This window comes from Streptomyces dryopteridis, from assembly GCF_049606955.1.
Lineage (GTDB): Bacteria > Actinomycetota > Actinomycetes > Streptomycetales > Streptomycetaceae > Streptomyces.
On the sequence record NZ_CP187113.1, the window covers coordinates 4824144 to 4881814 of the forward strand.

A 57671-nucleotide genomic window follows, 5' to 3' on the forward strand; every position below is an offset into this window, starting at 1 on the left:
CGCCAAACTCCACTGGTCCCGCTGGCACCGCGACCTCGGCGAACTCGCCATGAGCATCGCCGGCCCCGCCGGCCTCCTCGCCCCCGGCGACCGCCCCGCCGCGAGCCTCGCCGACGTGCGCGCCCACCCCGGCGGCCCCGGCCCCGCCCCCGACGAGGCCCCCTACGACCTCGACGACGCCCAACGGCTCTTCCTCTTCTCCCGCGCCGACACCATCTACGCCGGCTCCGACGAGATCCAACGCAACCTCATCGCCGAGCGGGTCCTCGGCCTGCCGAAGGAGGCACGGGCATGACCACCCCCGAGCGCCGCCCCCAGGACGCCGGCGACAGCGCCCGACGCCGCCCCCCGCCGCCCCCCTACGTCCCCGCCCACGGGCTGCTGCGCGGCCGTACCGCCGTGATCACCGCCGCCGCCGGCGCCGGCATCGGCGGCGCCACCGCCCGCCGCTTCCTCGAAGAGGGCGCCCGCGTCCTCATCGGCGACACCCACCACCGCCGCCTGAAGGAGACCGAGGCCGCCCTCGCCGCCGAATTCGGCGCCGACCACATCGCCTCCCAACCCTGCGACGTCACCGACGAGGACCAGGTCCGCGCCCTCTTCGCCCGCGCCGCCGAACTCCACGGCGGCCTCGACCTCGTCGTCAACAACGCCGGCCTCGGCGGCACCGCCGCCCTCGTCGACATGACCGACGAGCAGTGGTCCAAGGTCCTCGACGTCACCCTCAACGGCACCTTCCGCTGCACCCGCGCCGCCCTGCGCGCCTTCCGCGACAGCGGCCGGCCCGGCGTCATCGTCAACAACGCCTCCGTGATCGGCTGGCGCGCCCAGACCGGGCAGGCCCACTACGCCGCCGCCAAGGCCGGGGTCATGGCCCTCACCCGCTGCGCCGCCCTCGAAGCCGCCGAGCTCGGCGTCCGGATCAACGCCGTCGCCCCCAGCCTCGCCATGCACCCCCACCTCGCCAAGGTCACCAGCGCCGAACTCCTCGACGAACTCACCTCCCGCGAAGCCTTCGGCCGCTACGCCGAACCCTGGGAGATCGCCAACGTCATCGTCTTCCTCGCCGCCGACTACTCCTCCTACATGACCGGCGAGACCGTCTCCGTCAGCAGCCAGCGGGCCTGAGCGGAACGGGCGACGACAATGGGCGGGTGCCGACGAACACCGAGAACACCAGCAAGAGCGGCCGGGCCCGCGGCAAAGGCCCCCAGCCCGTGACCGCCGCCCCCGAACGCCGCCGCGAACTCCTCGACACCGCCGCCGAGGTCTTCGCCGCCCAGGGCTACAACGCCACCACCGTCCGCAAGATCGCCGACGCCGCCGGCATGCTCGCCGGCAGCCTCTACTACCACTTCGACTCCAAGGAGTCGATGCTCGACGAGATCCTCTCGTCCTTCCTCACCGAACTCTGGGACGGCTACGACACCGTCCTCGCCGCCGGCCTGGGCCCCCGCGAGACCATCGAGGCCCTGGTCACCGAATCCTTCCGCGAGATCGACCGGCACCGCGCCGCCGTCGCCATCTACCAGAAGGAAGCCCGCACCCTCGCCGCCCAGGCCCGCTTCCACTACCTCTCCGACTCGCAGGTCAAATTCGAGGAAGCCTGGCTCGGCACCCTGGAACGCGGGGTCGCCGCCGGAGTCTTCCGCTCCGACCTCGACATCCGCCTCACCTACCGCTTCGTCCGCGACACCGTCTGGGTCGCCGCCTCCTGGTACCGACCCGGCGGACAGCACCGCCCCGAGGAGATCGCCCGCCAGTACCTCTCCATGGTCCTGGACGGCATCGCCCTGCGCACCGGACACCCCGCCTGACCCCACCCTTCGAGGAGCCGCAGCCATGCCCGAGGCATACATCGTCGACGCCGTCCGCACCCCCGTCGGACGCAGGAACGGGGGCCTGACGGCCGTCCACCCCGCCGACCTCGGCGCCCACGTCCTGGCCGCCCTCGTGGCCCGCACCGGCATCGACCCGGCCGCCGTCGAGGACGTGGTCTTCGGCTGCCTCGACACCGTCGGCCCGCAGGCCGGCGACATCGCCCGCACCGCCTGGCTCGCCGCCGGCCTGCCCGAGGAGGTCCCCGGCGTCACCGTCGACCGCCAGTGCGGCTCCAGCCAGCAGGCGATCCACTTCGCCGCCCAGGGCGTCCTGTCCGGCACCCAGGACCTCGTGGTCGCCGGCGGCACCCAGAACATGTCGATGATCCCCATCGCCTTCGCCTCCCGCCAGGCCGCCGAACCCCTCGGCCTCACAGAAGGCCCCTACCTCGGCTCCGCCGGCTGGCGCGCCCGCTACGGCGACGCCCCCGTCAACCAGTTCCACGGCGCCCAGCTCATCGCCGAGAAATGGGACATCAGCCGCCGCGACATGGAGGAATTCGCCCTCCGCTCCCACCAGCGCGCGATCACCGCCATCGACGAGGGCCGCTTCGACCGCGAGATCGTCCCCTACGGAGACCTCCGCCACGACGAGGGCCCCCGCCGCGACACCACCCTGGAGAAGATGGCCGGCCTGAAGCCCGTCGTCCCCGGCGGCACCATCACCGCCGCCGTCTCCTCCCAGGTCTCCGACGGCGCCGCCGCCATGCTCATCGCGAGCGAGGCCGCCGTCCGCACCCACGGCCTCACCCCCCGCGCCCGCGTCCACCACCTCTCCGTACGCGGCGAGGACCCCATCCGGATGCTCTCCGCCCCCATACCGGCCACCGCCCACGCCCTCAAGCGCACCGGCCTGTCCCTCGACGACATCGACCTCGTCGAGATCAACGAGGCATTCGCCCCCGTGGTCCTCGCCTGGCTCAAGGAGACCGGCGCCGACCCCGCCCGGGTCAACGTCAACGGCGGCGCCATCGCGCTCGGCCACCCCCTCGGCGCCACCGGCGTCAAACTCATGACCACCCTCCTGCACGAGCTGGAGCGCACCGGCGGACGCTACGGCCTCCAGACCATGTGCGAAGGCGGCGGCCAGGCCAACGTCACCATCGTCGAACGCCTCTGACCCCCGCCGACACGCCGCACGCCACGCCGCCCGAGACGATCCCGCCCCCGGGCCCGCGTCCGTGACCGACGACACCCCCGCGCCCCGCCCCGGCACGCCGTCCCCGGACCCCGTGCCGGGACGGGCCCCGCACCCCCGCGAGAACCCCGCGAGGCCAGTCCCGCCCGGGCCCCGACCGGGTCCTTTCTGTCGGTCGACCGACCGGCCCGGGCCGGACGGCCGGCAGGGCCGGGACGAAGGTCGTGTGTTAGCGTTTCCCTTCGCGTTCAGTGGTACCCATGAACACCATGCGCGCCTGACGGTCGATCTTTCCGCAGGCGCCTTTGTTGTTTTCTCGACGCCGATTCGTCGATGGGGCCCGTCCACTCCCTTCGGCATAAGGCGTCGCGCATGTCCCGCAACCGTTCTTCCGCAGCCCCGGCGCGCCCGCGCGCCGGTCGCCGACCCAAGTCCGGTGGTCCCGCCGGCGGCGGCCGCGGACAGTCCGCCCCCGCCCGCCCCCAGGAGTTCACCCCGCCCGAGACGGTCGTCCCCGGGCTTCCGCCCGTCGCGGCCTTCGAGGACCTCGACATGCCCGAGGCGCTGCTCAAGACCCTCGCGGAACAGGGCGTCACCACCCCGTTCCCGATCCAGGCCGCGACCCTCCCGAACGCGCTCGCCGGCCGCGACCTCCTCGGCCGCGGCCGCACCGGCTCCGGCAAGACCCTCGCCTTCGGCCTCGCCCTGATCGGCCGCACCGCCGGCCGCCGCGCCGAGCCCAAGGCCCCGCTGGCCCTCGTGCTCGTCCCGACCCGCGAACTGGCCCAGCAGGTCACCGACGCCCTCGCCCCCTACGCCAAGGCGGTCCGCCTGCGGATCGCGACCGTCGTCGGCGGCATGTCCCTGAACCGGCAGGCCGGCGACCTGCGACGCGGCGCCGAGATCCTCGTGGCCACCCCGGGCCGGCTCGCCGACCTCATCGACCGCGGCGACGTGACCCTGGCCGACGTGGACATCACCGTCCTCGACGAGGCCGACCAGATGTGCGACATGGGCTTCCTGCCGCAGGTCACGCGCCTGCTCAAGCAGGTCCGCGCCGGCGGCCAGCGGCTGCTGTTCTCCGCCACCCTCGACCGCAACATCGACGGCCTCGTGCGCGGCTACCTCGACGACCCGATCACCCACTCCGTGGACCCGTCCGCCGGCGCCGTCGTCACCATGGAGCACCACCTGCTGCACGTGACCGACGCCGAGGCGAAGAAGGACGTCACGCTGCGGATAGCGGCCCGCGAGGGACGCGTGATCATGTTCGTGGACACCAAGCGCGGCGTGGACCGCACGGTCAAGCGCCTGCTGGCCAACGGCGTCAAGGCATCCGGCCTGCACGGCGGCCGCTCCCAGCCGCAGCGCAACCGCACCCTCGACTGGTTCCGCACCGGCGAGGTCACCGCGCTCATCGCCACCAACGTCGCCGCCCGCGGCATCCACATCGACGACCTCGACCTCGTCGTCAACGTGGACCCGCCCATGGACCACAAGGACTACCTGCACCGCGGCGGACGCACCGCCCGCGCCGGCGAGTCCGGCCGCGTGGTCACCCTCGTGCTCCCCGAGGAGCGGCGCGAGATGGACCGCCTCATGCGGCACGCGGGCATCAGCCCCGGCGTGGCCTCGGTCGGCCCGGCCTCCGCCGAGCTCGCCGAGCTGACCGGCGCCCGCGTCCCCTCCGGCACCCCCGTGACCCTGCCCGAGCCCCGCCAGCCCCAGGCGCAGCCGAAGAAGCGTCCGGCGGGCGCCGAGGGCGCCGGCAGCGCACGCGGCCGGCGCCGGCGCGGCACCGGCCAGGGCGGCGGCGAGACCGGCCAGTCCCGCCAGGGCGAGCGCACCCAGACCCAGCGCGGCCAGAGCGAGCGCGGCCAGGGCGGCCAAGGCGGCCGGAGCCAGGACGGTCAGGGGCAGCGCGGCCAGGGCGGGCGTACCCGCCGTCCGGCCGCCGAGTCCGCCGCCGGCGGCGGCGCCCGGCGCGCCGAACCCCGTCAGGACGCGGCCCCCCGCGAGGGCGCGGCCCGTCGCCCCCGCCGCCGCCCCCGCACCCAGGGCGGCACCCAGGCCTGACGGCCCCCGACCCCACGCCGACGCCCCCGGACCCGCAAGGGCCCGGGGGCGTCGTCACGTGCGGCCGGCCGGGGTGACACGTGCCGCCGCCCCCACGGGGGTGGGGGCGGCGGGGGTGGGGTGGGGTGGGTGGGTCAGCGGACGAGTTTGTCCTGGAGTTTGGCCAGGGTGCGCACGTCCAGGCCCAGGCCCTTGGTCAGGTAGCCGCCGAAGTCCCCGTACGCGGCCTCGACCCGGGCGTTCGCCGCGTCCAGGTACTCGGGGCGGACCTCCTGGATCGGGATCAGCAGGTCCGGGTTCTGCATCATCCCGGACTGCCGCAGGCCCTCCCGCAGGCGCGCGTCGGCCGCGGCCCGGAAGGTGTTGGAGGCCAGGAAGTCCTGGCGCGCGGCCGACTCGGGCACGGCCAGGGCCCGCAGCAGCACGTAGCTCAGCCAGCCCGTCCGGTCCTTGCCCGAGGTGCAGTGGTACAGCAGGGGGCCCTGTTTGCCGTCGGCGATCTCGCGGAGGGTGGCCGCGAACTGCGCCCGGTTGGCGGGGTTGTCGACGAAGCCCTCGTAGATGGTGCCCATCAGGGCCGCGCCCCGGCCGCCGCCGAACACGGCCTCCTGGCGGACCGGGTCGCGGGTGGCGATGGTGCCGGTGATCGTGCCGTACAGGCCCTTGTCGTCCACCGAGCGGGAGGTGGCGGTGAGGCCGACGGGGAGCCGGTCGGCGCCGTCGTACTGGAGCTCCAGCGGGACCCGGAAGTCGACGACCTTGGTGAGTTTCAGGCCCGCGACGGTGGTGAGGTCGGCGTCGGTGAGCTTGCTGAGGGAGTCGGCCCGGTAGACCAGGCCCGGGCGGACGGTGCCGCCGGTGTAGGTGCGGTAGCCGCCGAGGTCGCGGACGTTGACGGCGCCCTGGAGGGGGATCTGGCGGATCGCGGTCGGTTGGAGGAACGGGGGGCGCCACGGGAGGTGGCGGGCGGTCGCGTCGGCCCCGGCGGCGGGGGCGGGGGTCGCGGTGGCCGGCAGGGCGCCGGCGGTGAGGGCCGCGAGGGCGGCGCCGGAGGCGACGGCCAGGCGGAGACGCGTGCGGGCACGGCTCATGACTTGCTCCTGGGCGGAGAAGTGGGGATCGCCCTGGTGAAGGCAGGGCGGTGGAGCGTGTGCGGACGCGGGCGCGGTCGCGGGAGGGCCCGGCGCGGCTCCGGTCGGGGGCCGGACGGGTGGTCCTCGGGCTGCCGTGGGGTGGTCGGCGGGTGCGGGGCGCGCCGGCTGTGGCGGATCGCGCGCGGGGGCGGGGGAGGACGCGGGCGGACGCGTGGGCGGATCGTTTCTCCACCGTCCCCGCACGCGACCCGCCCCTCCCGCGCGGGGACGCGGGCACGGAGCGGGGCGTGCGGGTGGTGTGGGGTGTGTGGGTGGGGTCAGGCGGCGCCGGCCGGGGCCGTGGCGCGCAGGGCGGCGAGGCGGTCGAGGGTGGCGTGCGCCTCGGTCATGACGCGGTCGACGAGTTCGGCGCAGGAGGGCAGGTCGTCGATGACGCCGGCGACCTGACCGGCGGCCATCACCCCGGTGTCGGTCCGCCCGTCGACCATCGCGGCCTTGAGCAGCATGGGGGTGTTGGCGGCCAACAGGACCTGGCTCCAGGTCAGTTCCTTGCCGTGTTTCATGGCGAGTCCGTCGCGGACCATGGCGGGCCAGCTCAGCCCGGACAGCCGGCGGAACCCGGCCGCGTGGCGCACGGCGCGGGTCAGCGCGCCGAGTCGGCCGGAGCGTTCCAGGGCGGCGACGAGTTCGGAGCGCAGCATCCGGTGCGGCAGCCCGTCCACGGCGGTGGTGACGGTGACGTCCTTGACGGCCGCCGCCAGGTACCGGGCCTTGACGGGCTCGGGGACGGTGGAGTCGGAGGTGAGCAGGAAGCGGGTGCCCATGGCGACCCCGGCGGCCCCGAAGGCGAGGGCGGCGGCCAGCCCGTGCCCGTCGGAGAACCCGCCGGCGGCGATCACGGGGATGTCCACGGCGGCCACGACCTGGGGCAGGAGCACGGTGGTGGCCACGTCCCCGGTGTGCCCGCCGCCCTCCCCGCCCTGCACGACGACGGCGTCGGCGCCCCAGGCGGCGACCTTCTCGGCGTGCCGGCGGGCCCCGATGCTGGGGATGACCACGACCCCGGCGTCCTTGAGGCGGGCGATCAGCTCTTGGGAGGGGGCCAGGGCGAAGGAGGCCACCTTGACGCCCTCCTCGACGATGATCGCGACGCGTTCGGCGGCGTCCGAGGCGTCGGCGCGCAGGTTCACGCCGAAGGGCGCCCCGGTGCGGGACTTGACCTCGCGGATCGCGGCCCGCAGGTGTTCGGGGGTCATGGTCGCGGAGGCGAGGACGCCCAGCGCCCCGGCCTCGGCGGTGGCCGAGACCAGGCGGGGGCCGGCGACCCAGCCCATGCCGGTCTGCACGATCGGGTGCCGCACGCCGACCAGGCGGGTCAGGGCCGTGGGCAGTTCGGGCGGCGGGGGAGCGGGGGGAGTGGTGAGGGCGGGGTCGCGCGCGGGGTCGGTCACGGGGTGGGCACCTCCCGGTCGCGCAGCCCGCGCGGGTCGATCACCTCGCGGATCAGCCGGAGTTCCTCCGGGGTGGGTTCGCGGGTGAGCGGCACCTCGGGGGGTTCGACGAGGGTGAAGCCGGTGGCCTCGCGGATCCGTTCCACGCCCACGCCGGGGTGCGCGGAGACCAGCCGCATCCGGTGGTCGGGGGTGTCGAAGTCGAAGACGCCGAGGTCGGAGACGACCCGGGGGAGTCGGTGGAAGCGGGTGGCGGAGGGGCCGGCGGCGGCGGCCCGGTCGTAGCCCACGCCGCTGACCAGGTCCACGTTCTCCACGAACACCCGCCGCGAGTGCCTGGGCACCCAGTAGCTGACCGGGTTGTTGAGGGTGTTGACGGGTGCGCCGCGCACCCCGAGGAGTTGGCGGGCGGGGTGTTCGCCGGTGCCGATGCGGGAGATGTTCTGGTTGCCGAAGCGGTCGATCTGGCTCGCGCCCATCATCACGTGCCGGCGGCCCCCGGTGACCATCGTCAGGTGCCGGCGGTAGGGCAGCCAGCCCTCCACGGAGCCGTCGAGGGAGACCAGGGCGGCCTCGCCGTCGGTGAGGAGCAGGTCGGGGGAGAAGGTGCGCTTGGCCAGGCGGGCCCCGAAGGAGGGGATGAGGCCCATGGGGCTGGCGAGGACCTCGCCGTTGTCGCGCCATGCCTCGGCGCAGGCGATCACGCAGTACTCGGCGCGGCTGACGGGCGCTTCGAGGGAGGTGTCGGTCACCGTTGTTCCTCCTGCCAGGCGCGGACGGCCCGTTGGTAGTCGGCCTCGGTCCCGCCGGCGAGGAAGCGGGCGGAGAACTCGGGCCAGGGGGTCGTGGCGTACAGCTTCTGGAACGCCTCGTCGCGGTCGTGGTCGGGGACGCACGAGGTGAAGTGGGCGCCGTTCGGGGTCTCGACCACGCCGGTGACGCTGTGCCGGGACACCAGCAGGGACTGCGGGGGACCGGCCTTGGCGAGCTCGGCGGTCTCCACGAGGCGCTCGCAGGAGACGTACGCCTCGTCGGCGGCCTCGCAGAACAGGTCGTCGAAGTAGGGGTCGGGGCCCAGGTACTGGCCGTTGCCGAGCCGGTCGGCCCGGTTGAGGTGCACCAGGGCCGCGTCCAGCCGCAACGCGGGCACGGCCACGAACTCCTCCCCGTCGGCGTACGGGGAGGTGACGGTGCGCAGCTCGGGGTTGAGGCGGAGCACGTCGGAGCCGAGGCCGGCGCGGACCGGCAGGAACGGCAGCCGGTTCGCGGCGGCGTGCAGCCCCCACATGAACATGGCCTCGTCGAGTTCGGTCAGGGCCAGGGTGCCGTTCTCGCGGGCGGCCCGGTAGTTCGGCTCCAGCGGGATGGAGTCCAGGGTCGCGAACGCGGCCACCAGCCGGGTGACCTTCCCGGCGGCGGCGAGCAGGCCCACGTCGGGCCCGCCGTAGGAGACCACGGTGAGGTCGGTGAGGTCCGAGCGCAGGATCGCGCGGACCAGGGCCATCGGCTTGCGGCGCGAGCCCCAGCCGCCGATGCCGATCGTCATGCCGCTGCGGAGCCGGCCGACGACCTCCTCCGGGGTCATGGTCTTGTCGCGGGCGCCGTCGGCGGCGCGGGGGGTCCGGCTCACGCGTCCTGCTCCTTCGCTGAGATCGGGCTGGTGGTGGGGTTCGGGGCAGGGGCGGCGGGGCGGGCGCCGGAGCCGAAGGTGTCGCGGACCCGGTCGGCGACGCCGCTGAGGTTGGCCTCGAAGGTGAAGCCCTGCTCGAAGCGGTAGCTGCGGCGCACGTCCACCGGGTCGATCCCGTTGATGGCCGCCTTCGCCAACCGGATCAGGTACGGGTCCTTGCGGGCGATCTCGCCCGCGAGTTCCAGGGCGGCGGCCCGCAGCCCCTCGCGCGGGGTCACCCGCCACACCGAACCGTGCGCGTGTAGTTCGGCGGCGGTCGCGGTGCGCGAGGTGTAGTACAGGGCGCGCATGAGGTGCTGGGGCACGAGCCGGGACAGGTGGGTGGCCGCGCCCAGGGCGCCCCGGTCGAGTTCGGGCAGGCCGAAGACGGCGTCCTCGCTCGCGACGATCGCGTCCGCGTTGCCGACCAGGCCGATCCCGCCGCCGAGACAGAACCCGGCGACCTCGGCGACCACCGGGACCTCGCACTCGTAGACGGCGGCGAACGCCTCGTAGCAGCCCCGGTTGGCGCCGATCAGGGCCGTGTGCCCGCTGTCGCGCTGCATCTCCTTGATGTCGACGCCCGCGTTGAAGCCCCGGCCCTCGGCGGCGAGCACCACGCAGGCGATCTCCGGGTCGCGGCCGGCGGCGCGGACCGCGTCGGCCAGGTCGTACCACCCCTGGACGGGCAGGGCGTTGACGGGCGGGAAGTCGACGGTGACGAGCGCGATGCCCTTGTCCGGGCCGGAGGTGGAGACACCCATGGGAGGATCAGCTACCTTTCCACCAAACATTTGTTAGGTGAGGAAGGTAGCAGCCCATGCAGCTCGACGGGAGGGTTGTCGTCGTCACCGGCGGCACCCGAGGCGTAGGCGCCGGCATCACCCGCTCGTTCCTCCGGGCGGGCGCGCACGTCGTGACCTGCGCCCGCCGCCCCCCGGACACCCCCGTGACCGCCGGCGGGCACACGGCCGAGTTCGAGGCCGTCGACCTGCGCGACGAGGACGCCGTCACCGCCCTCGTCGACCGGATCGCCGACCGCCACGGCCGCCTCGACACCCTCGTCAACAACGCCGGCGGCGGCCCCTACCGGCTGCTCGCCGACGCGACCCCCGCCCAACACGCCAAGGTCATCGCCCTCAACCTGATCGCCCCCCTGACCATCACCCTCGCCGCCCACAGCCACCTCAAGGCCGCCCGCGGCTCCGTCCTGATGATCGGCAGCGTCAGCGCCACCCGCCCCTCACCGGGCACCGCCGCCTACGGCGCCGCCAAGGCCGGACTCGACAACCTGGCCCGCTCCCTCGCCGTGGAATGGGCCCCCGAGATCCGCGTCAACACCCTGCTGCTCGGCATGGTCCGCACCGAACTCGCCCACCTCCACTACGGCGACGAGGCCGGCGTCGCCGCCGTCGGCGCCACCGTCCCCCTCGGCCGACTCGCCGAACCCGCCGACATCGGCGACACCGCCGTCCTCCTCTCCTGCGACCACGCCCGCTACGTCAGCGGCGCCTCCCTCCTCGTCCACGGCGGCGGCGAACGCCCCGCCTTCCTCGACGCGGCCACCGTCAACAAGGAGCACCCCACCCCGTGAACACCACCGCCCGAGACACCTCCCTCGCCGCCGACCGCGTCGTCCTCGTCACCGGCGCCGGCCGGGGCCTGGGCCGCGCCCACGCCCTCGCCTTCGCCGCCGCCGGCGCCAAGGTCGTCGTCAACGACCTCGGCGTCGCCCTCGACGGCGCCGCCGGCGCCGGCCCCACCCCCGCCGAGGAGGTCGTCGCCGAGATCGAGGCCGCCGGCGGGCAGGCCCTCGCCCACGGCGGGGACATCGCCACCTCCGACGGCGCCGCCTCCCTGATCACCGCCGCCCTCGACCGCTTCGGCCGGATCGACACCCTCGTCAACAACGCCGGATTCCTGCGCGACCGGATGCTCGTCAACCTCGACGAGGACGACTGGCACGCCGTCATGCGCGTCCACCTCGCCGGCCACTTCCTCCCCCTCAAACACGCCGCCGCCTGGTGGCGCGCCGAGGCCAAGGCCGGCCGGCCCGTCGCCGCCCGCGTGGTCAACACCTCCTCCGGCGCCGGCCTCCTCGGCTCCGTCGGCCAGGGCAACTACAGCGCCGCCAAGGCCGGCATCCTCGGCCTGACCCTCGTGGCCGCCGCCGAGATGGGCCGCTACGGCGTCCAGGTCAACGCCATCGCCCCCGCCGCCCGCACCCGCATGACCGAGAGCGCCTTCGCCGACACCATGGCCGCCCCCACCGCCGGCGCCTTCGACGCCATGGCCCCCGAGAACGTCTCCCCCCTCGTGGTCTGGCTCGGCTCCACCGCCTCCGACGGGGTCACCGGCCGCGTCTTCGAGGTCGAGGGCGGCCGGATCACCGTCATGGAGGGCTGGCGCCCCGGACCCACCGACGACACCGGCGCCCGCCGCACCCCCGCCGACGCCGGCGACACCGCCCGCAAACTCCTCGCCGCCGCCGAACCCCCGCACCCCGTCTACGGCGCCTGAGCCCCACCCCGCCCCACAGCGCCCCTCACGGCCCCGGCCCGCCCCGCGCGGACCGGGGCCGCGCCATGTCCCCGGCCCCCTTTCCCGGCCAGCGGGAAAAGGCACTCCCCGCCCCCGCGACCCGCCCCATAGCCTCACCGCACCCCACCCCCCACCACCCCCGTTCCCTCGCACCCTGGAGCGCGCCGATGCTCTCCGACCACCAGCGCGGGCAGGCCGCCGCGCTCCTGCACCGCGCCGAGACCGACCGACGCCCCATCGCCCCGCTGACCGAGCTGTTCCCCGGCATCACCACCGAGGACGCCTACGAGATCCAACTCCGCCTGATCCGCGCCCGCACCACACCCGGAGCCGACGGCACCCCGGCGCCCGCCCGGATCACCGGCCACAAGGTCGGCCTCTCCTCACCCGTCATGCAGGCCATGATGGGAGTGGACGAACCCGACTACGGCCACCTCCTCGACACCATGGCACTGGCCCCCGACCGACCCGTGTCCCTCGGCCGCTACTGCGCCCCCCGCGTCGAGGTCGAGATCGGCTTCCTGCTCGGCGCCGACCTCCCCGGCGCGGACTGCACCGTCGCCGACGTGCTCGCCGCCACCGAACAGGTCGTGCCCGCCCTCGAACTCATCGACAGCCGCGTCGCCGACTGGCGGATCTCCATCGCCGACACCATCGCCGACAACGCCTCCTCCGCCGGCTACGTCATCGGCCCCGGCCGCGACCCCCGCGAGCTCGACCTCACCGCCGTCGACGCCGTCCTCACCGACGACACCGGCACCCGCCTGGCCACCGGCCGCTCCGACGCCGTCCTCGGCGACCCCGCCGCCTCCGTGGCCTGGCTCGCCCGCACCGTCGCCCGCTTCGGCGTCCCCCTGCGCAAGGGCCACCTGATCCTGCCCGGCTCCTGCACCCGCGCCGTCGACGTGACCGCCGGCCGCACCTACACCGCCGAGTTCACCGGACTCGGCGGCGTCTCGCTCGCCTTCCGCCGCTGACCGAGGACCGCACCCATGACCCAAGCCCGCCGCAAGGCCACCGCCGCCATCGTCGGCTCCGGCAACATCGGCACCGACCTGCTGTACAAGCTGCTGCGCTCCGAACACGTCGAACCCCGCTGGATGATCGGCGTCGACGAGGCCAGCGAGGGCCTGGCCCACGCCCGCCGCGCCGGCCTGGAGACCGGCCACCACGGCGTCGAACCCCTCCTCGCCGGCTCCGAACTCCCCGACCTGGTCTTCGAGGCCACCAGTGCGTACGTGCACCGCGCCAACGCCCCCCGCTACGCCGAACTCGGCATCCGCGCCGTCGACCTCACCCCGGCCGCCCTCGGCCCGGCCGTGGTCCCGCCCGCCAACCTCACCGCGCACCTCGACGCCCCCAACGTCAACATGATCACCTGCGGCGGGCAGGCCACCATCCCCGTGGTGCACGCCGTCTCCCGCGTCGTGCCCGTGCCCTACGCCGAGATCGTGGCCTCCGTGGCCTCCGCCTCCGCCGGCCCCGGCACCCGCGCCAACATCGACGAGTTCACCCGCACCACCGCCCGCGGCATCGAGGAGATCGGCGGCGCCGCCCGCGGCAAGGCCGTCATCATCCTCAACCCCGCCGACCCGCCCGTGATGATGCGCGACACCGTCTTCTGCGCCATCCCCGAGGACGCCGACCGCGAGGCCGTCGCCGCCTCGATCAAACAGGTCGTCGAGGACGTCGCGAGCTACGTGCCCGGCTACCGGCTGCGCGCCGAGCCCCAGTTCGACGACCCCTCCCCGCTCACCGGCGGACACGCCCGCGTCGGGATCCTCCTGGAGGTCGAGGGCGCCGGCGACTACCTGCCGCCCTACGCCGGAAACCTCGACATCATGACCGCCGCCGCCACCAAGGTCGGCGAGGAGATCGCGAAGGAGCACCTCCGATGACCCCCGCCCCCCTCACCGACCCCTACTCCGACACCCTCGACATCCGCGTCACCGACTCCTCCCTGCGCGACGGCTCCCACGCCCAACGCCACCGCTTCACCGTCGAGCAGGTCACCTCCGTGGTCGCCGCCCTCGACACCGCCGGCGTCCCCGTCATCGAGGTCACCCACGGCGACGGACTCGGCGGCTCCTCCTTCACCTACGGCTTCTCCGCCACCCCCGAACAAGAGCTGATCAAGGCCGCCGCCGACACCGCCCGCCGGGCCCGGATCGCGTTCCTCATGCTCCCCGGCCTCGGCGTCAAGGACGACATCCGGGCCGCCCGCGACAACGGCGGCGCCATCTGCCGGATCGCCACCCACTGCACCGAGGCCGACATCTCCGCCCAACACTTCGGGCTCGCCCGCGACCTGGGCCTCGAAACCGTCGGCTTCCTGATGATGGCCCACTCCACCACCCCCGAACGCCTCGCCCGCCAGGCCCGCATCATGGCCGACGCCGGCTGCCAGTGCGTGTACGTGGTCGACTCCGCCGGCGCCCTCACCATGGACGACACCACCGACCGGGTCGCCGCCCTCGTCGCCGAACTCGGCACCGACGCCCAGGTCGGCTTCCACGGCCACGAGAACCTCGGCCTCGGCGTCGGCAACTCCGTCGCCGCCGTCCGCGCCGGCGCCCGCCAGATCGACGGCTCCACCCGCCGGCTCGGCGCCGGCGCCGGCAACACCCCCGTCGAGGCGTTCGCCGCCGTCGCCCACAAGATGGGCTGGCGCACCGGCATCGACGTGCTCGGCATCATCGACGCCGCCGAGGACGTGGTCCGCCCGATCATGGACGACGAGTGCGTCCTGGACCGCATGGCCCTCCTCATGGGCCACGCCGGCGTCTACTCCAGCTTCCTCAAGCACGCCTGGACCCAGGCCGAACGCTACGGCGTCAGCGGCGCCGAGATCCTGCTGCGCGCCGGCGAACGCCGCCTCGTCGGCGGCCAGGAGGACCAGCTGATCGACATCGCCGTGGAACTCGCCGCCACGCACGCCACGCACGCCACGCACGCCACGAACGCCACGAACGCCCCCGCCACCGCCACCGCCTCCGCCGACCGCCCGTAAGGGAGCGCGACGATGACCGACGACCTCCCCGCCCCGACCGCCCACGCCCCCCGCGTCATCGAGGCCGCCGCCCCGCCCGCCCGCTTCGCCCGCGGCTGGCACTGCCTCGGCCTCGCCGCCGACTTCCGCGACGGCGAACCCCACGAGGTCGCCGCGTTCGGCACCACCCTCGTCGTCTTCGCCGGCGCCGACGACGACACCCTGCACGTACTGAACGCCTTCTGTCCCCACATGGGCGGCAACCTCGCCCACGGCACCGTCAAGGGCGACACCCTCGCCTGCCCCTTCCACGACTGGCGCTGGCGCGGCGACGGCCGCTGCGCCGAGGTCCCCTACGCCCGCCGCGTCCCCCCGCGCGCCCGCACCCGCGCCTGGACCACCCTGGAACGCAACGGGCAGCTGTACGTGTGGCACGACCCCGAGGGCAACCCGCCGCCCGAAGAGGTCACCATCCCCCTGATCGAGGGGTACGGGGACCCCGAATGGAGCGCCTGGTCCTGGAACTCGCTGCGCGTCGAGGGCTCCAACTGCCGCGAGATCATCGACAACGTGGTGGACATGGCGCACTTCTACTACGTGCACTACGCCTTCCCGAAACGCTTCAAGAACGTCTTCGAGGACCACGTCGCCACCCAGTACATGGAGTCCGTGCCCCGCCCCGACGTCGACCTCGGCACCCTCTCCACCGGCGGCGGCCTGCGCTCCGACGCCTCCTACTTCGGCCCCTCCTACATGATCGACAAGCTGTGGAGCGACGTCGGCGGCGGCCTGGAGATGGAATCCGTGCTGATCAACTGCCACTACCCGGTGGACGAGAACAGCTTCGTCCTCATGTACGGGGTCCTCGTCAGGAAACTCCCCGGCATGACCGACGAACAGGCCGCCGAGGCCGCCCGCCTCACCTCCGAGGGCCTCGCCGTCGGCTTCGAGCAGGACGTCGAGATCTGGCGCGACAAGACCCGCATCGACAACCCGCTGCTCACCGAGGAGGACGGGCCCGTCTACCAACTGCGCCGCTGGTACGAGCAGTTCTACGTGGACGTCGCCGACGTCAAGGACGAGATGACCCGCCGCTTCGAGTTCGAGATCGACACCACCCGCGCCAACGCCGCCTGGGAGGCCGAGGTCGCCGAGAACCTCGCCCGGCACGCCGACGGGCCGGAGAACCCCCGATGACCTCCCCCGGCCCGGCGGCCCCGGGCCCGACCGGGGCCCCGGACCTCGGAGCCCCGGACCTCACCGGAGCCCAAGGCGCCCACGGCGATCCCGGGCGGGCGGGCGCCCCCGTCGGCTGCGCCCGCTGCGGCACCCAGGTCCTGTGCGAACGCTTCAGCCCCGTCCACCTCCAGATCCAGTGGACCGAGGACGCCGCCGCCGTCTGCCCCCGCATCGCCGCCGCCCACGCGAGCGGCACCCCCGCCGCCCGCGTCCGCGACTGCGCCGACCTGCGCGCCGCCGTCGACCGCGCCGTCACCGACGGCCGACTCCCGGTGGCCGGCCATGCCTGACCGCACCCTCGCCCCCAGCGCCCCGGCCCCCGACACCCCCACTCCCGGCACCCCCGCTCCCGTCGTGCCCGCGCCGCCCGTGCGCCGGCTGCGCGTGACCCACCGCACCGTCCAGACCGCCGACGCCGTCACCCTCACCCTCGCCCCCGCCGACCCCGACGCGGCCCCCCTGACCTGGCGGCCGGGCCAGTTCCTCACCCTGCGCACCCCCGGCGGGGCCCGCTGCTACTCCCTGGCCACCTCCCCGCACACCGGCGAGGCCCCGGCCGTCACCGTCAAACGGGTCCCCGGCGGCGCCGGCTCCGGCTGGCTGCACGACACCGTCGCCGTCGGCGACCACCTCGACGCGCTGCCGCCGGCCGGCACCTTCACCCCGTCCGACCTGCACACCGACCTGCTCCTCGTCGCGGGCGGCAGCGGCATCACCCCCGTGCTGTCCATCGCCGCCTCCGTCCTCGCCGCCGGCACCGCCCGCGTCACCGTGCTGTACTTCAACCGCGCCGCCGACACCGTCATCCACCACGCCGAACTGCTCGCCCTGAGCACCGCCCACCCCGACCGCTGCACCGTCGTGCACTGGCTGGAGGACCTCCAGGGCCTGCCCGAACCCGCCCGCCTGGCCCCCCTGTGCGCCCCCTACGCCGGCCGCCCCGCCTACCTGTGCGGCCCGGCCCCCCTCATGGACGCCGCCGAACAGGCCCTGCGGGCCGTCGGCACCCCCGGCCGCGCCGTGCACCGCGAGCGCTACTTCTCCCTCTCCGAGGACGTGTTCACCCCCCGGCCCCCGGCCGACACCGACCCCGCCGACTCGGCCGTCGACGGAGCCGCCGAGCCGCCGGCCGTCGCCGAGATCACCCTCGACGGCGCCCACCACACCGTCCCCTGGCCCCGCGCCACCCCCCTGCTCGACGCCCTCCTCGCCGCCGGCGTCGACGCCCCCCACTCCTGCCGCGAAGGCGCCTGCGGGGCCTGCTGCCTGCGGGTCCTGGACGGGGACACCGAGCTGATCCGCAACGAGGTCCTCGACGCCGACGACCTCGCCGAGGGCTACACCCTCGCCTGCCAGGCCCTGCCCCGCACCGACCGCGTCCGCCTCGACCTCGGCTGAGCCCCGCGCCCACGGCGCGGGCCTACATCCAGGCCCCGCCCCGCAACCAGCCCATCATGTTGTCCATCGCCTGATCCGAGATCACCGACCCCACCGCCCCCGACCCGGCCCCCGAATCCGCCCGCCCCGGACCCGACGCGGCCCGCGGCGAGCCCGCCCGCGCGGCCCGCACCCCCCGCCCCGCCCCGTACAACTCCCGCCACACCGAGCGCACGCACGCCGTCACCAACGGCGCCAGCCGCGCCAACTCCCGCTCCCCGCGCTCCCCCCGCGAACACGACACCGACACCGCCGCCACCGCCCGCCCCGCCCCGCGCAGCGGCGCCGCCACACAACACACCCCGCGCACGCACTCCTCCCGGTCGAAGGCCACCCCCCGCTCCCGGACCGCCGCCAACTCGGCGCGCAGCGCCGAGGCCCGCGTCACCGTCCGCGGGGTGCGCGGCCGCAGCCCGCGTGCCAGGACCGACTCCGCGGCCGCCGGCTCCCCGAACGCCAGGATCGCCTTCCCCACCGCCGTGCAGTGCGCCGGCAACCGGCCGCCCACCCGCGAGGGCACGGCCGAGGAGTCCGCCCCGCCGATCCGTTCCAGACAGACCACGTCCGCCCCGTCCAGCACCGACAGGTGCACCAGCCGCCCGGTCTGCTCGTGCAACTCGTGCAGCCACGGCAACGCGGCCCGCCGCAGCCGGTTGTGGTGGGAGGCCAACGCGCCCAGTTCCAGCATCCCCAGCCCCATCCGGTAGTCCCGACCGTCCCGATCCAGCCACCGCAACTGCACGAGCTGGTCCAGGATCCGGTGCGCGGAGGACCGGGGGATCCCCGAGCGGCGCACCACCTCCGTCAGCGACAACCGGGGCTCGGCCCCCTCGAACGCCCCCAACACCCGAGCCGCCTTCTCCAACAGCGACAACGGCGCCCCGGAAACGGAGGCGGAGACCTGGTCGAGCATGAGAATCCCCCCATGTGAGGTGTTTCGCCGACCCTGACACGAGCCCCCGCGCGCGGGGAAGCACCCGGCGCGATGTATTTCAATCAGGCATACACCTTTTCGTAACATGGCCGAAACCGGTCCACCGCCCCACCGGCCCCACACCCTTCCCACTCAGCGGGAGCCACCCGTACCACCCCCCACCGGGCCCGGCGTACCGTCACCGCACCCCACACCTCCCCGGCTCCCCGACCGCCGCACCCGCACACCACCGCCCCGGTCGGCGAAGACCCCGAGAAAGGGACACCCATGAGCGACGAAGACGTCCTCGCAGCAGTCCGCGACCTCGCCCCCGCCCTCCGCGCCCGCGCGGCCGACACCGAGAACGCCCGCAAGGTCCCCGAGGCCACCGTCAAGGAACTCGCCGACACCGGCTTCTTCCGCCTCCTCCAACCCCGAGCCCACGGCGGCCACGCCACCCACCCCGGCCTCTTCCACGAAGCCGTCAAGACCATCGCCCGCGCCTGCGGCTCCACCGGCTGGGTCGCCTCCGTCGTCGGCGTCCACCCCTGGCACGTCGCCCTCTACGACCCCCGCGCCCAGGACGAGGTCTGGGGCACCGACCAGGACGCCCGCATCTGCTCCTCCTACGCCCCCACCGGCACCGTCACCCCCGTCGACGGCGGCTTCACCCTCACCGGCCGCTGGCACTTCTCCTCCGGCTGCGACCACACCGACTGGGCCCTCCTCGGCGGCCTCGTCACCGACGACGACGGCCGCCCCGTCGACATGCGCACCTTCCTCGTCCCCCGCACCGAATACCGGATCGACGACGTCTGGGACACCGTCGGCCTGCGCGGCTCCGGCTCCAACGACATCGTCCTCGACCAGGTCTTCGTCCCCGACCACCGCGCCCTCAGCTTCGGCCCCGTCACCGCCCTCGACGTCCCCGGCCACACCCTCAACCCCGAACCCCTCTACCGCCTCCCCTACGCCACCATCTTCACCACCACCATCTCCGCCCCCATCGTCGGCATCGCCGAAGGCGCCCTCGAAGCCCACGTCGACGCCACCCGCGAACGCTTCCGCGTCTCCTACGGCCAACAGGTCGCCGAAGACCCCTTCGCCCAGGTCCGCATCGCCCGCGCCGCGAGCGACATCGACGCCTCCTGGCTCCAACTGCGCCGCAACGTCGACGAACTCCACGCCCTCGCCGCCACCGGCGCCGAACTCCCCATGGCCCTGCGCGCCCGCGCCCGCCGCGACCAGGTCCTCGCCACCGAACGCTGCGTCGCCGCCGTCGACCTCCTCATGGAGAACGCGGGCGGCTCCGCCATGCGCACCGGCCCCGGCGTCCTCCAACGCGCCTGGCGCGACGTCCACACCGGCCGCGGCCACGCCGCCAACGACCCCGAACGCGCCCTCGTCCTCTACGGCCAGAGCGCCCTCGGCCTCGACATCCAGGACACCATGCTGTGAGCGATTCCCCCGCGTACGACGAGGAGAACACCAGCCGCACCGGCAAGGCCGGCGCCCTCACCCTCCGCTGGCACGAGGCCGGCCCCGACGGCCCGCCCGCCGACCCCGAGACCCCCGTCCTCGTCCTCCTCCACGGCGGCGGACCCGGCGCCTCCGGCTGGTCCAACTTCGGCCGCAACCTCCCCGCCTTCGCACCCCACTTCCGCACCCTCCTCATCGACCAACCCTGCTTCGGGGCCTCCGACAAGACCGCCCCCGACCGCGACTACTTCTCCTTCGCGGCCCGCGCCGTCGTCGACCTCCTCGACACCCTCGACATCCCCCGCGCCCACTTCGTCGGCAACTCCCTCGGCGGCGGCACCGCCACCCGCATCGCCCTCGACCACCCCGACCGGGTCGGCCGACTCCTCCTCATGGGCCCCGGCGGCATCTCCCTCAACCTCTTCCACGCCGACCCCACCGAGGGCATCCGCCGCCTCTTCGACTACAGCCTCGCCCCCGAACCCACCCGCGAGCAGATGCGCGCCTTCCTCACCACCCTCGTCCACGACCCGGCCCTCGTCACCGAGGAACTGATCGACGAACGCCACGCCCGCGCCCTGGACCCCGAGGCCCGCCTCGGCAACGCCCGCATGGGCGCCGCCTTCGCCGCCTTCCCCGAGGAGTCCATGCTCTGGCGCGAGGCCCACCGCATCACCCACCCCACCCTCCTGACCTGGGGCCGCGAGGACCGCGTCAACCCCGTCGACGGCGCCTTCCTCGCCCTCAAGGCCATCCCCGACGCCCGCCTGCACGTCTTCCCCCGCTGCGGCCACTGGGCCCAGACCGAGGCCGCCGACGCCTTCAACCGCCTCGCCCTCGACTTCTTCACCCCCTGAACAGGAGCACCATGGACATCCGCGCCCTCGGATACCTCCGCATCGAGACCACCGACCTGCCCGCCTGGCGCACCCACCTCCTCGACATCCTCGGCATGACCGAGGCCCAGGGCAGCACCGAGACGCGACTGGGCGTGCGCATCGACGACCGCGTCCACCGCTTCCAGTTCCTCGCCGGCGACACCGACCGCCTCGCCGCCGCCGGCTTCGAACTCGCCGACGCCGCCGCCCTCGCCACCGCCGTCCGCGAACTGGAGGCCGCCGGCGTCCCCGTCAAACCCGCCGACCAGGCCACCCTCGCCGACCGCCGCGTCCGCGACCTCGTCCACCTCGAAGACCCCAGCGGCAACCCCCTGGAGCTCTACTGGGGCCCCGCCCAGGACCCCACCCCCCTCGCCGCCCCCTACGGCAACCACTTCGTCACCACCGCCCCCGACGGCGAGGGCCTCGGCCTGGGCCACGTGGTCCTGCCCGCCCCCGACACCGAGGCCACCCTCGACTTCTACGAGAACCTCCTCGGCTTCCAACTCCGCGACTCCATGAGGCTCCCGCCCGTCGCCGTCCCCACCGGCGCCCCCGGCAAGGACTTCCACTGGATGCACTTCCTCAGCCCCAACCGCCGCCACCACAGCCTCGGCCTCTACCCCGGCGCCCTGCCCCCCGGCATCGTCCACTTCATGGTCGAGGTCGCCCGCCTCGACGACGTCGGCCACTGCCTCGACCGCACCACCGCCGCCGGCGTCCCCATCGCCTCCACCCTCGGCCGCCACTCCAACGACCACATGGTCTCCTTCTACGCCCAGGCCCCCGGCGGCTTCCAGGTCGAATACGGCTGGGACGGCCTCCTCGTCGACCCCGCCACCTGGACCGCGAAGGAGATCACCGCCGACAGCTTCTGGGGCCACCAGTGGAACGGCTGACCCCCGCACCACCGCCCCGGCCCGTGGACCCCGCCGCGTTCCGCGCGGTCCTCGGCACCTTCGCCTCCGGGATCACCGCCGTCGCCGCCCTCGACCCCGAGGGCCGGCCGGTCGGCCTGGCCTGCCAGTCCTTCGCCTCCCTCTCCCTCGACCCGCCCCTGGTGCTGCTCTGCGTCGCCAAGTCCTCCACCAGCTGGCCCCGGGTCGAGGCCGCCGGCCGCTTCGGCGTCAGCGTCCTGGCCGAGGACCAACGGGAGGTCTGCCGCGCCCTGGGCCGCCCGGGACCGGAGAAGTTCACGGACATCCCGTGGGAGACCACTCCGCACGGCGCGGTCCGGATCCCCGGCGCCCTCGCCACCGCGGACTGCGCCGTCGAGACCGTCCACGACGCGGGCGACCACCACCTGGTGACCGCCCGCGTGCTGGCCCTGGACTCCCGACCGGACGGCGCGCCCCTGCTCTACTTCCGCAGCGACTACGCCACCGGAGCCTTCGGATGACCGATCCCACCCGCACCCCCGACGCCGTGTACGACGTGGTCGTGGTCGGCTCCGGCGCCGCCGGCCTGGCCGCCGCGATCACGGCCCGGCTGCGCGGCCTGACCGCGCTCGTGGTGGAGAAGACCGACAAGTACGGCGGGTCCACCGCCCTGTCCGGCGGCGCGATCTGGGTGCCCGGCAACGCGCACCTGGATCGCGCCGGTCTCGCCGACACCCGCGACAAGGCCCGCGCCTACCTCGACGCGACCGTCGGCGACCGGGTGCCGGCGGCCCGCCGCGAGGCGTACCTGGAGCACGGGCCGCGCATGGTCGCCGAGTTCCACGAGCGCACCGACGTCCGCTTCGTGTACACCCCCGGCTACTCCGACTACTTCCCGGAGGAGCCGGGCGGCATGGCCCAGGGCCGCTCGATCGAGCCGGAGATCGTGGACCTGCGCCGGCTCGGCCCGCTCGCCCGCGACCTGCGCCGCGCCGGACTGCCCACGTACGGGCTGACCATGACCTCCCACGACTTCCGCTTCCTGAACATGGTGGCCCGCACCTGGGCCGGCAAGCGGACCTCCGTGAAGGTCGGGGCCCGCGCGGTCGGTGCCCTGCTCACCGGGCGCCGGTTGCTGTCCCTGGGGGAGGCGCTGGTGGCCCGGATGCGGCTCTCGCTGCACCGGCTGGGCGGGGAGCTGTGGCTGTCGACGCCGCTGACCGGCCTGGTCACGGACCCGGCGACGGGCCGGGTGACGGGGGTGCGGGTGGAGCGCGCCGGCCGGCCGGTGACGGTGACCGCGCGGCGCGGCGTCGTCCTCGCCTCGGGCGGTTTCTCGCACGACGCGGAGCTGCGCGCCAAGCACCTGCCGCACCCCACCTCCACCGCGTGGACCCATGCCTCGCCCGGCCAGACCGGGGACGCGCTGCGGCTGGGGGAGGAACTGGGGGCGGCGACGGACCTGCTGGACCGGGTGTGGGGCGCGCCCTCGGTGTGTCCGCCGGGCGGGCGGCCGTTCTTCCTGGTCGCCGACCGGGGCATCCCGGGGATGGTGATCGTGAACGCGGCGGGGGAGCGGTACGCCAACGAGGCGGCCCCGTACCACGCGTTCGTGGACGCCATGTACGCGGCGGACCGGCCGGAGGCCACGACCGTGCCCTCCTGGCTGATCCTCGACGCGCGGTCCAAGGCCCGCTACCTGTTCGCGGGGCTGTTCCCCGGGCAGCCCTTCCCGAAGGAGTGGGTGAGCGGCGGTTTCGTGCGCCGGGGCGCGAGCGTCGCGGAGCTGGCGGCGGAGATCGGCGCGCCGGGGCTGGAGGCGACGGTGCGCCGGTTCAACGGGTTCGCGGCGGACGGGGTGGACGCGGACTTCGGGCGCGGGAACTCCGTCTACGACCGCTACTACGGGGACCCGACGCTGCCCAACCCGAACCTGGCGCCGTTGGAGAAGGGCCCGTTCTGGGCGGTGCCGGTGCACCCGGGGGACATCGGCACGAAGGGCGGGCTGGTCACGGACGGGGACGCGCGGGTGCTGCGCGAGGACGGGACGGCGATCGCCGGGCTGTACGCGGCGGGCAACTGCTCGGCGGCGGTCATGGGGGAGACCTACCCGGGCCCGGGCGCGACGATCGGCCCCGCGATGGCCTTCGCATGGGCAGCGGCGAACGCGATGGCCGCGGAACCCGCCCCCGGGGACTGACCGCCCCGCCGGAAGCCCGTCCCACGCGGTGTGTCGACCTTGTGGGGCGGGCACACCCTCGGCATGGACGGGGGAACGGTCGTCTTGATCGTCATCGCCGGGGTCGTCGGCGTGTGGTTGCTCGCGGGGTTGCTCTTCGCGGTCTTCGGTTCGGGCTCCTCGGGTCACACCAGGGGTTCCGGTGACGGCAGCTCCGGGGGTTCCGGGAGCGGTTCGAGCGGCGGCTGCGGCGGCGGTTGCGGCGGCGGCTGTGGTGGATGCGGGGGGTGTGGGTGATGGCTCGGGTCGTGTGGGGCGTGATCGGCGGGCTCGTGGTGCTCGGAGCGTGGGGGGCGGTCGCGCTGCTCGCGTGGGATCCGGACCTCGCCGCGCAGCGCGCGTGGTGGGGTGACGGGCTGCCGTGGCTCGGGATCCTGCCGACGGTGCTGGTGGCCGCCGTCGGGCTGATCGCGGTGCTCGTGGACGGCTCCTCGGGCGGCGGGGGCGGCTGGTCGGGCGGTGACGGCGGGGCCGGACTGGGCTCCGGGTGTGGTGGCGGTTGTGGCGGGGGCGGCTGCGGCGGGGGCCTGTAGTCGGCGCTCCGCGATCCGTGGCCCGCGTTCGCGCGGGGCGGGGGAGGGGCGGCCGAAGGGGGCCGGCCGAAAACGGGGCCTTGCGGGCGACCGTTCGTTCGGGTGACATGTACGCGTCACGAACGCGTTGCCCCACCCCCACGAAAGGCAGTGCCCACCCGTGAACCTCACCCTTCCGCGCGCCCTCAAGCGACTCCTCGCCGCCGGCGCCGTCACCCTCGCCGCCCTCAGCCTCCAACCCGCCGCCGCCAGCGCCGGCACCGCCCCCGTCGTGGGCGGCACCCGCGCCGCCCAAGGCGAGTTCCCCTGGATGGTCCGCCTCTCCATGGGCTGCGGCGGCGCCCTCTACACCCAGCAGATCGTCCTCACCGCCGCCCACTGCGTCAGCGGCTCCGGCAACAACACCTCCATCACCGCCACCGCCGGCGTCGTCGACCTCCAGAGCGGCAGCGCGATCAAGGTCAAGTCCACCAAGGTCCTCCAGGCCCCCGGCTACAACGGCCAGGGCAAGGACTGGGCCCTGATCAAGCTCGCGCAACCCATCAACCTCCCCACCCTCAAGATCGCCGACACCACCCGCTACAACACCGGCGACTTCACCGTCGCCGGCTGGGGCGCGGCCACCGAGGGCGGGGCCCAGCAGCGCTACCTCCTCAAGGCCACCGTCCCCTTCGTCACCGACGCGGCCTGCAAGAACGCCTACGGCACCGACCTCGTGCCCGCCGAGGAGATCTGCGCCGGCCGGCTCGGCGTCGGCGGCGTCGACACCTGCCAGGGCGACTCCGGCGGCCCCATGTTCCGCCGCGACGACGCCGGCGCCTGGATCCAGGTCGGCATCGTGAGCTGGGGCCAGGGCTGTGCCCGCCCGAACTACCCCGGCGTCTACACCGAGGTCTCCACCTTCGCCTCCGCCATCCGCACCGCCGCCGCCGGCCTCTGACCCCACCGGCCCCACCCACCGCACCCACCGCACGACCCCGCACCACCCCCGCCTCCGCCGTCCGGCCGATCCGAAACCGGCCGGACGACGGAGGCGACACCCGTTTCCGCCCCGTAGCGTGGGTCGGGGCCTCGCGGGGCCGGACCCCCCACGGCGCACGAGGGGGCCCGACCCCGCGACCCCTTCGTCACCCGCCCGTCCGGTTGCGGGCACTCGCGGCCACCGGTCCGATGGGAGGAAGGCCCGTCGACAGCGGCACGGACTACGGACGAGTGGGGCAGGACAGCGCATGACGATCAGCGTGGTCATCGCGGACGACCAGGAGATGGTCCGGACCGGCTTCCGGATGATCCTGGAGAGCCAATCCGACATCGAGGTCCTCGCCGACGTCGTCGACGGCGAGGCCGCCCTCGACGCCGTCGAACGCCTCCACCCCGACGTCCTCCTCCTCGACATCCGCATGCCGAAACTCGACGGCCTGGAGGTCACCCGCCGCCTCGCCGGCCGCACCTCCCCCCGCATCGTCATCGTCACCACCTTCGACCTCGACGAATACGTGCACTCCGCGCTCCACGGCGGCGCCTCCGGCTTCCTCCTCAAGGACTCCAGCCCCGCCATGCTCGTCGAGGCCGTCCGCGCCGCCGCCGTCGGCGACTCCCTCGTCTCCCCCGCCATCACCGTCCGCCTCCTGCGCGAGATGGCCCCCCGCACCCCCGCCGCGGCCGCCCGCCGCCCCTCCGAACCCCTCACCGAACGCGAACGCGAAGTCGTCCAGTGCCTCGCCCGCGGCCTCACCAACGCCGAGATCGCCGCCGAGCTCTACGTCTCCCTCTCCACCGTCAAAACCCACCTCGCCAACGTCCAGACCAAACTCGACGCCCGCAACCGCGTCGAGATCGCCGCCTGGGCCTGGGAAAGCGGCCTCGCCATCCCCACCGCAACCCCCGCCGACCCCGACGGCACGGGCACCCGGCCCGCCGGACGCTGACCCCGCCCGCCCCCGTGAGCCCCCTCGCCGGCTGGGTCCGCCGCCACCCCCGCGCCGCCGACCGGGCCCGCCTCGCCCTCACCGTCCTCCTCCTCGGCCTCGTCACCACCGAGGGCGTCACCCTGGCCCGACAGCCCACCTACCCCCACGCCGTCGTGTGGACCTCCGGCATCGTCGTCTGCCTCTGTGCCGCCCCCTGGCCCCGAATCCCCCTCCTCGCCCGCGCCCGCCTCGCCGCCCTCGCCACCTGGACCGCCACCGGCCTCCTCCTCTTCGGCCGCCACCCCCTGAAGGTCTGGGGCGGCGGCGAGGCCATCGCCCTCCTCATCCTCCTCAGCCAGGTCCTGCTCCGCGCCCCCGCCCGCGTCGCCGCCACCCTCGGCCCCGCCCTCGCCCTGGGCTGCATGGCCGTACCCGTCCGCGACGCCGACCCCGGCCGCTTCACCCTCCTCTTCTCCGTCCTCGCCGTCGTCGTCGCCGCCTACTCCCTCCTCCTGCGACTCCAGAGCGTCCAACGCCGACGCGAGGTCCACGCCGCCCGCACCGCCGAACGCCTCGAACTCGCCCGCGAACTCCACGACCTCGTCGCCCACCACGTCACCGGCATCGTCGTCGAGGCCCGCGCCGCCCGCTTCACCGGCGTCGACGCCACCCGCGCCGCCGAGATCCTCGCCCGCATCGAGACCGCCGGCGACGAAGCCCTCCGCTCCATGCGCCGCCTCGTCAAGGTCCTGCGCGAGGACCACCCCGCCGAGACCGGCACCGCCCCCGTCGCCGGCCTCGCCGAGATCCACACCCTCACCGACCGTTTCACCACCACCGGCGGACCCCCCGTCGCCCTCTACATCGAAGACGGCCTCGACCGCACCCTCCCCGGCGACATCGCCGCCACCGCCCACCGCATCGTCCTCGAAGCCCTCACCAACATCACCAAACACGCCGCCGACGCCACCGCCGTCCGCGTCGGCCTGCGCACCACCCCCGCCGGCCTCGAACTCCGCGTCGCCGACGACGGCCGACACCCCGCCGCCCTCTCCGACAGCGCCCGCGGCGGCGGCTACGGCCTCATCGGCATGACCGAACGCGCCGAGGCCATGGGCGGCACCCTCACCGCCGGCCCCGCCCCCGAAGGCGGCTGGCAGGTCACCGCCCACCTCCCCCTCGACCCACCCCGCCGCGAGACACCCGTCTCACACCCCGATACCGGCCCCACCCCCACCCCACCCGCCCCGTAAGCTCGCACACCATGAACACCAGCGACACCGACGAAGTCCGCGCCGAACTCGACCGCCTGCGCGACAGCATCGACAACATCGACGCGGCCGTCGTGCACATGCTCGCCGAACGCTTCAAATGCACCCAGCAGGTCGGCCACCTCAAGGCCCGCCACGATCTCCCGCCCGCCGACCCGGCCCGCGAAGCCCGCCAGATCGCCCGCCTGCGCACCCTCGCCGAATCCGCGAAACTCGACCCCGCGTTCGCCGAGAAACTCCTGAACTTCATCATCGCCGAGGTCATCCGCCACCACGAGACCATCGCCGCCGGCGAAGACGCCTGACCCCCGGGGCCCCGGCCCCCGCCCCGGGGAACACCCCTGGGGCGCACCCCACCCCGTGCGGCAGCATGAACCCATGTCCGCACTGACGCGCAACGAAGCGCAGACCCGAGCCGCACTCCTCGACGTCCGGCAGTACACCGTCGCCCTGGACCTCACCACCGGGCCCGACACCTTCGACTCCACCACCGAGATCACCTTCGCCGCCCGCACCGCCGGCGACACCTTCGTGGAGCTCAAACCGGACGACCTGCGCTCCGTCACCCTCGACGGCCGGCCCCTCGACCCCGCCGCCCACACCGACGACCGGATCCCGCTCGCCCTCACCCCCGGCGAACACACCCTCCGCGTCGAGGCCCGCATGCGCTACAGCCACACCGGCGAGGGACTGCACCGCTTCACCGACCCCGCCGACGGCGAGAGCTACGTGTACAGCCAGCTCTTCCTCGACGACGTCCAACGCGTCTTCGCGGCCTTCGACCAGCCCGACCTGAAGGCGAGCTTCACCTTCACCGTCACCGCCCCCGACCACTGGACCGTCCTCGCCAACGGCCTCGCCACCCGCACCGGCGACCACACCGCCACCGACGGCACCACCACCGCCGGCATCTGGACCACCGCCCCCACCCCCGCCATCTCCACCTACCTCGCCGCCGTCGCCGCCGGCCCCTGGCACAGCGTCCGCACCGAACACGCCGGCCTCCCCTTCGGCATCCACTGCCGCCGCAGCCTCGCCCCCCACCTCGACACCGACGCCGACGAGATCCTCGCCCTCACCACCGCCTGCTACGACCGCTACCACGAGAAATTCGCCGAGCCCTACCCCTTCGACTCCTACGACCAGGCATTCGTCCCCGAATTCAACGCCGGCGCCATGGAGAACCCCGGCCTCGTCACCTTCCGCGACGAATTCGTCTACCGCTCCGCCGTCACCGACACCGAACGCCAGACCCGCGCCATGGTCATCGCCCACGAAATGGCCCACATGTGGTTCGGCGACCTCGTCACCCTCCGCTGGTGGGACGACATCTGGCTCAACGAGTCCTTCGCCGAGTACATGGGCTACCAAACCCTCGTCGAAGCCACCCGCCACACCGACACCTGGACCGAATTCGGCGTCACCCGCAAAGCCTGGGGCTACGAAGCCGACCAACGCCCCACCACCCACCCCGTCGCCCCCGACCCCCAGGACGTCCCCGACACCGCCTCCGCCCTCCTCAACTTCGACGGCATCTCCTACAGCAAGGGCGCCTCCGCCCTGCGCCAACTCGTCGCCTGGATCGGCGAGAAGGAGTTCCTCGCCGGCGTCAACACCCACATCACCCGCCACAAATTCGCCAACGCCTCCCTCGACGACTTCCTCACCTCCCTCGCCGCCCACACCGACCGCGACGTCCACACCTGGGCCCGCACCTGGCTGCGCACCACCGGCGTCGACGTCCTCACCCCCCACCTCACCGACGACGACACCGGCTGGACCCTCACCGTCACCCGCGACGGCACCCGCCCCCACCACATCGGCGTCGGCCTCCACGACCGCACCCCCGACGGACACCTCGAACGCCGCGACCTCCTCACCCTCGACCTCCCCACCGACGAGGTCCTCTCCGGCACCGGCCCCCGACCCGCCCTCGTCCTCCTCAACGACGGCGACCTCGGCTACGCCCGCGTCCGCTTCGACGACACCTCCCTCCACACCGTCCTCACCGACCTCACCCACGTCCCCGACCCCCTCTCCCGCGCCGTCATCTGGAACTCCCTGCGCGACCAGGTCCGCGACGGACTCCTCCACCCCCAGCGCTACCTCGACGCCGCCCACACCCACCTCCCCCACGAAACCGACCTCGCCATCGTCCAAGGCGTCCTCACCCACGCCCGCCGACAGATCACCGACCACTACCTCACCCCCGACCAACGCCCCACCGCCCTCACCCTCCTCACCTCCCTCACCCGCGCCCTCATCCGACGCACCGAGGACGGCACCGACCCCGGCCTGCGCCTCGCCGCCGTCCGCACCTTCATCGACAGCGCGAGCCACCCCGAGGTCATCGCCGACTGGCTCGCCGAGGACACCGTCCCCGGCGGACCCGAACTCGACCCCGAACTCCGCTGGCGCATCCTCACCCGCCTCGCCGTCCTCGGCGCCATCGCCGAACCCGAGATCGCCGCCGCCCAGGCCGCCGACCCCAGCTCCACCGGAGCCGAAGGCGCCGCCCGCTGCCGCGCCGCCCTCCCCGACCCCCAGGCCAAGACCACCGCCTGGAACCTCCTCTTCCACGACGACACCCTCTCCAACAACCTCTTCACCGCCGTCGCCGACGGATTCTGGCAACCCGAACAGGCCGAACTCACCACCCCCTGGCTCGCCCACTACCACCCCGACGCCGCCGCCCTCGCCGACCGCCGAGGCCCCGCCATCGCCCTCGCCGCCGGCCGATTCGCCTTCCCCACCACCACCGTCACCCCCGAAAACCTCCAGGCAGGCCGCACCGCACTCGACAACCCCGACCTCACCCCCGCCCTGCGCCGCACCCTCGCCAACCAAGTCGACGACCTCGACCGCGCCCTCCGCGTCCGCACCGCCCACACCACCTGACCCACCCCACCCACGGCCGAAAATCGCCCCCGCACCCCGCCCCGACGGTTACCCCAAACGGGTCTGATCGTTGTACGGGCAGGGTGCCTGCCCCCGTCCCCACGAAGGACACCCGGCGCGCGACGCCCGGCACCACACCGCCCGGGCCGACCCACCGGACCGGGACACGCACCCCGCGTGCGTGCCCGGACCGGTGCCGCACCGGGCGGCCACCGCGCGCCCCACCCGGCCGCACACCACCGCCCAACGCGGCCGGCCCGGGCACCCGCCCGACCCGAACGCGCCCGTGGAGAACCGCATGACCCGCCCGCCCGGCAGCACGCCCGCACCCCCCCTCGCCGGCGGCCCCCACGGACCCCAGGCCCTCCGCCCCCTCCTCGACACCGTCCTCGACGCCCTGCGCACCGGCACCGACGCACGCCCCGGCCCCCTCCCCGCCGGCGGCCCCACCACCGTCGCCCGCACCGTCCACGACGCCCTCGAACCCCTCGGCGGACTCCTCCCCGACCACGGCACCGGCCCCCACGAGGCCCTCCGCACCCTCGTCCACGCCCTCGCCGCCGGCTCCGCCGACCCCGCCCACCCCCACTGCGCCGGCCACCTCCACGGCCCCCCACTCGCCCTCGCCGTCGCCGCCGACCTCGCCGCGAGCGCCCTCAACCCCTCACTCGACTCCTGGGACCAGGCCCCCGCCGCCACCGAGATCGAAACCACCCTCACCCGCCTCCTCGCCCACCACTTCCACCCCCACGCCCCCCACCCCGACGCCCTCCTCACCACCGGCGGCACCGAAGCCAACCACCTCGCCCTCCTCCTCGCCCGCGAACACCACGGCCCCCACCTCACCGTCATCACCGGCGCCAACGCCCACCACTCCATCCCCCGCGCCGCCTGGCAACTCGGCCTCACCCCACCCCACACCCTCCCCACCCCCACCGGCGTCATCGACCCCCACACCCTCCACAACGCCCTCACCCACACCACCGGCCCCACCCTCGTCACCGCCACCGCCGGCACCACCGACACCGGACAAATCGACCCCCTCCACCCCATCGCCGACCTCTGCCGCCACCACGGCGCCGACCTCCACATCGACGCCGCCTACGGCGGCACCCTCACCTTCAGCCCCACCCACCGACACCTCCTCGACGGCCTCCACCACGCCCACACCCTCACCGTCGACCTCCACAAACTCGGCTGGCAACCCGTCGCCGCCGGCCTCCTCACCACCCCCGACCACACCCGCCTCACCCCCCTCACCCACCGCGCCGACTACCTCAACCCCCCCGACGACACCGAAGCCGGCCTCCCCGACCTCCTCGGCCGCAGCCTCCGCACCACCCGCCGCCCCGACGCCCTCAAAATCGCCACCACCCTCCGCGCCCTCGGCCGCGACGGCCTCGCCCACCTCATCGACACCACCCTCGACCTCACCCACCACCTCGCCCACCTCATCCACCACAGCCCCCACCTCGAACTCCACTCACCCCCCACCCTCACCACCCTCCTCTTCCGCCCCCACCACACCACCGACACCCAACTCGCCCAACTCCGCCGCACCCTCCTCCACCAAGGCCACGCCGTCCTCGGCCGCGCCCACGCCGACGGCCGCCTCTGGCTCAAGGCCACCCTGCTCAACCCCCACACCACCCACGGCGACCTCACCGCCCTGGTGACCCTCCTGGAAGGCAACAGCCCACGATGACCGCACCACTCGACGCCCCCCACGACCTCGTCGGCATCGGCATCGGCCCCGCCAACCTCTCACTCGCCGCCCTCACCCACGGACTCACCGACCGCCGCACCCCACCCACCACCCGCCCCCTCACCACCGCCTTCTACGACCAACGCCACGACTTCCGCTGGCACCCCGGCCTCCTCCTCGACGGCGCCACCCTCCAAGTCCCCTTCCTCGCCGACCTCGTCACCCTCGCCGACCCCACCAGCCCCTGGACCTTCCTCAACTGGCTCCGCACCCGCGACCGACTCTTCCCCTTCTACTTCGCCGAGCGCTTCCACATCCAACGCGCCGAATACGACGCCTACTGCCGCTGGGTCGCCGACCAACTCCCCAACCTCCACTTCGGCCACCAAGTCGACGCCGTCCGCTGGAACCCCGAACGCGCCCTCTTCGAAGTCGACTTCACCCAACTCGACCAAGACGGCGAAGCCGAAGCCCTCGGCCGCACCCACACCCGCAACCTCGTCCTCGGCATCGGCACCGCCCCCCACATCCCCGAACCCCTCCGCCCCCTCACCGACGCCCCCACCGTCCCCGTCATCCACTCCGCCGACTACCTCGACCACCGCGCCCGCATCCTCGCCGCCGAACACGTCACCGTCATCGGCAGCGGCCAATCCGGCGCCGAAGTCTTCCTCGACCTCCTCCGCGCCCGCCCCACCGGCACCGAACGCCTCGCCTGGCTCGCCCGCACCCCCTCCTTCGCCCCCATGGAGTACTCCAAACTCGGCCTCGAACACTTCACCCCCGACTACACCCGCTACTTCCACGCCCTCCCCGAACACGTCCGCGACCGCCTCGTCCCCGCCCAATGGCAACTCCACAAGGGCATCGACACCGACACCATCACCGCCATCCACGACGAGCTCTACCGCCGCACCCTCGACGGCGGCTGGCCCGACACCGTCCTCACCCCCGGCGTCACCGTCCGCACCGCCGGCCGCGTCGCCACCACCAAGATCGAACTCCACCTCGAACACGCCGACCAAGGCACCCGCTCCCGCCTCACCACCGACGCCGTCGTCCTCGCCACCGGCTACCAGGAACGCCCCCTCGGCCGCCTCCTCGCCGGACTCGACCCCTACCTCCGCAAAGACAGCTCCGGCCGCCCCCGCATCGACGACAAACACCGCATGATCCTCGACCCCACCGTCACCGGCACCGTCTTCGTCCAAAACGGCGAACGCCACACCCACGGCGTCGGCGCCCCCGACCTCGGCCTCGCCGCCTGGCGCAGCGCCCGCATCCTCAACACCCTCACCGGCACCGACCCCTACCCCCTCCCCGACCGCACCGCCTTCACCACCTTCGGCCTCCACCCCCGCGAAGCCGAACGCCCCCGCCCCACCGGCGCCCTCCGCCCCCTCGTCGAACACCCCTGACCCACCAACCACCCCGGCCCGCCGAACAACCCACCCCCGCACCCCCGGAACCCCCGCCCCCACCGGGGGCGGACCCACCCCCACCCCCGCACCAGTGCGAGAGTGACCCCATGACCGAACCACAACCCACCCACCGGAACCCCATCGACCCCAACCCCACCCACCCCGACCAGCCCTACGGCACCCCCACCGTCCCCCGCGTCTCCGTCCGCGGCGAAGCCCGCCTCGAAGTCGACCCCGAAATCGCCCGCATCGTCATCACCGTCAGCGCCCGCGGCACCGACCGCCGCACCACCCTCGACGACCTCACCCGACGCAACAACCAAATCGTCGCCCTCCTCAAAGAACACCCCGAAGCCGTCGAGAAGATCGAGACCGGCGCCCTCTCCATCACCCCCGAACTCACCCGCCACGGCCGCGGCGAACGCGTCCGCTCCCACCAAGGCCGCGTCCACATCACCGCCGAACTCGGCGACTTCACCACCCTCGGCGACCTCGCCGGCCGCATCGCCGACCACGACATGACCCGCGTCGACGGCCCCTGGTGGAGCCTGCGCCCCGACTCGCCCGCCCACGGCCGAGCCCGCCGACAAGCCGTCCTCGACGCCGTCCAACGCGCCCGCGAATACGCCGAGGCCCTCGGCTCCCACCTCACCGCCCTCGTCGAACTCGCCGACCTCGGCGCCGAAGGCACCCCCGGCGGCCACGGAAGCCCCCTCGCCGCCCCCGCCGGCGTCATGCGCTCCATGGGCTACGGAGCCGGCGCCGAAGCCGCCGAAGCCCAACCCCTCGACCTCGAACCCCAACGGCAGACCGTCCAGGCCCAGGTGAACGCCCGCTTCACCATGAGCCCCCCGGCCCTCTGAAACCCCGGAATTCCTGCCGAGAAACAACCCGAGAAGCCACGCCGGGGGTGCTCAGAAGAGCACCCCCGCGCACATTCAACAATTGTCAACAAGGCTTCGCCCAGAGTCCGTTGAGCCGACACCCCACGCCCGTTCACTACCGCCCGGTAGGGCATACGCTCACCCCATGCGCCGAGCTAAAATCGTATGTACCCTGGGCCCCGCCACCGACTCGTACGAGCAGATCAAAGCCCTCGTCGAAGCCGGAATGAACATCGCCCGATTCAATCTCAGCCACGGCACCTACGCCGAACACGAAGAGCGATACCACCGCGTCCGCAAAGCAGCCGACGAAACCGGCCGCAGCGTCGGCATCCTCGCGGACCTTCAAGGCCCGAAGATCCGACTCGGCCGATTCGCCGAAGGCCCCGTACTCCTCGAACGCGGCGACGAATTCACCATCACCGTCGAACCCGTCGAAGGCGACCGCCACACCTGCGGCACCACCTACCAAGGTCTCCACCAGGACGTCACCCCCGGCGAACGCATCCTCGTCGACGACGGCCGCGTCACCCTCGAAGTCACCACCGTCGACGGCCCCCGCGTCCACACCCGCGTCATCGAAGGCGGCATGGTCTCCGACCACAAGGGACTCAACCTCCCCGGCGTCGCCGTCTCCGTCCCCGCCCTCAGCGACAAGGACATCGAAGACCTCCGCTGGGCCCTGCGCACCGGCGCCGACATCATCGCCCTCAGCTTCGTCCGCACCGGCCGCGACATCGACGACGTCCACCGCGTCATGGACGAGGAAGGCCGCCGCCTCCCCGTCATCGCCAAGGTCGAAAAACCCCAGGCCGTCGAGAACATCGACGACATCGTCGCCGCCTTCGACGGCATCATGGTCGCCCGCGGCGACCTCGGCGTCGAAATGCCCCTCGAACAAGTCCCCATCGTCCAAAAGCGCGCCGTCAAACTCGCCAAGCGCAACGCCAAACCCGTCATCGTCGCCACCCAGATGCTCGACTCGATGATCGACAACAGCCGCCCCACCCGCGCCGAGGCCAGCGACGTCGCCAACGCCGTCATCGACGGCACCGACGCCGTCATGCTCTCCGGCGAGACCAGCGTCGGCGCCCACCCCATCGAAACCGTCCGCACCATGTCCCGCATCGTCGAAGCCGCCGAGGAAGACCTCCTCGCCAAGGGACTCCCGCCCCTCACCGACCGCAACAAACCCCGCACCCAAGGCGGAGCCGTCGCCCGCGCCGCCGCCGAGATCGGCGACTTCCTCGACGCCAAATACCTCGTCGCCTTCACCCAGAGCGGCGACACCGTCAAACGCCTCAGCCGCTACCGCTCCCCGATCCCCCTCCTCGCCTTCACCCCCGACCCCGCCACCCGCGCCCAACTCAACCTCACCTGGGGCGTCGAAACCTTCCTCGGCCCCCACGTCGAATCCACCGACGCCATGGTCGCCCAAGTCGAGGAAGAACTCCTGCGCACCGGCCACTGCGACACCGGCGACGTCGTCGTCATCACCGCCGGCTCCCCGCCCGGAGTCCCCGGCTCCACCAACCTGGTCCGCGTCCACCGCATCGGCGACCCCGTCCACTGACGCGTCCGACCACCCCCGACGACGGCACCGCGCCCACCCCGCGCCACCCCCGTCCCCCGGGGCCCGACCGGCCCCCGCCCCCGTACCCGCCCGGAGCGGCCCACCGGCCGCCCGGGCGCCCGTGCCACGTCAGTGCTTCGCCCCCACGTGCACATCCATCAGGGCCACGGCCTCCCGCCGCGCGACGGAGATGTTCGCCGCGTTGGACCGCCGCCACGCCACGCCCAGCACGTCCAGGGTGTCGGTGAACAGCCGCCGGATGTCCTCGGACCGGTTGGTGAAGAAGTACCGCGGATAGACGTGCGCGCGCCGCTCCCCGGCCACCGTCTCCCGCACCACGCGGTTCTCCGTCCGGCAACCGTCCGAGTGCACGAGTCCGCGTACCAGCTCCCACGGATGCGCGTCGACCAGCTCCCGCTGCCAGGGTTCGAGCGCGATCCGCCGTTCGTGCTTGCGACCGGGGCCGGCCTGCGGGAACAGGCAGGGCCAGTGCCTGCCGTAGCTCTCCACGGACACGCACCCCTGTTTGCGGACCCGGGAGAAGGAGGCGTTCGGCCGGACGGTGCTGATCGCCTCCTCGCAGAGCGTGATCAGCCCGGGCCAGGCGTCCGCGCACGCGATCCGCAGCACGTGTCCGCCCGCGCGGCGGGCGCTCACGCAACCGTCGCCGAGGTACAGGCCGAGCAGGTAGACGTACGCGGCCGAATCGGCGGGCGGCGCGCAGGGCTCTGGCCGTATCCCGGGCAGCGGCTCGATCCGCTCCCGCCAGGCGCGCAGCGCGGCCCGCGATATCCCGGTCTCCCGGCTGACGGAGTTGAGGCTGCGACCCTGGTCGAGGAGGCGGAGGGCCGAGCGGCGCGTTTCGATCCCGTACACGCGGTCGAGGCTCGACGAAGGATTCGGCGCGCGTCGTCCGCATCGTGAGACTTCACCAAAACGAGTGAAGGTCACGCGATTCTCGCGTGACCTTCGAATCTCAGGAAAAGTGCCCCGAGTCGGATTCGAACCGACACTGAATGGTGTTTGAGACCATCGCCTCTGCCATTGGGCTACCGGAGCCGGCCTCGGAATCGAAGGTTTCCTTCGACCCGCTGCGAGTCCACCATACCGTAGCCGGATAGGCTCGTGGGAGCAGAAACATGCCCGCATCAAGGAGCCTCCCGTGACCGCCCCCGAGTCGCCCACGCCCGTCGACGCCGACCAGTCGCACGTCCCGCCGCTGACGACCCGCGTCGTGATCGCCGAGGACGAGGCCCTCATCCGCCTCGACCTCAAGGAGATGCTGGAGGAGGAGGGCTACTCCGTCGTCGGCGAGGCCGGGGACGGGCAGGCCGCCGTCGAGCTGGCCCGCGAGCACAAGCCCGACCTGGTGATCCTCGACGTGAAGATGCCGATCCTCGACGGGATCTCCGCCGCCGAGAAGATCGCCGAGGAGTCCATCGCCCCGGTGCTGATGCTGACCGCCTTCTCCCAGCGGGACCTGGTGGAGCGGGCGCGGGACGCGGGGGCGATGGCGTACCTCGTGAAGCCGTTCAGCAAGAGCGACGTGGTGCCGGCCATCGAGATGGCCGTCTCGCGGTTCACGGAGCTGCGCGCGCTGGAGAAGGAGGTCGCGGACCTCTCGCAGCGGCTGGAGACCCGCAAGCTGGTGGACCGGGCGAAGAGCGTGCTCCAGACCCAGTACGGGCTGACGGAGCCCGCGGCGTTCCGGTGGATCCAGAAGACGTCGATGGACCGGCGGATGTCGATGCAGCAGGTGGCCGAGGCGGTCATCGAGGACGCCGAGGAGAAGAAGAACGCCGCGAAGGGCTAGCTTTCCGCCCCCGCCCGCGGCGTCCCCGGGCGCGTACGAGGCCGGCCCGCCACCCCGAACGGGGGTGGCGGGCCGGCTTTCGTGTGGGGTGGGTCAGTCCTCGCCGAGGTATGCCTTGCGGACGTCCTCGTTGACGAGGAGTTCGCGGCCGGGGCCGGAGAGGACGATCTTGCCGATCTCCATGACGTGGCCCTGGTCGGCGAGCGAGAGCGCGGCCTGCGCGTTCTGCTCGACGAGGAGGATCGTGGTGCCGGACGCCTTGAGCTCGGCGATCGTGGCCATGATCTTCTGCATCATGATCGGGGAGAGGCCCATGGAGGGCTCGTCGAGCATGAGCAGCTTGGGCTGGGACATCAGGGCCCTGCCCATGGCGAGCATCTGCTGCTCGCCGCCGGAGAGGGTGCCGGCGGCCTGCTTTCGGCGTTCCCCGAGGATGGGGAAGAGGTCGTAGGCGCGCTGGACGTCCTTGGTGATGCCGGCCTTGTCGCTGCGCAGGAAGGCGCCGAGGAGCAGGTTGTCCTCGATGCTCATGCGCGGGAAGATGTGCCGGCCCTCGGGGGAGTGGGCCAGTCCCAGGGAGACGATCTGGTGCGCGGGGGTCTTGCGCAGGGACTTGCCGTTGAAGCGGATCTGGCCGCCGCGGGGCTTGATGAGTCCGGAGAGGGTGCGCAGGGTCGTCGTCTTGCCGGCGCCGTTGGTGCCGATGAGGGTGACGATCTGGCCGGCTTCGACGGAGAAGGAGATGCCCTTGACGGCCTCGATCTTGCCGTAGGCGACGCGGAGGTCCTCGACCTCCAGCAGTGCGGTCATCGTCCCTCTCCGTCCGTGGTGCTGGTGGTGCTGTCGTTGCCGGTGGTGTCCTCGGTGGCCTCCGCGCGCTGGGCGTGGGCCTCGGCGGCGGCGACCTCGGCGGCCTCTTCCTCGCCGGGGGCGCCTTCGAAGGGTTCGCCGAGGTAGGCGGCGACGACGCGTTCGTCGCTCTGGACTTCGGCGGCGGTGCCCTCGATGAGTTTCTCGCCTTGGACGAGGCAGGCGACGCGGTCGCAGAGGTTGAAGATGAAGCGCATGTCGTGCTCGATGACGAGGACGGCGATGCCCTGGTCGCGGATCGCGAAGATGAGTTCTTCGGTGGCGCGGGTTTCCTGGGGGTTCATGCCGGCGGTGGGCTCGTCGAGGAGGAGGAGTCCGGGGTCGCTGGCGAGGGCGCGGGCGATCTCCAGTTTGCGCTGTTCGCCGTAGGGGAGGTTGCGGGCGAGGTGGTCGGCCTTGTGGGCGAGGCCGATGAACTCCAGGAGTTCGAGGGCTCGGGCGCGGCTGGCGGCTTCCTCGCGGTGGTAGCTCGGGAGGCGCAGGAGGGCGGACCAGAGGCCGACCTTGGTGCGGGTGTGGCGTCCGACGAGGACGTTTTCCAGGACCGTCATGTTGTTGAAGAGGCGGATGTTCTGGAAGGTGCGGGCGATGCCGGCCGCGGTGACCTTGTAGGACTTGGGGGGCAGGACGGTGCCCTTGTAGCGGACCTCTCCCTCGGTGGGGATGTAGAGGCCGGTGAGGCAGTTGAAGAAGGTGGTTTTGCCGGCGCCGTTGGGGCCGATGAGGCCGACGATTTCGCCGCTCTTGACGGTGAGGTCGACGTTGTTGACGGCGGTGAGGCCGCCGAACCGCATGATGACGCCGCGGGCGTCGAGGACGGTTTCGCCGGTTCCGGGGGCGCCGGGGGCGGTGGTGGTGTCGGTGGTGGTGGTCATTGGGTTCATGCCCCCTTGCCGAGGACGGTCGGGGTGTCGGCCGACTCGTGCAGTTCGAGCTGGTTGCGCCGGTTGGGGATGAGGCCCTCGGGGCGCAGCCGCATCAGGACGATGAGGGCGACGCCGAAGAAGAAGAGTTGGGTCTCGCCCATGAACTGGAGCTTGTTGGGGAGCAGGAAGAGGAGGGCGCCGCCGACGAGGGGGCCGGCGATGGTGCCCATGCCGCCGAGGACGACGGCGGCGAGGAGGAAGGCGGAGTTCGGGGGGACGGCGTTGGCGAACACGTACTGGTCGGGGGTGACCGTGTAGTTGACGTGGGCCTGGACGGCTCCGGCGAAGCCGGCGAGGGTGGCGCCGAGGGCGAAGGCGATGAGTTTGACGCGGAAGCCGTTGATGCCCATGGCTTCGGCGGCGGTCTCGTCTTCGCGGATGGCGACCCAGGAGCGGCCGATGCGGGATTCGGCGCTGCGTCGGAAGACGAGGACGACGAGGAGGGTGATGAGCAGCATCAGCAGGAAGTAGTTGGCGAAGCGGCCGATGGTGAAGCCGCCGATGCTGTGTGCCGCGCCGAAGTCGAAGCCGAAGAGGTTGATGTTGGGGACGCCGGCGATGCCGTTGGGGCCGTTGGTGATGTCGGGGCCGGAGACGCCGTCGAGGTTGTTCATGGAGATGCGGAAGATCTCGCCGAAGCCGAGGGTGACGATGGCGAGGTAGTCGCCGCGCAGTCGCAGGGTGGGGGCGCCGATGAGGACGCCGAAGATCATGGACGCGGCGGCGCCGACGAGGAGGGCGGCCCAGAAGGGGAGGTGGACTCCGAAGGGGGAGTTGGGGCTGCCGGAGACGAGGGCGGCGGTGTAGGCGCCGACGCCGAGGAAGGCGACGTAGCCGAGGTCGAGGAGGCCGGTGAGGCCGACGACGATGTTCAGGCCGAGGGCGACGGTGGCGAAGATCAGGATGTTGACGCCGAGGTTCGCGTATTGGTCGTCGGTCTGGGTGAGGGGGAACGCGGCGGCGGCGGCGAAGGCGCCGACGAGGGCGACGTTGCGGTGCCGGGCGGTGAGGGTGGTGACGCGGGCGATGAGGCCGGCCTTGGAGAGGGCGGCGAAGCCGAAGCCGGCGAGGAACAGGAAGCCGATGAAGAGTTCCTGGTACGCGGTGCCGATGCCGTAGGTGAACACGCCGAGGGCGAGGCCGAGGACGGCCGCGATGATCAGGATCTCGGCGGCGGCGGGCAGGGGCTTGGCGGGGGTGGCGGTGCCGCTGGTGAAGGCGGCGCGGAGGATCGCGAACTGGTTGCGGGTGTCGTGCTTGAAGCGTTCGTAGCCGGTGTCCTCGGGGTCGACGGGCTCGGTGTCGGGCCGGTCGAAGGGGAGGGCGAAGGCGGCGAGCGTGGTGAGGAGGGTGACCGCGGCGACGACGAAGCCGCCGGGTTCGAGGTTGACGATGCCGCCGAGTTCCCAGGAGATGGAGACGACGGTGTACCAGGCGGTGCCGAGGGCGGCGAGGGAGGCGAGCTTGAGGGCGCCGTCGCCGCCGTTGGGGGTGAGCCAGGCCAGGCCCTTGACGCCGTAGGAGGAGAGGGCGAACAGGAGGGTGAGGGCGCCGGCGATGAGGACCTGCCATTGCAGGCCGCCGGGGTAGCCGTAGACGGTGAGGTTGCCGGGGTAGGCGGTGGACCAGGTCCAGGCGAGGAAGGCGGAGGCGATCGTGAGGACGGAGCCGCCGGTGACGAGGGCGCGGGCGGGGCCGGCGGGGATCGGCAGGAAGCCGGTGGCCGGGGTGGTCCGCGCGGTGTCGGGGGTGGTGGTGGTCGTCATGGTTCTCACGCCCTGTCCGCGACGCGCTCGCCCAGCAGGCCCTGGGGCCGGAAGAGGAGCACGAGGATGAGGAGGACGAACGCCCAGGTGTTGCCCCAGGACTGTCCGCCGAGTTGCTGCATGCCGGGGATGTCGGCGATGTAGGCGGTGGTGAGGGTCTCGGCGAGGCCGAGGACCAGGCCGCCGATCATGGCGCCGTAGATGTTGCCGATGCCTCCGAGGACGGCGGCGGTGAACGCCTTGAGGCCGAGGAGGAAGCCCATCTTGAAGTTGACCTCGCCGTACTTGAGGCCGTAGGCGACGGCTCCGACGGCGGCGAAGACGGCGCCGAGGGCGAACGCGATCGTGATGATGCGGTCGGTGTTGATGCCCATGAGCTTGGCGGTGTCGGGGTCCTGGGCGGTGGCCTGCATGCCGCGTCCGGTGCGGGTCTTGGCGACGAACCAGCCGAGGAAGGCCATGGAGATCGGGGCGGCGAGGAGGAGGAAGACGTCACCGGTCTGGATGGTGACGCTGCCGATTTCGAAGGGGCCGCCGGGGATCTCGGGGAAGACGAGGGAGGACTTGGAGTCCGGGACGCCGGACACGTCGTCGTACCAGGCCCAGACGGCCTGCTGGAGGGCGAGGCTGAGGCCGATGGCGGTGATGAGGGGGGCCAGGCGGGGCGCGTTGCGCAGGGGCCGGTAGGCGAAGCGTTCGGCGCCCACGGCTATGAGGGTGGCGACGATGACGGCGCCGATGATCATGAGGGGCAGGGCGAGCCACATGGTGGTGCCCGCGGGAAGCATGAGCCAGACGCTGAGGGCCCCGAAGCCGCCGGTCATGAAGATCTCGCCGTGGGCGAAGTTGATGAGCTGGACGATGCCGTAGACCATCGTGTAGCCAATGGCGACGAGCCCGTACATGGATCCCAGTAGCAGGCCGTTGACCAGCTGTTGCGGCAGTTCGTGCACCGCAGGTCCTCCGAGTCTTTCGACGGATGTGACACCGCGCGGGGCGCGTGTGGTGACGCGCGCCCCGCGCGGTAGGAGCTTTGTCGGTCCCGGGCCGGCCCCGGGGTGGGAGGGGGGCCGGTCAGGGGTGGCGACGGGTGCGGATCAGCCGCCGTAGGTGCCGGACTTGACGGTCTTCCATTCGGTGCCCTCGACCTTGTAGACCGTGAGCTGCTTGTTGGTGGCGTCGCCGAACTCGTCGAAGGAGACCTTGCCGGTCACGCCGTCGAAGGAGACGCCCTGGACGGCTTCGAGGACCTTGGCGCGGGCGTCGGCGGGGAGCTTGCCGCCGTTGCCCTCGACGACCTTCTTGACGCCTTCGATGACGGCCCAGGCCGAGTCGTAGGCGTAGCCGCCGTAGGCCGCGTAGGGCTCCTTGAAGCCGGCCTTCTTGTAGTCCTCGACGAACTGCTTGGCGGAGTCGAGGCTTTCGACGGGGGCGCCGACGGAGGTGGCGAGGTCGCCGGCGGCGTCGGCGCCGGCGAGCTCGACGAACTTCTTGTCGTAGATGCCGTCGCCGCCGATGAGCGGGACCTTGACGCCGGCGGCCTTGAGCTGCTTGCTCAGCGGGCCGGCGGCCGGGTATTCGCCGCCGTAGTAGACGACGTCGGGGGCGGCGGACTTGACCTGGGTCACGATCGCGGAGAAGTCCTTGCTCTCCGGGTCGATGTGGCCCTCGCCGGCGACGGCGCCGCCGAGCTTGGTGAACTCGCCCTTGAAGGTGCCGGCGAGGCCCGCGCCGTAGGTCTTCTTGTCGTCGATGATGAAGACCTTCTTCTTGCCCGCGTCGTTGAAGAGGTACTGCGCGGCGAAGGGGCCCTGGATGGCGTCGGTGGTGGCGGTGCGGAAGTAGCTCTTGTACGTGCGCACCTTCTGGCCCTCGGCCCACTTGGGGCCCTGGCTCAGGGAGGGGCTGGTGTTGGCCGGGGAGACCTGGACCAGCTTGGCGTCGTCGAAGACCTTCTGCATGGACTCGGAGACCGAGGAGTTCAGGGGGCCGACGACGCCGAGGACGTCCTTGTCGGCGACGAGCTTGGTGGCGTTCTGCTGTCCGGAGGACGGCTGGGCCTGGTCGTCGAGCGGGACGATCTTGAAGGTGACGCCCTTGACGAACTTCTTGTCGTTGGCGATCTTCGCGGCGAGGTCGGCGGAGTTCTTGATGCCGAGGCCGAGGGCGGAGAGGTCGCCGGAGAGCGGGGCGTCGACGCCGATGGAGACGGTGATGTCCCCGCCGCCGCCGGCGTTGTCGCCGCCGCCCTTGTTCTCGTCGCGGGATCCGCAGGCGGTGAGAGTGAGGGCACCCGCGGCGAGTGCTGCCGTCACGGCGATGAGCGAACGTTGACGCACGGTCAGTCCTTTCCAGGCACGGCGTCCCCCCTGGGACGCGCCGAGTCGAACGCGGGGAACCGATCGGGAATGGATCCGGCCGTCGCGGTGACTGGCCGTGACTCTAGGCGGCTGATCGGGAGATATGCAGCGCTCCGGCCAATGATGTGACTCTCTTGTTATGCCACGGCGTAATGCATACCGGATCTCGGCGGGTGGATAGAGGGAATTCCGGGCGATTCGTCACGTCCGCATGTTGAGACGACGCAGCAGTGTCCGGGCGTTTAGGTGCTGTCGTGGCAGGACCGTGGGGCGGTTTGGGTCATGACGTGGCCGAAGGGCTCGCGTCTCGCACTTCGGGACAAGCCCTGCTCAGGGCGTCGGAAAGATCGCGCGCATATCGGTCACCCAGGATGTAACTGTGATCCTCTTTTCGTTCGCCATTACTCAGGGTTACATCCAGAAAGGGCAGTCCGGAATTACGTGCCACGTGCACGCAATCGACCACGCGAATGGCCACTTCCACGATCCGGACCTCTCCCTCGGCCACCGTGACCGGTTCGGCCGGCCGGATCTCGACTGTCAGCGCTCTTGACGGCTGGGTGATCCGCTCCACCGTCACCGGCGGCCCCGTCAGGTTCCGAACGCGGACGGTGAACGCGAACGCCGCCCCGGGCGGTCGGGTCGCGAGCGGATCCCCGTAACCCATCGCGACCCGCTGCGAGGGCAGCGCCGGCTCCGGGGCGGGCGGCGCGGGCGGCTCGGGGTGCGCGGTCAGCAGCCGCCACAACGGCAGCAGGGCCAGCGCGAGCGGCACGACGAGGAAGGCCGCGAACCGCGCCCACCGACGCGGCACGCGCCGACGGCGGCGCGGGGCGGGGCCCTCGGGCCCGGCCGGTTCGGGCCCCTCGGCCTCGATCGGGCCGATGCCGCTCACCACGGCCCTCCGGTGGGCACGGGGGCGGGTCCGACGGAGGGTTCGCGCGGGGAGTACCGCAGCCGGCAGCCCTCGTTGATCCGGGCGGTCATGACCCGGTCCGCGGCCTCCCGCCCCCCGGGCTCGGGCAATCGGGTCCGGGCCTCGGCCAGGGCCGCGCGGAGGATCTCGTACTGGTCGCCGGAGAGCCCCATGGACTGGTAGTCGAGCGCCCCGGGATCCAGGTCGGCGGTGCCGCTCTCGGCGGCCAGGGCCCGCTGGCCCCAGTGGGCGAGCAGGAGGACGCACAGGGAGTCGGGCGGCATCGAGGGGGCCGATCGCGGGGGTCCGTCCGGTTCCCCCGGGGTGCAGGCGGCCGTGGTCGTGGCCAGGGCGAGGCCGAGGAGGAGGGACGCGGTGCGGTGGGCCGTGCGCGGGGCGGTCCTCATGCGCGGCACGGTAGGGCTCCGGGGCGTGCCCGGCAACGGTCGCGACGGCGCGGGTGGGCGCGGGCGGTGCCCCGGGGGTCGGTGTTCGGGGTCGGGCCGTCCGCGCCCGGTGGATCAGGCGTCGCGCAGGAGGCAGGTGAGGCGGGCGGTGCAGACGCGGTTGTCGGCCTCGTCGGTGATGACGACCTCGTAGGTGGCGGTGGAGCGGCCGCGGTGGACGGGGGTGGCGACGCCGGTGACCAGTCCGTGGCGGGCGGAGCGGTGGTGGGTGCAGTTGAGGTCCACGCCGACGGCGAGTTTGCCGACGCCGCCGTGGAGCATGGCCCCTATCGAGCCGAGGGTCTCGGCGAGGACCGCGGAGGCGCCGCCGTGCAGGAGTCCGTAGGGCTGGGTGTTGCCCTCGACGGGCATGGTGGCGACGACGCGTTCGGGGGCGGCTTCCAGGACGCGGATGTCCATGCGGCGGCCGAGGTCGCCGGCGGAGAAGAGGGCCTGGAGGTCGAGGCCGAGGGCGGCGTAGGTGTCGAGGATCTCCTGCGGGAACTTCACGGTGTGCTGGGCGTCGCCCATGGCGGGTGTGCTCCGTTCTTCGTGCGAGGGGTCGTCGTGCGCGGATTCGGTTGTATCAGGCACGTTCACGTGGCGGGAGTGGTGGTGGTGTTCTCGAAGCGGACGACGAGGGACTTGCCGGCGGGGGTGTTGCTGGTGTCGGCGGTGGCGTCGAGGGGGACGAGGACGTTGGTCTCGGGGTAGTAGGCGGCGGCGCAGCCGCGGGCGGTGGGGTAGTGCACGACGCGGAAGCCGGGGGCGCGGCGGTCGACGCCGTCGGTCCATTCGCTGACGAGGTCGGTGTAGGCGCCTTCGGGCAGGTCGAGTTCGGCGGCGTCCTGGGGGTTGACGAGGACGACGCGGCGGCCGCCGGTGATGCCGCGGTAGCGGTCGTCGAGGCCGTAGATGGTGGTGTTGTACTGGTCGTGGCTGCGCAGGGTCTGGAGCAGGAGGCGGCCGGGCGGCAGGTGGGGGTGTTCGACGGGGGCGGCGGTGAAGTTGGCCTTGCCGGTGGTGGTGGGGAAGCGGCGTTCGTCGCGGGGGGCGTGGGGGAGGGCGAAGCCGCCGGGGTGGGCGGCGCGGGCGTTGAAGTCCTCGAAGCCGGGGACGACGCGGGCGATGCGGTCGCGGATGAGGGCGTAGTCGGCTTCGAAGGCGGCCCAGGGGGTGTGGGTGCGGTTCCCGAGGGTGGCCAGGGCGAGGCGGGCGACGATGGCGGGTTCGGAGAGGAGGTGGTCGCTCGCGGGGCGGAGGTTGCCGCGGGAGGCGTGGACCATGCCCATGGAGTCCTCGACGGTGACGAACTGGCGTCCGCTCTTCTGGGTGTCGCGGTCGGTGCGGCCGAGGGTGGGGAGGATGAGGGCGCGTCGGCCGGTGACGGCGTGGGAGCGGTTGAGTTTGGTGGAGACGTGGACGGTGAGGCGGGTGCGGGCGACGGCGGCCTCGGTGACCTGGGTGTCGGGGGTGGCGGCGACGAAGTTGCCGCCCATGGCGAAGAAGACCTTGGCGGTGCCGTCGCGCATGGCGCGGATGGCGTTGACGACGTCGAGGCCGTGGTGTCGGGGGCTGGTGATGCCGAATTCGGTGTCGAGGGCGTCGAGGAAGGCGGGGGCGGGGCGTTCGAAGATGCCCATGGTGCGGTCGCCTTGGACGTTGGAGTGGCCGCGGACGGGGCAGACGCCGGCGCCGGGGCGGCCGACGGCGCCGCGGAGCAGGAGGAGGTTGACGACTTCGCGGATGGTGGGGACGGAGTGTTTGTGCTGGGTGAGGCCCATGGCCCAGCAGACGATGGTGCGTCGGGAGGCGAGGACCATGGCGAGGGCGGTCTCGATCTCGGGGCGGGTGAGGCCGGTGGCGGTGAGGGTGGTGTCCCAGTCGGTGTCGGCGGCGGCCTTGGCGAGGTCCTCGTAGCCGTGGGTGTGGTCGCGGACGAATTCCTCGTCGACGGCGCCGGGGGTTTCGATGACGAGGCGGTTCAGCATCCGGAAGAGGGCCTGGTCGCCGCCGAGCCGGATGGGGAGGTGGAGGTCGGTGAGGGCGGTGCCGCGCAGCATGCCGGCGGGGGTCTGGGGATTCTTGAAGCGTTCGAGGCCGGCTTCGGGGAGGGGGTTGATCGAGATGACGCGGGCGCCGGCCTTCTTGGCCTGTTCGAGGGCGCTGAGCATGCGGGGGTGGTTGGTGCCGGGGTTCTGGCCGGCGACGATGATCAGGTCGGCGAGGTGCAGGTCTTCGAGGCTGACGCTGCCCTTGCCGACGCCGAGGGTTTCCACGAGGGCGGAGCCGGAGGACTCGTGGCACATGTTGGAGCAGTCGGGCAGGTTGTTGGTGCCGTATTCGCGGGCGAAGAGCTGGAAGAGGAACGCGGCCTCGTTGCTGGTGCGGCCTGAGGTGTAGAACACGGCCTGGTCGGGGTCGTCGAGGGCGTTGAGTTCCTCGGCGATGATCGCGAAGGCGCGTTCCCAGGTGACGGGTTCGTAGCGGTCGCCGCCCTCGGGCAGGTACACGGGGTGGGTGATGCGGCCCTGTTGGCCGAGCCAGTAGCCGGAGCGGCGGGCGAGGTCGGCGACGGGGTGGGCGGCGAAGAAGGCGGGGGTGACGCGGCGCAGGGTGGCCTCTTCGGCGACGGCCTTGGCGCCGTTCTCGCAGAATTCGGCGGTGTGGCGCCGCTCTCCTTCGGGCCAGGCGCAGCCGGGGCAGTCGAAGCCGTCCTTCTGGTTGACCTTGAGGAGGGTGCGGGCGGTGCGGGCCAGGCCCATCTGGGCGGTGGCGGCGCGCAGGGTGTGGGCGATGGCGGGGAGGCCGGCGGCGGAGTGCGCGGGGGGTCCGACCCGCGGTGCGTCCTGGACGGGATCCCCTGTGGGCGGCTGGACGGCCATGATCGCTCCCCTTCGAGCCCGGTCGCCGACGTGCGGGTGGGTCGGCGTGCCTGTGGTGTCGTCCTTCGATCCTGTCACGGTGCGGGTGCCCGGCGGGGGCGGGGCCGGGGGTGTGCGCGGGCCCGGGTTGTCCGCGGTGCCCCCTAGGATCGAGGGGTGGCAGATTCAGCATCGAAGCAGACCGAGGACAAGACCGCGTCGGGCGGGGCGGACCGCCCGCGCCTGATGCTCATGGACGGGCACTCGCTGGCGTACCGGGCGTTCTTCGCGCTGCCGGCGGAGAATTTCACGACCGCGAGCGGGCAGCCGACCAACGCCGTCTACGGCTTCGCGTCGATGTTGGCGAACACGCTGCGCGACGAGTCGCCCACGCATTTCGCGGTGGCCTTCGACGTGTCGCGCAAGACGTGGCGGTCGACGGAGTTCCCCGAGTACAAGGCGAACCGGTCGAAGACCCCCGACGAGTTCAAGGGGCAGGTGGAGCTGATCGGGGAGCTGCTCGACGCGATGGCCGTGCCCCGGTTCGCGGTGGACGGGTTCGAGGCGGACGACGTGATCGCGACCCTGGCCACGGAGGCGGAGTCGCTCGGGTTCGACGTGCTGATCGTGACCGGTGACCGGGACTCGTTCCAGTTGGTGTCGGAGCGCACGACGGTGCTGTACCCGACGAAGGGCGTCTCGGAGCTGACGCGGTTCACTCCGGAGAAGGTGCAGGAGAAGTACGGGTTGACCCCGGCGCAGTATCCGGACTTCGCGGCGCTGCGCGGTGACCCGTCGGACAATCTGCCGGGCATCCCGGGGGTGGGCGAGAAGACGGCCGCCAAGTGGATCAACCAGTTCGGTTCGTTCAAGGAGCTGGTGGAGCGGGCCGAGGAGGTCAAGGGCAAGGCCGGGCAGAACTTCCGGGAGCACCTGGAGGCCGTGAAGCTGAACCGGGTCCTGACCGAGATGGTCCGGGACGTGGAGCTGCCGAAGGGCGCCGCCGATCTGGGGCGGGCCCCGTACGACCAGGCGCGGGTGACGGGTTTCCTGGAGACCCTGGAGATCCGCAACGCCTCGCTGCGGGAGCGGCTGCTGGCGGTGGACCCGGGTGCGGCCGAGGCGGAGGCCCCGGCGCCGGCGGCCGGGGTGGAGCTGGACACGACGGTGCTGGGCGCCGGCGAGGTCGCGGCATGGCTGGCGGAGCACGGCACGGGCCCGCTGGGCGTGGCCACGGTGGACACGTGGGCCCTGGGCACGGGCCGGGTGGAGCAGTTGGCGTTGGCGTCGGCGGACGGGGCGGCGGCGTGGCTGCGGCCCGAGGAGCTGACGCCGGAGGACGAGTCGGCGCTGTCGGCGTGGCTGGCGGATCCGGAGCGGCCCAAGACGGCACACCACGCGAAGAACCTGTGGCGGGTGCTGCCCGAGCACGGCTGGTCGCTGGCGGGGGTGAGCACGGACACGGCGTTGGCCGCGTACCTGGTCAAGCCGGGGCGCCGGTCGTTCGCGCTGGACGTGCTGTCGGTGGAGTACCTGGGCCGGGAGCTGGCGCCGGCGGCGGCGGCCGAGGGGCAGCTGGCGTTCGGGGCGGAGGACCACGCGGAGGCCGACGCGCTGATGGCGCAGGCCCGGGCGGTCCTGGATCTGGGCGGGGCGTTCGCGGACCGGCTCGCGGAGGTCGGGGCGGTGGAGCTGCTGCACGACATGGAGCTGCCGACCTCGGAGCTGCTGGCGCGGTTGGAGCGGGCGGGCATCGCCGCCGACCGGGAGCACCTGGAGGCGATGGAGCAGCAGTTCTCCGGGGCGGTGCAGCAGGCGGTGAAGGAGGCGCACGCGGCCGTCGGGCACGAGTTCAACCTGGGTTCGCCCAAGCAGTTGCAGGAGGTGTTCTTCGGCGAGCTGGACCTGCCGAAGACGAAGAAGACGAAGACCGGGTACACCACGGACGCGGACGCGTTGGCGTGGCTGGCGACGCAGACGGACCACGAACTGCCCGTGATCATGCTGCGCCACCGTGAGCAGGCGAAGCTGCGGGTCACGGTCGAGGGCCTGATCAAGACGATCGCGGCGGACGGGCGGGTGCACACGACGTTCAGCCAGACGGTCGCGGCGACCGGCCGGCTGTCCTCGATCGACCCGAACCTGCAGAACGTGCCGGTGCGCACGGACGAGGGCCGGGCGATCCGGCGCGGGTTCGTGGTCGGTGCGGGGCACGAGTCGCTGATGACGGCGGACTACAGCCAGATCGAGCTGCGGGTGATGGCGCACCTGTCGGAGGACGCCGGGCTGATCGAGGCGTTCGCCTCGGGCGAGGACCTGCACACCACGGTGGCCTCGCAGGTGTTCGGGGTGGAGCGGTCGGCGGTGGACGCCGAGATGCGCCGCAAGATCAAGGCGATGTCGTACGGGCTGGCGTACGGGTTGTCGGCGTTCGGGCTGTCGCAGCAGTTGAACATCGAGCCGGCCGAGGCGCGGGGGTTGATGGAGACCTTCTTCGAGCGCTTCGGCGGGGTCCGTGACTACCTGCACCGGGTGGTGGAGGAGGCGCGGGCCACCGGGTACACGCAGACCCTGTTCGGGCGGCGCCGCTACCTGCCGGACCTCAACAGCGACAACCGGCAGCGTCGGGAGATGGCCGAGCGGATGGCGTTGAACGCGCCGATCCAGGGCACGGCGGCGGACATCGTGAAGGTGGCGATGCTGCGCGTGGACCGGGCGTTGACGGAGGCCGGGTTGGCCTCGCGGATGCTGCTCCAGGTGCACGACGAGATCGTGCTGGAGATCGCGCCGGGCGAGGCCGGGCCGGTCGAGGAGCTGCTGCGTCGGGAGATGGCCGCGGCGGTGGAGCTGCGGGCGCCGCTGGACGTGTCGGTGGGCGTGGGCCGGGACTGGGAGTCCGCCGCGCACTGACCCGTCGGGGTGCTCCGCCGCGGGCCCGGCGCTCGTCCTTCGGGACGGGGGCCGGGCCCGCGGCGCGTGTCAGGCGGTGCCGGGGGTGCGGGGGGCGGTGCGGCGCAGGTGGGCCCAGAGCGCGTAGAGGAGCAGGGCGGGCGCGAGGCCGGCGCCGGCGCCGAAGCAGACGGTGGGGATCAGGTCGAGGGGGGTGTCGGCCCGGTCGAAGAAGCTGTAGAAGCGGCGGACGCGGAAGGCCACGCCGATCGCGACGGCGAGGAGCAGCCAGCCGGCGATCAGGAGTCGGTCGGGCCCGCGCAGCACGGGCAAGGGGGCCGGACGCGTGCCCGGGTCCGTGTCGGGGGTGGTGCGGGGCGCGGGGGAGTGGCGCAGGGCGTGCGCGATCGACCCGAGCAGGATCAGGGCGGCGAGGGCGGAGCTGCCGTACTGGACCCAGGAGTGGGCGGGCAGTCCGGCGACGGTGCGGTTGAGGACGGGGACCAGGTCGGTGCCCCAGCGGTCGTGGTGGGTGAAGGCGTCCCAGACCACGTGGGTGATCGAGCCGAGGACGGCTGAGCACGCGAACCAGGCCGCCAGGACCGCCCGGGAGCGGGTGGGCGGCAGCCCGTCGGGTCCGGTGCGCCAGGGTTCGCCGCGCAGCAGGGGGTGGGCGCGGGAGCGCAGCCGGGCGGGGGCGAGGGCCAGGAGGGGGCCGCGCAGGGCGGCCCAGGCGGCGGCGAGGAGGGCGGTCAGGGCGAGGTCGGCGGTGAGGATTCCGGGCAGGGAGTGCGTGAACGTGCCCCAGGACATGGCCCCGGGGATCAGGGACTCGGCGAAGTAGACGGTGTCGGGGGCGAAGGAGCCGCACACCAGGCCGCTCGCGACGAGGGGGCCGCGGGCGCGTCCGGTGCGCCGCAGGGCGGGCAGGACGGCGGCGGCGTGGCTGAGGGTGAACGGCATCGGTGGTGCCTTCCGGTGCGTGCGGGGTGACGCGTGTGGGGCTCCGGTCGCAGATCAGACCGGCCCAACAGCATCAAATCATCTCAAAGTGCCCGTGGAATGGGCCGAATTGATCGAGTCAGTATGCGAGGCGGGCGAAAGACGTGGGGAACCGGTGAAATCCCGGCTCCGCCGGCTACCGGCCGGTAGGTACTTGACGTATGGTCACGCGGACGCCGAAGGGGAGGGACACGATCATGCCGACAGGATTCGGACGGACGGTGCTCAAGACGGGCGGCACCGCGCTCGTCACCGCCATCGCGGTCGCCGCGCTCACCGGCTCGCAGGCCCTGCCGGGGGTCTCCGCCGGTGCCACGCTCGCCGGCGACGGGGCCCCCGCACCGGCCCCCGCGCCCGCCCCGGCCGCCGCGCCCGAGGCCCCCGCGAGCGGCGGCGACGGCAGCTGGCACATCGCCCTGCCACCCCTGGTCAGCCCCACCCCGCCCGCCGTCCCCGCCCCGAGCGCGGAGGCCGGCCAGGCCGGCGGCGCCGAGGGCACGCCCGCGGCCCCCGCCGGCGCGCCCGACCCGCAGGACGCCGCCCGCCGCCTCGGCGCCGGCGAGTCCGCGCGCGGCATCCCCGCCACCGTCCTGGCCGCCTACCTCGCCGCCGCCGAGAAGATCGCCGCCGCCGACCCCGGCTGCGGACTGCGCTGGCAGCTCCTCGCCGGCATCGGCAAGGTCGAGTCCGGACATGCGGGCGGAGGCCGCCTCGCCGCCAACGGCACCACGCTCAGCCCGATCCTCGGCCCCGTCCTCAACGGCGCCGGCTTCGCGAACATCTCCGACACCGACGGCGGCGCGTACGACGGCGACGCCCGCTACGACCGGGCCGTCGGCCCCATGCAGTTCATCCCGTCCACCTGGGCCGGCTGGGGCCAGGACGGCAACGGCGACGGCCGCCGCGACCCCAACAACATGTACGACGCGGCCCTCGCCGCCGGCCGCTACCTCTGCGCCGGCGACCGCGACCTGCGCACGGGCGCCGGCCTGAACCGCGCGATCCTCTCCTACAACCAGTCCACCGAGTACCTGAACACGGTGAAGACCTGGTTCGCGTACTACGAGGGCGGCTCGCACGCCATCCCGGACGACCCGAACGCCCCGGCCCCGGCCAACCCCCCGGCCCCCAAGCCCAAGCCGCTGCCGACCCCGCCGCCCACCCCGAAGCCGACGCCCACGCCGACGCCCACGCCGAAGCCAACCCCCACCCCGACGCCGACGCCGACGCCGACCCCGACCCCGACCCCCACGCCGAAGCCGACCCCGACGCCGACGCCCACGCCGAAGCCGACGCCCACGCCGACCCCCACCCCCACACCGGCCCCGAAGCCGACCCCGACTCCGACCCCGAAGCCCACGCCGACGCCGACGCGGAGCACCGGGACCGAGCCCACCCCCGAGGCCCCGTCGAGTGCCCCCGCCGAGCCCGCGACGCCGTCCGTCCCGGCCCCCGCGTCCGCCTCCGTCGCGACCGGCCCGACCCCGTCCGACAAGCCCTGACCCGACGGTTCTCATCTCGTCCGCGCATTGCTACGGTGCCGCCACCCTGACGACCCATCAGATCTCGGAGGCCGGCCATGCGCGCATTCGTCGCCGCCGCCATCGGTCTGGTCGCCGCCCTCGCCCTCGTGCTCGCCGTCACGGCGTTCGGGAGCCCCGAGGGCGCGACCGACCCGCGGCCGCTGCTCACCACCGCGCCCGCCAAGCCCGGACAGAGTTGAGGAGCGCCCATGCGACGCCGCGCGAGTCTCGTCCTGGTGGCCCTGGCGGCCTTCTGCCTCGCCCTCTCGCCCCTCCTGCGCTGGTACGCCTACCCGCGCCTGGCCAAGATCCCGGCCAACCAGTACCAGGAGGTGGTCCTGGAGGCCCGGAACGCGACCCTCCTCGACTACACCGGCGGCATGAAGCCCAAGAAGGTCGACAAGGTCACCATCGTCCAGACCCTCAAGGGCAACGTCGAGGAATCCCGCAAGGTCGAGAGGACCGCCGGCCGCGACGTCGTCGTCTGGGACTCCCTCTCCTACGTCGCCGGCCCCGACGGCAAGATGGTCTCCGCCATCCCCGAACGCTACGTGTTCGACGCCCACACCCAGGAACCCGTGCACGCCGGCGGCGAGATGGTCGACGGCGACCCCGTCCGCCGCGAGGGCATCGAGTTCAAGTGGCCGTTCTTCACCGAACCCCGCGACTACCTCTACTTCGACGCCCAGACCCGCACCTCCGCACCCATCCACTACGTGGGCACCCGCACCTTCCGCGGCATGGAGGTCTACTACTACGAGCAGACGGTCCCCTGGACCAAGGTCGCCATGCCCAAGAAGATGCCCATCCCCGGCATCGACCCCACCACCATCGAGAAGACCACCGGCACCACCCTCTGGTACACCGCCAAGCGCATGTTCTGGGTCGACCCCGTCACCGGCGCCCCCGTCAACGGTGAGCAGGTCATGGACCAGGAACTCCGCGGCGGCATCGCCGCCTCCGCCCCCGAGGGCCGCCTCACCGCCTTCTCCGGGCACGTCAAGATGCGCGAGGACTACGTCCGGCACACCGTCGACCTGGTCTCCGCCAACCGCGTCATGGTCCTGGCCCTGCACACCTGGGCCCCCCTCGGCCTCGCCGGCCTCGGCGTGCTCCTCTTCCTCCTCGCCCTCCTCCTGGAGGTCCGCGACCGCCGCACCCGCCCCGACGAGGCCCCCGCCCCCGCCTGAGCGGCCCCCACGACGCCCCCGAACCGGCCCGCTACCCGCCCGAGCGGGCCTTCGTGTACCGCGTCGCCGTCGCCGAACCCGGGTCCTCCGGCCACGGATGCCTCGGGTACCGGCCCCGCAACTCCGCCCGCACCGCCCGGTACCCCTCCCGCCAGAACGACTCCAGATCCGCCGTCACCGCCGCCGGCCGGCCCGCCGGCGACAACAGGTGCACCACCACCGGCACCCCCGGCTCACCCCCCACCCGAGGCGTCGCCGTCCACCCGAACAACTCCTGCAACTTCACCGCCAACACCGGCTGTTCGCCCGAATAGTCCACCCGCACCCGCGAACCGCTCGGCACCTCGATCCGCTCCGGCGCCCACACGTCCAACCGCGTGGCCTCCCCGCTCGCCCACGGCAACAAGCGCTCCAAGGCCGCGCCCGCGTCGATCCGCCCCAGATCCGCCCGCCGCCGCGCCCGCGACAGCTCCGGCTCCAGCCACTCCCCGGCCCGCGCCACCAGCGACGCGTCGTCCACCGCCGGCCACGCCCCGCCCCGAGCCCGGGCCAGGAAACCCAACCGCGCCCGCAGCGACACCGCCCGCTCCGACCAGCGCAACAACCCCGGGCCCTCCGCCCGCAACCCCGCCAACAGCGCCTCCCGCACCAGCGCCGGATCCGGATCCCGTACCGGACGCACCGTCAACTCCACGGCCCCCAAACGCTCCACCTCCCGCGCGACCACGTCCCCGTCCCGCCACACCACCTCCGTGCCCGCCGACGCCAGGTGCGCCGCCGCCGACCGCGCGTCCGCCTCCGACACCGCCGCACCCGACCGCACCCGCGCCGACGCCGCGTCCCCGCCCCGGTCCGCGACCGCCACCGCCAACCACCGCGCCCCGCGCAACCGCGAACCCTCCGACGCCGTCACCCCCGTGCCCGAGACCGTCAACCAGCCCGCGCCCGTCCCGTCCGCGCCGCCCTTGGCCCGCGCCACCCGCTCCGGGAACGCCAAGGCCACCACCAGACCGGCCGCAGCCTCGTCCGACAGCCCCGAGCCCCCGTCGGCCGGGCCCGCCGCGGACCCCACCGCCCTCGCCAGCCGCCGCGCCTCCTCCCGCCACCGTCGCGGATAGCCCTCACCGCCGCGCCGCACCACCCGCCACACCTCCGCGAGGTCCTCCCCGTACTCCCGGGGCGGCTCCTCCGACAACAGCGCCACCACCTCCGCCGCCCGCCGCGCACCCACCACCGAGGCCCCGTCCAGCAGCGCCCGCGCCGCCCGCGGATGCAGCCCCGACCGCGCCATCCGCGCACCGCGCGCCGTGACCCGGCCCGCGTCGTCCACCGCGCCCACCGCCGACAACACCGCCCGACCCGCCGCCAGGGCCCCCGCCGGCGGCGCGTCCGCCAACGCCAGACCCGAGGCGTCCGGATCACCCCAGCACGCCACCTGCAACGCGAACGAGGTCAGATCCGCCAACCGGATCTCCGGCGTCGGGAACGCCGGCAACGTCCGCTCCTCCGCCTCCGCCCAACACCGGTACACCGCCCCCGGCGCCTCCCGCCCGGCCCGCCCCGCCCGCTGCCGGCCCGAGGCCCGCGAGGCCCGCACGGTCACCAGCGAGCCCATGCCCCGCGCGTGATCCATCCGCGGCTCCCGCGCCAGACCCGCGTCCACCACCACCCGCACCCCGGGCACCGTCAGGCTCGACTCGGCCACCGCCGTCGCCAACACCACCCGACGCCGCCCCGCGCCCGCCCCCGACAACACCGCGTCCTGCACCTCCGCCGGCGCCCGCCCGTGCACCCGCAACACCTCCACCACCGCCCCCGAGGTGTCCCGCACCTCACCCAGCGCCCCCGCCACCCGCGCGATCTCCCCGACCCCCGGCAGAAAACACAGCACGTCCCCCGGCCGCTCCGCCAGCGCCCGCCGCACCACCGAGGCCACGTGCGCCAAGAACACCGGATCCACCCGCGTCCCGCGCGGCGGACGCACCGCCACCGGCGGCGGCGCCCACACCACCGCCACCTCGTGCGCCGTCCCCGCCGCCTCCACCACCGGCGCCGGCCGCCCCGGCCCCGCACCCAGCAGCCCCGCCCAGCCCGCCGCGTCCGTCGTCGCCGACGCCGCGATCAACCCCAGCTCCGGCCGCAGCGCCGCCCGCACGTCACACAGGAACGCCGCCACCGTGTCCGCGTCCAGATGCCGCTCGTGACACTCGTCGAGGACCACCAGATCCACCCCCGACAACTCCTGGTCCCGCTGCAACCGCCGCAACAGCACCCCGGTGGTCACCACCTCCACCCGACAGTCCGGACCCACCACGCGCTCCCCGCGCACCGTGAACCCCACCGACTCCCCGACCCGCTCGCCCAACAACCACGCCATCCGCCGCGCCGCCGCCCGCGCCGCGATCCGACGCGGCTCCGCCACCAGCACCCGCCGCGCCGGCCCGCCCCCGAACCCCGAACCCGCCGGCAACAGGCCGGCCAGCGCCAAGGGCACCAGCGTGGTCTTGCCCGTGCCCGGCGGCGCGCACAGCACGGCCGCGCCCGCCCCCTCGACCAGGGCGGCCCGCAGACCGGGCAGCGCGGAACCCACCGGCAGCGCGGCCAGCTCACGCGCGCGCACGCGCGACGCGGGGGAGGGGGAGGGGGACGCGGGGGAGGGCGGGGTGCTCATGTCGGCCTCAGTCCCGGTCGCAGACGAAGATCGCGGTCCCGGGGATCAGGTTCCCGCGCAACGGGGACCAGCCCCCCCACTCCTGCCCGTTCCACGCGGGCCACTCCGGCTCCACCAGGTCCCGGATCCGGAACCCCGCCGCCACCAGCTCCCGCACCCGGTCGCCCACCGTCCGGTGGTGCTCCACGTACACGGCCTCGCCCCGCTCGTCCTGCTCCACGTACGGGGTCCGGTCGAAGTACGAGGCCGCCACCGACAGACCCTCCGGCCCCGGCTCGTCCGGGAACGCCCACCGGATCGGGTGCGTCACCGAGAACACCCACCGGCCCCCCGGCCGCA

The 57671-nt window shown here is 73.4% G+C and carries 52 protein-coding genes and 1 tRNA gene (2 of these 53 cut by a window edge); 33 read left to right on the top strand and 20 right to left on the bottom strand.

The window, feature by feature from the left end; genetic code table 11:
- The 5 genes from ACN20G_RS20600 to ACN20G_RS20620 form a co-directional block, all read left to right on the top strand.
- Positions 1–295, top strand: partial view of an acyl-CoA dehydrogenase family protein gene (locus tag ACN20G_RS20600; RefSeq protein WP_424214273.1) — the final stretch only. 929 nt of this gene lie to the left of the window's left edge; only the last 295 of its 1224 coding nucleotides appear in the window; its start codon lies beyond the left edge, outside the window; the stop codon is at positions 293–295.
- Positions 292–1128, top strand: a complete 837-nt coding sequence (locus ACN20G_RS20605; RefSeq protein ID WP_424214274.1) for an SDR family oxidoreductase — start codon at positions 292–294, stop codon at positions 1126–1128. Before ACN20G_RS20600 ends, ACN20G_RS20605 begins: the two co-directional genes overlap by 4 nt.
- Before the next feature lie 89 nt (positions 1129–1217).
- Positions 1218–1817 (top strand): TetR/AcrR family transcriptional regulator, encoded by a 600-nt coding sequence (locus tag ACN20G_RS20610; protein WP_424215609.1) that lies wholly within the window; start codon positions 1218–1220, stop codon positions 1815–1817.
- Between the two features lie 25 nt (positions 1818–1842).
- Entirely contained in the window at positions 1843–3000 is a 1158-nt protein-coding gene (locus ACN20G_RS20615) for an acetyl-CoA C-acetyltransferase (RefSeq protein ID WP_424214275.1), read from the top strand.
- A 390-nt stretch (positions 3001–3390) separates the two neighbouring features.
- Positions 3391–5094, top strand: coding sequence for a DEAD/DEAH box helicase (locus tag ACN20G_RS20620; RefSeq protein WP_424214276.1), 1704 nt, complete (start codon positions 3391–3393; stop codon positions 5092–5094).
- A gap of 134 nt (positions 5095–5228) precedes the next feature.
- Here the strand turns inward: ACN20G_RS20620 and ACN20G_RS20625 are convergent, their stop codons facing one another.
- The 5 genes from ACN20G_RS20625 to ACN20G_RS20645 form a co-directional block, all read right to left on the bottom strand.
- Entirely contained in the window at positions 5229–6185 is a 957-nt protein-coding gene (locus ACN20G_RS20625; protein WP_424214277.1) for a tyrosine-protein phosphatase, read from the bottom strand.
- A gap of 320 nt (positions 6186–6505) precedes the next feature.
- The gene (locus ACN20G_RS20630; RefSeq protein ID WP_424215610.1) at positions 6506–7579 is read right to left on the bottom strand and encodes an NAD(P)H-dependent flavin oxidoreductase; all 1074 of its coding nucleotides are present in this window, start codon (positions 7577–7579) and stop codon (positions 6506–6508) included.
- Positions 7580–7635: 56 nt separating this feature from the next.
- The gene (locus ACN20G_RS20635; RefSeq protein ID WP_424214278.1) at positions 7636–8391 is read right to left on the bottom strand and encodes a CoA-transferase subunit beta; all 756 of its coding nucleotides are present in this window, start codon (positions 8389–8391) and stop codon (positions 7636–7638) included.
- On the bottom strand, positions 8388–9224 hold the full coding sequence (locus tag ACN20G_RS20640; protein ID WP_424215611.1) for a CoA transferase subunit A: 837 nt from the start codon (positions 9222–9224) through the stop codon (positions 8388–8390). Before ACN20G_RS20640 ends, ACN20G_RS20635 begins: the two co-directional genes overlap by 4 nt.
- A gap of 41 nt (positions 9225–9265) precedes the next feature.
- A complete protein-coding gene (locus tag ACN20G_RS20645; protein WP_424214279.1) occupies positions 9266–10072 on the bottom strand; it encodes an enoyl-CoA hydratase family protein in 807 nt (268 codons plus the stop codon).
- A 56-nt stretch (positions 10073–10128) separates the two neighbouring features.
- Between ACN20G_RS20645 and ACN20G_RS20650 the strand changes: the two genes are divergently transcribed.
- The 8 genes from ACN20G_RS20650 (at position 10129) to ACN20G_RS20685 (ending at position 17475) form a co-directional block, all read left to right on the top strand.
- Positions 10129–10902 carry an SDR family oxidoreductase gene (locus ACN20G_RS20650; RefSeq protein WP_424214280.1) on the top strand — a complete coding sequence of 258 codons (774 nt, stop codon included), beginning with the start codon at positions 10129–10131 and terminating at the stop codon, positions 10900–10902.
- On the top strand, positions 10899–11828 hold the full coding sequence (locus tag ACN20G_RS20655; RefSeq protein ID WP_424214281.1) for an SDR family oxidoreductase: 930 nt from the start codon (positions 10899–10901) through the stop codon (positions 11826–11828). Before ACN20G_RS20650 ends, ACN20G_RS20655 begins: the two co-directional genes overlap by 4 nt.
- A gap of 188 nt (positions 11829–12016) precedes the next feature.
- Positions 12017–12826 carry a 2-keto-4-pentenoate hydratase gene (locus ACN20G_RS20660; protein WP_424214282.1) on the top strand — a complete coding sequence of 270 codons (810 nt, stop codon included), beginning with the start codon at positions 12017–12019 and terminating at the stop codon, positions 12824–12826.
- Positions 12827–12841: 15 nt separating this feature from the next.
- On the top strand, positions 12842–13747 hold the full coding sequence (locus tag ACN20G_RS20665) for an acetaldehyde dehydrogenase (acetylating) (RefSeq protein ID WP_424214283.1): 906 nt from the start codon (positions 12842–12844) through the stop codon (positions 13745–13747).
- A complete protein-coding gene (gene dmpG / locus ACN20G_RS20670) occupies positions 13744–14859 on the top strand; it encodes a 4-hydroxy-2-oxovalerate aldolase (RefSeq protein ID WP_424214284.1) in 1116 nt (371 codons plus the stop codon). Before ACN20G_RS20665 ends, dmpG begins: the two co-directional genes overlap by 4 nt.
- A gap of 12 nt (positions 14860–14871) precedes the next feature.
- Positions 14872–16035, top strand: a complete 1164-nt coding sequence (locus ACN20G_RS20675; protein ID WP_424214285.1) for a Rieske 2Fe-2S domain-containing protein — start codon at positions 14872–14874, stop codon at positions 16033–16035.
- Positions 16032–16367, top strand: a complete 336-nt coding sequence (locus ACN20G_RS20680) for a hypothetical protein (protein ID WP_424214286.1) — start codon at positions 16032–16034, stop codon at positions 16365–16367. The genes ACN20G_RS20675 and ACN20G_RS20680 overlap by 4 nt, the downstream gene beginning before the upstream one ends.
- Positions 16360–17475: a 2Fe-2S iron-sulfur cluster-binding protein gene (locus ACN20G_RS20685; protein WP_424214287.1), complete on the top strand. Its 1116-nt coding sequence runs from the start codon at positions 16360–16362 to the stop codon at positions 17473–17475. The genes ACN20G_RS20680 and ACN20G_RS20685 overlap by 8 nt, the downstream gene beginning before the upstream one ends.
- 22 nt (positions 17476–17497) lie before the next feature.
- On the opposite strand, the gene ACN20G_RS20690 is transcribed toward ACN20G_RS20685, so the two are convergent.
- Entirely contained in the window at positions 17498–18427 is a 930-nt protein-coding gene (locus ACN20G_RS20690; RefSeq protein WP_424214288.1) for an IclR family transcriptional regulator, read from the bottom strand.
- A gap of 288 nt (positions 18428–18715) precedes the next feature.
- Between ACN20G_RS20690 and hsaA the strand changes: the two genes are divergently transcribed.
- The 15 genes from hsaA (at position 18716) to pyk (ending at position 36096) form a co-directional block, all read left to right on the top strand.
- Entirely contained in the window at positions 18716–19885 is a 1170-nt protein-coding gene (hsaA, locus tag ACN20G_RS20695; protein ID WP_424214289.1) for a 3-hydroxy-9,10-secoandrosta-1,3,5(10)-triene-9,17-dione monooxygenase oxygenase subunit, read from the top strand.
- Positions 19882–20763, top strand: coding sequence for a 4,5:9,10-diseco-3-hydroxy-5,9,17-trioxoandrosta-1(10),2-diene-4-oate hydrolase (gene hsaD, locus ACN20G_RS20700; protein WP_424214290.1), 882 nt, complete (start codon positions 19882–19884; stop codon positions 20761–20763). The genes hsaA and hsaD overlap by 4 nt, the downstream gene beginning before the upstream one ends.
- A gap of 11 nt (positions 20764–20774) precedes the next feature.
- On the top strand, positions 20775–21683 hold the full coding sequence (locus ACN20G_RS20705) for a VOC family protein (RefSeq protein WP_424214291.1): 909 nt from the start codon (positions 20775–20777) through the stop codon (positions 21681–21683).
- Complete coding sequence (locus ACN20G_RS20710) at positions 21671–22183, top strand: flavin reductase family protein (RefSeq protein ID WP_424214292.1); 513 nt, start codon at positions 21671–21673, stop codon at positions 22181–22183. Before ACN20G_RS20705 ends, ACN20G_RS20710 begins: the two co-directional genes overlap by 13 nt.
- Entirely contained in the window at positions 22180–23862 is a 1683-nt protein-coding gene (locus ACN20G_RS20715; protein WP_424214293.1) for an FAD-dependent oxidoreductase, read from the top strand. The genes ACN20G_RS20710 and ACN20G_RS20715 overlap by 4 nt, the downstream gene beginning before the upstream one ends.
- A gap of 275 nt (positions 23863–24137) precedes the next feature.
- The gene (locus tag ACN20G_RS20720; RefSeq protein WP_424214294.1) at positions 24138–24434 is read left to right on the top strand and encodes a hypothetical protein; all 297 of its coding nucleotides are present in this window, start codon (positions 24138–24140) and stop codon (positions 24432–24434) included.
- 160 nt (positions 24435–24594) lie between these two features.
- Positions 24595–25374, top strand: a complete 780-nt coding sequence (locus ACN20G_RS20725; protein ID WP_424214295.1) for a S1 family peptidase — start codon at positions 24595–24597, stop codon at positions 25372–25374.
- Positions 25375–25663: 289 nt separating this feature from the next.
- Entirely contained in the window at positions 25664–26362 is a 699-nt protein-coding gene (locus tag ACN20G_RS20730; protein WP_424214296.1) for a response regulator, read from the top strand.
- 14 nt (positions 26363–26376) lie between these two features.
- A complete protein-coding gene (locus ACN20G_RS20735) occupies positions 26377–27597 on the top strand; it encodes a sensor histidine kinase (RefSeq protein ID WP_424214297.1) in 1221 nt (406 codons plus the stop codon).
- A gap of 11 nt (positions 27598–27608) precedes the next feature.
- Complete coding sequence (locus tag ACN20G_RS20740; RefSeq protein ID WP_424214298.1) at positions 27609–27920, top strand: chorismate mutase; 312 nt, start codon at positions 27609–27611, stop codon at positions 27918–27920.
- Positions 27921–27993: 73 nt separating this feature from the next.
- Positions 27994–30513: an aminopeptidase N gene (gene pepN, locus ACN20G_RS20745; protein ID WP_424214299.1), complete on the top strand. Its 2520-nt coding sequence runs from the start codon at positions 27994–27996 to the stop codon at positions 30511–30513.
- 298 nt (positions 30514–30811) lie between these two features.
- Positions 30812–32218 (top strand): pyridoxal phosphate-dependent decarboxylase family protein, encoded by a 1407-nt coding sequence (locus ACN20G_RS20750; RefSeq protein WP_424215612.1) that lies wholly within the window; start codon positions 30812–30814, stop codon positions 32216–32218.
- Positions 32215–33636: a lysine N(6)-hydroxylase/L-ornithine N(5)-oxygenase family protein gene (locus ACN20G_RS20755; RefSeq protein WP_424214300.1), complete on the top strand. Its 1422-nt coding sequence runs from the start codon at positions 32215–32217 to the stop codon at positions 33634–33636. Before ACN20G_RS20750 ends, ACN20G_RS20755 begins: the two co-directional genes overlap by 4 nt.
- A gap of 110 nt (positions 33637–33746) precedes the next feature.
- Positions 33747–34502 (top strand): SIMPL domain-containing protein, encoded by a 756-nt coding sequence (locus tag ACN20G_RS20760; protein ID WP_424214301.1) that lies wholly within the window; start codon positions 33747–33749, stop codon positions 34500–34502.
- A gap of 166 nt (positions 34503–34668) precedes the next feature.
- Positions 34669–36096 carry a pyruvate kinase gene (gene pyk / locus ACN20G_RS20765; protein ID WP_424214302.1) on the top strand — a complete coding sequence of 476 codons (1428 nt, stop codon included), beginning with the start codon at positions 34669–34671 and terminating at the stop codon, positions 36094–36096.
- 129 nt (positions 36097–36225) lie between these two features.
- Here pyk and ACN20G_RS20770 read toward each other — a convergent pair whose 3' ends face one another.
- Entirely contained in the window at positions 36226–36972 is a 747-nt protein-coding gene (locus ACN20G_RS20770; protein WP_424214303.1) for a transcriptional regulator, read from the bottom strand.
- 110 nt (positions 36973–37082) lie between these two features.
- Positions 37083–37155 (bottom strand) — tRNA-Leu (locus ACN20G_RS20775).
- Positions 37156–37258: 103 nt separating this feature from the next.
- Between ACN20G_RS20775 and ACN20G_RS20780 the strand changes: the two genes are divergently transcribed.
- Entirely contained in the window at positions 37259–37909 is a 651-nt protein-coding gene (locus tag ACN20G_RS20780) for an ANTAR domain-containing response regulator (RefSeq protein ID WP_424214304.1), read from the top strand.
- A gap of 93 nt (positions 37910–38002) precedes the next feature.
- Here the strand turns inward: ACN20G_RS20780 and ACN20G_RS20785 are convergent, their stop codons facing one another.
- From ACN20G_RS20785 to ACN20G_RS20825, 9 genes are all read right to left on the bottom strand, one after another.
- On the bottom strand, positions 38003–38719 hold the full coding sequence (locus tag ACN20G_RS20785; protein WP_424214305.1) for an ABC transporter ATP-binding protein: 717 nt from the start codon (positions 38717–38719) through the stop codon (positions 38003–38005).
- Positions 38716–39654, bottom strand: a complete 939-nt coding sequence (locus ACN20G_RS20790) for an ABC transporter ATP-binding protein (RefSeq protein WP_424214306.1) — start codon at positions 39652–39654, stop codon at positions 38716–38718. Before ACN20G_RS20790 ends, ACN20G_RS20785 begins: the two co-directional genes overlap by 4 nt.
- 5 nt (positions 39655–39659) lie before the next feature.
- Positions 39660–41471, bottom strand: coding sequence for a branched-chain amino acid ABC transporter permease (locus tag ACN20G_RS20795; RefSeq protein WP_424214307.1), 1812 nt, complete (start codon positions 41469–41471; stop codon positions 39660–39662).
- A 5-nt stretch (positions 41472–41476) separates the two neighbouring features.
- On the bottom strand, positions 41477–42424 hold the full coding sequence (locus tag ACN20G_RS20800) for a branched-chain amino acid ABC transporter permease (RefSeq protein WP_424214308.1): 948 nt from the start codon (positions 42422–42424) through the stop codon (positions 41477–41479).
- A 144-nt stretch (positions 42425–42568) separates the two neighbouring features.
- Positions 42569–43810, bottom strand: a complete 1242-nt coding sequence (locus ACN20G_RS20805) for a branched-chain amino acid ABC transporter substrate-binding protein (RefSeq protein ID WP_424214309.1) — start codon at positions 43808–43810, stop codon at positions 42569–42571.
- A 301-nt stretch (positions 43811–44111) separates the two neighbouring features.
- On the bottom strand, positions 44112–44726 hold the full coding sequence (locus tag ACN20G_RS20810) for a Tat pathway signal sequence domain protein (protein ID WP_424214310.1): 615 nt from the start codon (positions 44724–44726) through the stop codon (positions 44112–44114).
- Entirely contained in the window at positions 44723–45154 is a 432-nt protein-coding gene (locus ACN20G_RS20815) for a hypothetical protein (RefSeq protein ID WP_424214311.1), read from the bottom strand. The genes ACN20G_RS20810 and ACN20G_RS20815 overlap by 4 nt, the downstream gene beginning before the upstream one ends.
- Positions 45155–45268: 114 nt before the next feature.
- Positions 45269–45724 carry a PaaI family thioesterase gene (locus tag ACN20G_RS20820; RefSeq protein ID WP_424214312.1) on the bottom strand — a complete coding sequence of 152 codons (456 nt, stop codon included), beginning with the start codon at positions 45722–45724 and terminating at the stop codon, positions 45269–45271.
- Between the two features lie 65 nt (positions 45725–45789).
- Positions 45790–48078: an FdhF/YdeP family oxidoreductase gene (locus ACN20G_RS20825; RefSeq protein ID WP_424214313.1), complete on the bottom strand. Its 2289-nt coding sequence runs from the start codon at positions 48076–48078 to the stop codon at positions 45790–45792.
- A 156-nt stretch (positions 48079–48234) separates the two neighbouring features.
- Here ACN20G_RS20825 and polA point away from each other — a divergent pair, with 156 nt between their 5' ends.
- Entirely contained in the window at positions 48235–50967 is a 2733-nt protein-coding gene (polA, locus tag ACN20G_RS20830) for a DNA polymerase I (protein WP_424214314.1), read from the top strand.
- A gap of 69 nt (positions 50968–51036) precedes the next feature.
- Here polA and ACN20G_RS20835 read toward each other — a convergent pair whose 3' ends face one another.
- Complete coding sequence (locus ACN20G_RS20835; protein WP_424214315.1) at positions 51037–51909, bottom strand: DUF4184 family protein; 873 nt, start codon at positions 51907–51909, stop codon at positions 51037–51039.
- Between the two features lie 236 nt (positions 51910–52145).
- Between ACN20G_RS20835 and ACN20G_RS20840 the strand changes: the two genes are divergently transcribed.
- From ACN20G_RS20840 to ACN20G_RS20850, 3 genes are all read left to right on the top strand, one after another.
- Positions 52146–53450 (top strand): lytic transglycosylase domain-containing protein, encoded by a 1305-nt coding sequence (locus ACN20G_RS20840; RefSeq protein WP_424214316.1) that lies wholly within the window; start codon positions 52146–52148, stop codon positions 53448–53450.
- Between the two features lie 77 nt (positions 53451–53527).
- The gene (locus ACN20G_RS20845) at positions 53528–53671 is read left to right on the top strand and encodes an SPW_0924 family protein (RefSeq protein WP_424214317.1); all 144 of its coding nucleotides are present in this window, start codon (positions 53528–53530) and stop codon (positions 53669–53671) included.
- Between the two features lie 9 nt (positions 53672–53680).
- Entirely contained in the window at positions 53681–54661 is a 981-nt protein-coding gene (locus ACN20G_RS20850) for a DUF3068 domain-containing protein (protein WP_424214318.1), read from the top strand.
- Positions 54662–54692: 31 nt separating this feature from the next.
- Here the strand turns inward: ACN20G_RS20850 and hrpB are convergent, their stop codons facing one another.
- On the bottom strand, positions 54693–57332 hold the full coding sequence (hrpB, locus tag ACN20G_RS20855) for an ATP-dependent helicase HrpB (RefSeq protein ID WP_424214319.1): 2640 nt from the start codon (positions 57330–57332) through the stop codon (positions 54693–54695).
- A 7-nt stretch (positions 57333–57339) separates the two neighbouring features.
- Positions 57340–57671: the 3' portion of a class I SAM-dependent methyltransferase gene (locus tag ACN20G_RS20860; RefSeq protein WP_424214320.1), read on the bottom strand. Its footprint extends 559 nt past the window's final position; only the last 332 of its 891 coding nucleotides appear in the window; the start codon falls outside the window, past its right edge; the stop codon is at positions 57340–57342.

Excerpts from the sequence above, each read along its gene's own strand:
- ACN20G_RS20605 (WP_424214274.1), top strand. The coding sequence starts at position 292 with ATGACCACCCCCGAGCGCCGCCCCCAGGACGCCGGCGACAGCGCCCGA.
- ACN20G_RS20615 (WP_424214275.1), top strand. The coding sequence starts at position 1,843 with ATGCCCGAGGCATACATCGTCGACGCCGTCCGCACCCCCGTCGGACGC.
- ACN20G_RS20620 (WP_424214276.1), top strand. The coding sequence starts at position 3,391 with ATGTCCCGCAACCGTTCTTCCGCAGCCCCGGCGCGCCCGCGCGCCGGT.
- ACN20G_RS20625 (WP_424214277.1), bottom strand. The coding sequence starts at position 6,185 with ATGAGCCGTGCCCGCACGCGTCTCCGCCTGGCCGTCGCCTCCGGCGCC.
- ACN20G_RS20640 (WP_424215611.1), bottom strand. The coding sequence starts at position 9,224 with ATGACCCCGGAGGAGGTCGTCGGCCGGCTCCGCAGCGGCATGACGATC.
- ACN20G_RS20645 (WP_424214279.1), bottom strand. The coding sequence starts at position 10,072 with ATGGGTGTCTCCACCTCCGGCCCGGACAAGGGCATCGCGCTCGTCACC.
- ACN20G_RS20650 (WP_424214280.1), top strand. The coding sequence starts at position 10,129 with ATGCAGCTCGACGGGAGGGTTGTCGTCGTCACCGGCGGCACCCGAGGC.
- ACN20G_RS20660 (WP_424214282.1), top strand. The coding sequence starts at position 12,017 with ATGCTCTCCGACCACCAGCGCGGGCAGGCCGCCGCGCTCCTGCACCGC.
- ACN20G_RS20665 (WP_424214283.1), top strand. The coding sequence starts at position 12,842 with ATGACCCAAGCCCGCCGCAAGGCCACCGCCGCCATCGTCGGCTCCGGC.
- dmpG (WP_424214284.1), top strand. The coding sequence starts at position 13,744 with ATGACCCCCGCCCCCCTCACCGACCCCTACTCCGACACCCTCGACATC.
- ACN20G_RS20675 (WP_424214285.1), top strand. The coding sequence starts at position 14,872 with ATGACCGACGACCTCCCCGCCCCGACCGCCCACGCCCCCCGCGTCATC.
- ACN20G_RS20680 (WP_424214286.1), top strand. The coding sequence starts at position 16,032 with ATGACCTCCCCCGGCCCGGCGGCCCCGGGCCCGACCGGGGCCCCGGAC.
- ACN20G_RS20685 (WP_424214287.1), top strand. The coding sequence starts at position 16,360 with ATGCCTGACCGCACCCTCGCCCCCAGCGCCCCGGCCCCCGACACCCCC.
- ACN20G_RS20690 (WP_424214288.1), bottom strand. The coding sequence starts at position 18,427 with ATGCTCGACCAGGTCTCCGCCTCCGTTTCCGGGGCGCCGTTGTCGCTG.
- hsaA (WP_424214289.1), top strand. The coding sequence starts at position 18,716 with ATGAGCGACGAAGACGTCCTCGCAGCAGTCCGCGACCTCGCCCCCGCC.
- ACN20G_RS20705 (WP_424214291.1), top strand. The coding sequence starts at position 20,775 with ATGGACATCCGCGCCCTCGGATACCTCCGCATCGAGACCACCGACCTG.
- ACN20G_RS20715 (WP_424214293.1), top strand. The coding sequence starts at position 22,180 with ATGACCGATCCCACCCGCACCCCCGACGCCGTGTACGACGTGGTCGTG.
- ACN20G_RS20720 (WP_424214294.1), top strand. The coding sequence starts at position 24,138 with ATGGCTCGGGTCGTGTGGGGCGTGATCGGCGGGCTCGTGGTGCTCGGA.
- ACN20G_RS20730 (WP_424214296.1), top strand. The coding sequence starts at position 25,664 with ATGACGATCAGCGTGGTCATCGCGGACGACCAGGAGATGGTCCGGACC.
- ACN20G_RS20740 (WP_424214298.1), top strand. The coding sequence starts at position 27,609 with ATGAACACCAGCGACACCGACGAAGTCCGCGCCGAACTCGACCGCCTG.
- pepN (WP_424214299.1), top strand. The coding sequence starts at position 27,994 with ATGTCCGCACTGACGCGCAACGAAGCGCAGACCCGAGCCGCACTCCTC.
- ACN20G_RS20750 (WP_424215612.1), top strand. The coding sequence starts at position 30,812 with ATGACCCGCCCGCCCGGCAGCACGCCCGCACCCCCCCTCGCCGGCGGC.
- ACN20G_RS20755 (WP_424214300.1), top strand. The coding sequence starts at position 32,215 with ATGACCGCACCACTCGACGCCCCCCACGACCTCGTCGGCATCGGCATC.
- ACN20G_RS20760 (WP_424214301.1), top strand. The coding sequence starts at position 33,747 with ATGACCGAACCACAACCCACCCACCGGAACCCCATCGACCCCAACCCC.
- pyk (WP_424214302.1), top strand. The coding sequence starts at position 34,669 with ATGCGCCGAGCTAAAATCGTATGTACCCTGGGCCCCGCCACCGACTCG.
- ACN20G_RS20785 (WP_424214305.1), bottom strand. The coding sequence starts at position 38,719 with ATGACCGCACTGCTGGAGGTCGAGGACCTCCGCGTCGCCTACGGCAAG.
- ACN20G_RS20790 (WP_424214306.1), bottom strand. The coding sequence starts at position 39,654 with ATGACCACCACCACCGACACCACCACCGCCCCCGGCGCCCCCGGAACC.
- ACN20G_RS20795 (WP_424214307.1), bottom strand. The coding sequence starts at position 41,471 with ATGACGACCACCACCACCCCCGACACCGCGCGGACCACCCCGGCCACC.
- ACN20G_RS20815 (WP_424214311.1), bottom strand. The coding sequence starts at position 45,154 with ATGAGGACCGCCCCGCGCACGGCCCACCGCACCGCGTCCCTCCTCCTC.
- ACN20G_RS20820 (WP_424214312.1), bottom strand. The coding sequence starts at position 45,724 with ATGGGCGACGCCCAGCACACCGTGAAGTTCCCGCAGGAGATCCTCGAC.
- ACN20G_RS20825 (WP_424214313.1), bottom strand. The coding sequence starts at position 48,078 with ATGGCCGTCCAGCCGCCCACAGGGGATCCCGTCCAGGACGCACCGCGG.
- ACN20G_RS20835 (WP_424214315.1), bottom strand. The coding sequence starts at position 51,909 with ATGCCGTTCACCCTCAGCCACGCCGCCGCCGTCCTGCCCGCCCTGCGG.
- ACN20G_RS20840 (WP_424214316.1), top strand. The coding sequence starts at position 52,146 with ATGCCGACAGGATTCGGACGGACGGTGCTCAAGACGGGCGGCACCGCG.
- ACN20G_RS20845 (WP_424214317.1), top strand. The coding sequence starts at position 53,528 with ATGCGCGCATTCGTCGCCGCCGCCATCGGTCTGGTCGCCGCCCTCGCC.
- ACN20G_RS20850 (WP_424214318.1), top strand. The coding sequence starts at position 53,681 with ATGCGACGCCGCGCGAGTCTCGTCCTGGTGGCCCTGGCGGCCTTCTGC.
- hrpB (WP_424214319.1), bottom strand. The coding sequence starts at position 57,332 with ATGAGCACCCCGCCCTCCCCCGCGTCCCCCTCCCCCTCCCCCGCGTCG.